The sequence below is a fragment of the Vreelandella titanicae genome (assembly GCF_014697095.1).
In the GTDB taxonomy this organism is placed as follows: domain Bacteria; phylum Pseudomonadota; class Gammaproteobacteria; order Pseudomonadales; family Halomonadaceae; genus Vreelandella; species Vreelandella titanicae.
The window spans coordinates 2,411,478-2,468,307 of the sequence record NZ_CP059082.1 but is presented as its reverse complement, the minus strand read 5'-3'; the positions used below and the strand labels follow the sequence as shown (position 1 = coordinate 2,468,307).

The window sequence follows — 56,830 nt, the reverse complement described above, 5'->3', positions numbered from 1 at the left end:
CGATAATGGGTGGCTATTTGCGCCTGCAATAGCTCTGCGGTGGCCAATGCATCCACTAGGGCATGATGTCCTTGATAAGGGGGCAAGCCATAGCGCTCACGACTCGCATGCATACGGATGGAAACCGGTGGGCGACCCAGCCAGCGGCGGAACCGCGCCCATAGGGTTTGGCGGTGCATCCGCGCTTCCAGCGACATGGTATCAATCATCGGAAACAGCACCCCTTCCCCACGTCGGGCTTTGACAGCTGCATTCAAAAAGGGCCGTTCAATATTGCGAAAATGAACGACCACTAGGCGACCTGCTAGCTGGGCCAGCAGTTCGTCCAGTATCGCATCTAAGTCCGGCGCCTGGGCGATCTCTGAATGGGTAATGTGGTGGTAGGTAATTGAGGCTTCTGCTAGCGGCCGCGAAGGGTTCACTACCCAATAGCGCCGCTCAGCCAATTTGATACGATTTAACGTGAAGGGCACGAGGCCAATACTAACAATCGCATGGCGCCTCTCATCCAGCCCAGTGGTTTCCATATCCAGCGCCACCATGGGCACCTCAGAAATGGGCGTTTCAGGATCAGGCAACGGCGTACCAAAGAATTGCTGAAGGGCAGGATTTTTCGCTTGTTGCGCTCGTTGGGCCATATAGCCCTTCCAATCGGCCTGGACGATTTTTTGACGTGGACGTATACCGCGCATCTTAGCGCCCCTGCCGTTGTGCAGGCATGGGATAGCGGAACTTGAGGAATTTTTGCGCGTTGCTAAGCACCTGGAAGGCGTCTTTCAGGGTGTGGCGTTCGCTGTCCGCCACGTTTTCGGGCTCGATATTGTTATCCGGCAGGCGATCCTCTTGTAGGTCAATCATTTGATGGCGAATCCGCGACATGCATAAAAACTCAAACGCATAACTTAGCTTGTCGCTCATGCCGGTCGCCAATAGTTGGGTCTTACTGATGTCATTCAAGCGCTGAAAGGAGTTCTGCGCTTTGGAACCGCAGGCCAAAGCGTGAATACGCACCAAATCCACCATCGGCGCAGTTCCCCGGCGCTTCAAGTTGATCGAGTTGTTGTGCTTGCCATCTTGCTCCATCACAAAGGTACGGAAAAACCCTAGCGGTGGCGTACGGTTTAAGGCATTGCGCGCCATGGCAGCTAAAAACAGCGGTGATTTTGGCGCTGTCTCGGCAATCAAATCTTGCAGCGTTTCCACATAAAGGTCTTCGCCATAGCAACTATCCAGGTCAAAGAAAATCGAGCTGTGCAGCAGCCGTTCAGGCGTGGGATTGGCCATCCAATCCTGAAAATACCCCTTCCAAACGCTGAGCGGCTGACGCCACTGAACGTTGGTCGCCATAACGTCACCTTTGCAGTAGGTGTAACCGCAGGCATCTAAGCCATCGCTAACAATTTTTGCCAGGGCGTAAAAGTAGTCGTCATGCTCTTCGGAATTAAACTCGTCGGAGAGGATCAGCGCATTATCCTGGTCAGTGACGATGCTCTGCTCATTGCGGGCCATTGAGCCATTCACCATAAAACAATAAGGCACCGGCGGGGGGCCAAGTTCTGCTTCAGCCATTTCCAGCAACCGTCGAGTAAAGCTGCGTCCGATCGTGGAAAGGGCGCTACCCACCATCTGCGAGTTAGCGCCCTCTTGCACCATACGCACAAACGCCGCGCTCACATCCGGCGCCAAGCGTGCCAGCCCCTGGGCGCTGGACTGATTAAAAATATTGCTGACCAGATAGAGACCACTGTGGGTCTCGTAGCGAATAATGTCGGAGAGATGCACTACGCCCACAGGGCGCTGACGATAGAGCACAGGCAGGTGATGCACGTTACTGCGCAACATCGTCAGCATCGCTTCATAAACAGAGGCGTCAGACTGGATAGTAATTAGCCGCGAGGAAATCACTTCACCGACGGAGGTTTGTGGCGATAGCCCCTCGGCCACAATGCGGGTACGAAAATCACTATCGGTTAAAATACCGCACATCTGCCAAGTTTGGCCTTCGCTATCTTTAAAACTGTAGCGCGGGTTATCGCTCCCCTCTTTTATTACCAGCAGGGCGGAGGCTTGAGCCTCGCTCATTTGCTGCGCAGCGTGCTGAACGCTGGTAGACGTTTCCACCATGACTGGATAGCGGGTTAGCAGCTTGCGTATCCGCGTCACCATCATGTCGTTGGATTTCTTTTGCTGCTCGGCAGCGCTCTCAAGCCGCGGTCGCTCCAACTCGACAAAATCCGCAAAATGGTCATCCTCCTCGCACAATCGCAGGAAGACCGCCTTGGGAATAAAATAGATCAGGGTATCTTCGATCGCCTGGGCTGGGAAACGCACCTTATGGTTACGCAAGAGGCTGAAGTGACCGAAAATATCGCCTTCGCCCAGGCGGTTATACAGCTCGCCCTGACTACGATAAACCTCCACAGCGCCACTGCGGATATAGCAAAGATCATTGAGCATCTCGTTAAGCGTTAATATGCTGCTACCTGTTTTGAAGTAGCTCACTTCCACCTGCTCAGCAATGGCATCAAGGAGATCATCCGACAGCCCATCAAAAGGGGGAAACCGTCCCATATGTTGGCGTATTTCTAACAGTTCGACATCCATACGGGGACTCCTTGGTGTTGCCGGTCAATAGGCTGGATAATCAACGCATAATCTAAAGTGTGGCGGGAAGGCTAAGTTAGGTAAACCCCACTAAGGATAATAAAACTAACTGTAGGCCAATCGGCTCACAAAAAAAGCCCGGTGCAGTTATGCACCGGGCTTTGGTGGCCGAAACCATACTAATATTAACGTTGCTAAATAAAGGTTGCTATATTAGCCAGACCCAATTAGCAAAAACACATCAGCCACTTTTAGCAGTATGACTTATGACTGGTTAGCCATTTCCTGCACACGCTGCATCATTTCCGGATCTTGCTGAATGGATTGACCAATAGCGTTGAAAGTATCAACATCTAGGCCGCTGTCTTCGACCACTTCGATCATGCGGTCGTTAGCTTCGGTACGCACTTCCTGTTGCGCTGATTCATCTTCCGCTTCCTGCAGACGCTGGGTATATTCCTGAGAAATAACCGCAATTTCTTGAGAAGCATCGGCAAACTGCTGGAGCTGGTCGTCAGAAAAATCCTGGGCAGGAGCTTGCTGGGTTGCCATTGGATCTTGTGCAGCGCCTTGTTGCTCTTCCTGGGCGTGGGCGGTGGCCGTCATCAAACCGGTCGCGAGCAGGGCAGCGGAGAACAGAGCAGTCATACGTTGCATAGAAGAAACCTCAATATTGCGTTGTGTATGTGCCCTCTGTGACGCGCCATGCTCAAGCAGGTTCAATCTTTTATGTAAAAGTTAGTAACAAAAAGAACCAAACGTATCTAAAAGACGAATTAAACACGCCACCTCGGAAATAATATGTCTAGCATATTCAGAAAGTTACATAAAAACGACTTATCTTCAGCAGGGCTTGCTGCCATGCCCGCACTTTTTGTTCTGCTTTGGAGCACTGGCTTTATTGGTGCGAAGTTCGGCCTGCCTTACGCAGAACCTTTTACGTTTCTGTTTATTCGCTTTGTACTCACGCTACTGCTACTGACTCCGCTGGTCGTCGTGATGCGGATACCTTGGCCCTCATCACCCAGGCTATGGACACATATCGCCATATCAGGCTTTCTAGTCCATGGTGCTTACTTAGGTGGCGTCTTCTATGGCATTTACCTGGGCATGCCCGCCGGTTTAGCGGCCTTACTGGTGGGGCTGCAGCCACTTCTGACCGCCGCCTTCGCTGGCCCACTGCTGGGTGAGCAGCTCTCTTGGCGCCAATGGACAGGGCTAGCGCTGGGCCTGATAGGTATCAGTTTAGTCCTCGGCAGTAAGCTTGAGCTGGGTGAGTCGCTGTTTGACGGCTTCGGGATTAGTGCTCTGCTGTGTGTCACCGCCGCGTTAATGGGGATTTCGCTGGGTACGCTCTATCAGAAAAGATACTGCACCAGCATGCCGCTGCTTTCCGGGGCGGTTATTCAGTATTTGGCAGCAGGCGCTCTGCTAGGCGTTGGTGCCCTGCTTTTTGAGACGCGCCAAGTGGAGTGGAGCAGCACCTTTGTGCTGACCCTGGGCTGGTTGGTGTTGATTCTCTCAATTGCCGCTATTCTGTTACTCATGGCCTTGATTAAAAAGGGGGAAGCCTCGCGTGTAGCGAGTCTTTTTTATCTTGTGCCGCCAGTCACGGCGCTTCAGGCGTGGTGGCTCTTTGACGAACGCCTTCCCTTGTTAGGGCTTGTGGGTATGTTGGTGGCCATCACTGGGGTAGTGATGGTGATACGGAAACCCGGCCCTAAGGCGATTAGACGATGACCCGATTTTTATAATGGTCGATAATTTTATTCCAGGGCTTGGCTAAACATGTCAGCACAACACCACTGCGCCAGGGTGAACGGACACTGTAACCGTTGCGATTCTCCGGTACCTTTTATTCCCATGCAGCATGGGTTATTACTTCTCCTATCCCAATCTAGAGGCACTGGGAAAATTGACGTCGCTAAATACGGCTAGCGTGGCTAAAAATAGCTATAGATGTTGCAAATAATCAGCCCCACCTAAGTTACGCATCTGCTGGCGAATCCACTGGCTTCGCCGCTCAACCTGGGCATCGGGGCGTGCGGCGCTGCGCGTCAGCGGGCTGGGTAAGATAGCCGCGAGAAGACTTGCCTGGCGCTCAGTTAACGAAGCTGAAGAAACGCCAAAATAGTGCTGAGCAGCGGCTTCTAGGCCAAACACACCGCGATCCCACTCGGCGACGTTGAGATAGACCTCTAAAATACGCTGCTTGCTCCAGAGTATCTCGATCAGTAGCGTAAACCACGCTTCTAGCCCCTTCCGCGTCCAGCTGCGACCTGTCCACAGAAAAACGTTTTTAGCCGTTTGTTGGCTCAAGGTACTGGCACCGCGCAGTCGTCCGCCGTCCCGGCTAGCCTGCAATGCGCGGCGCAGTTCGACCAGATCAAACCCGCCGTGATGTGGAAAGCGCTGATCCTCCGCGGCAATCACTGCCAGCTTAGCGTTCACCGAGAGCGAGTCCCAACCTCGCCACTCGCGCTGTATACGAATCGGATCGCTGTGGATCCAGCTCTGAATTTTGCGCTCGACCATCACCATCGATCCCGGTGGTGGAACGACCCGAAACAACAAGACCAGCGCGACCGACAACAGTACAAACGCTAAAACGCCGCGCCATACAATCCGCCATAGCAGACGCATAAAACGGCGCAGCAAGCGATTGAGCATCCCGTTATCCTTAACGCTTCATGAGGTGATCTGCATGATAGCGCAGATGATCCTCGATGAACGAGGCAATGAAGAAGTAACTGTGATCGTAGCCCGGCTGGCGGCGCAGCGTTAACGGATGATCATGCTCTTCGCAAACGGCTTCTAAACGCTCTGGCTGAAGCTGCTCTTCCAGGAATTGATCCGCTTCGCCCTGGTCGATAAACAGCCTCTGGCGTGATGCGCCGTTGGCCACCAGCTCACAGGCATCGTACTGACGCCAGCGGGACTGATCGTCCCCCAAGTAGGCGTTAAACGCCTGCTGCCCCCAAGGGCAGTTCATCGGGTTCACCACCGGTGAGAAGGCCGACACAGAGCGGAAACGACCTGGATGACGCAGCGCCAGGATCAATGCTCCGTGCCCACCCATCGAGTGTCCGCTAATCGATTCGCGCCCATTGACCGGGAAGTGCTGACGCACTACAGAAGGCAACTCCTCAATCACATAGTCGTACATGCGATAGTGGGGCTTCCAGGGTGACTCGGTGGCATTGACGTAAAACCCAGCCCCAGAGCCTAAATAATAGCTTTCATGCTCGCCGGGCAAGTCGGTGCCCCGTGGGCTGGTATCAGGGCAAACAATCGCCACGCCCAGCTCAGCGGCAATACGGTGAGCGCCCGCTTTCTGCATGAAATTTTCGTCATTACAGGTCAGCCCCGAGAGCCACCACAGCAGCGGTACGCGCTCGTTTTCCGCTTGGGGCGGCAAGTAAACGGCGAAGATCATGTCGCAATCCAGCGCACGGGAGTAGTGGCGGTAGCGCTTATGCCAGCCACCGAAACTACGGTTGGCAGACACCAGTTCTAGAGTTTCACTCATGCTCATGGGCAGGTTCCTTTAAATGCAGCAAACGCGGCAGGTCTACCCTACCGCGTTTTAGCGTTTCAAACGTGCTTCCTATACTACTTAATAATGCTAGGCCTAGTAATGCACAGGGCAAATGACTGTCTATAAAGCTCCCGATAACGCAGTGTCAGGGCAGGTTGGAGTGAGGGTCTTTTGACAGGGCCGGAAAATATTCCCGACAATTCCGGCATTTCCGCCATCCATGGCGGTCAGATGTCAAAAGTAGCGCCCACGGATGGGTTCACAGCGCCCTCACGGAAACCTGCTCTGACACTTAGTTGTGCAGACCTTAGTAATGCAGCACTGTACGAATGCTCTTGCCCGCATGCAGTAACTCAAACGCTTCATTGATCTTTTCGAACGGCATATCGTGGGTAATGAAATCGTCGATATTGATTTCGCCGTTCATATAACGATCAACGTAGCCCGGCAGCTCGCTGCGTCCTTTTACGCCACCAAAGGCGGAGCCTTTCCAGACCCGCCCGGTGACCAACTGGAATGGCCGTGTGGAGATCTCTTCACCGGCTCCAGCAACACCAATGATGATCGATTCACCCCAGCCTTTGTGGCAGCACTCCAGCGCTGAGCGCATCACATTGACGTTGCCGATACACTCAAAGGAGTAGTCAACGCCGCCATCGGTCAAATCGACAATGACCTGCTGGATTGGATCTGAGTACTCTTTGGGGTTCACAAAATCAGTGGCGCCAAACTGCTTGGCCAGCTCAAATTTATCAGCGTTGACGTCGATAGCAATAATACGCCCCGCCTTGGCCATTACCGCGCCTTGAATGACGGCCAAACCGATAGCTCCGAGACCAAACACCGCCACCGTGGCGCCCGGCTCTACTTTTGCGGTATTCAGCACTGCACCGATGCCGGTGGTCACGCCGCAGCCCAGTAGGCAGATTTTATCCATGGGTGCTTCTTTAGAAACCACCGCTAGGGAGACTTCAGGCAACACGGTGTACTCGCTGAACGTGGAGGTGCCCATATAGTGATGAAGCATTTTGCCCTCGAGTGAAAAACGCGAGGTACCGTCAGGCATGACCCCTTTACCTTGGGTAGCACGCACGCTGCCACACAGGTTGGTTTTGCCCGACAAACAGAATTTACACTTTCCACACTCAGCGGTGTAAAGCGGAATAACATGGTCGCCTGGCTTAAGGCTGGTAACGCCCTCGCCGACTTCCTGTACAACGCCGGCACCTTCATGGCCCAACACGGCAGGGAAGTTACCTTCGGGATCAGCACCGGAGAGCGTGTAAGCATCGGTATGGCAAACGCTTGTCGCGGCCATTTTAACCAGCACTTCCCCCGCCTTCGGGCCTTCAACATCGATCTCAACCAGTTCAAGCGGCTTACCCGCTTCCAGTGCAACAGCTGCGCGTGATTTCATATTGACTCCTAAATGTTCATTACTTCAACAACAGACACTAAGCCGTTACTCGTCAACTGCCACTGGGCCAAACTCAATCGGCAGCCAGCGATAGCCCTCTTCATCCTCTACGATATGACCAATGCCAGGGAAAGGCATATGGGCACCAGCTATCCAGTGCTTATCTTCAACCGCGCTTTCGAGCACGCTTTCCCGGGTGCGAATGGCCTGCTCGGGGTCAGAATCAAACTCAATGGCCACAGTAGGGTCAGCAAATTGAACACCGTAGCTGTGCACCACATCACCCCATACCAGCATGGCGTCATCATCGCTGTTGAGCATAAAGCTTGAGTGTCCGGCGGTGTGGCCATGGGTATCTTGGGCAACGATACCCATCAGCACTTCATCACCGGCCGTAAAAGGGTTGAAACGGTCAGCTTCCTGATAAGGCGCTACCGCCTCTTGAGCCATGGTAAAGAAGGGTTGATTGGCTTCAGGCGCCGCAGCCGCACGCTCTTCATCCAGCCAAAAATCGGCATCGGCTTGACTCGCTCGCAGCTCAGCATTGGGATAAACCGCTTCGCCCTCCTCATTGGCCAAACCACACACGTGGTCAGGATGCAGATGGGTCATCAGCACCGTGTCGACATCCTCCGGCGAGTAGCCAGAAGCGCGCAGGTTACTCTCCACCTGACCTAACGAGGGGCCAAAGCAGGCAGCTGAGCCGGCATCAACCAGCACAAGGTTCTCGCCAGTGTGAATAAGAAAGGCATTGACCGCAGTTTGCATGCCACTCTCTGCATCGATAAATAGCGCATCCAAGTGGCGGAGAATCTCTTCTTGCTCCATGCCTTTTAACAAGGAGGTATCAATAGCCGTATGGCCATCGTACAGCGCGGTTACCTCATACTCCCCAACCATCATGCGAAACCAGCCTGGCGCCTGCTCCTGCTGCTGGGCGGGTAGCTCTGCCTGAGCACTAACTGCCCAGCCAGCGCCCACGGCCACTGCTAGCGCACCGCGAGACCACTGAGATAAAGATATAGACATAAGCACAAGGCTCCATTGATAGGCTAGCGATGCTAGCAGTGTAGGCCAGCTAGGCGCTCTTGATAAACCGGGATACACTCATAAGATTATTGCCACACAGCAACAATTACTATCAACCCAGGGAGTTAGCATGCAGCACTGGAGCCGTATCGAAGCCTTTGTCGAGGTGGTGCGTTTAGGCACGTTCTCTGCTGCGGCCCGCCACCTGAAGGTATCGACCTCGCATATCAGCCGTTTGGTCAGCCAGCTCGAAAATCAGCTAGGTGTTCAGTTGCTATATCGCACCACCCGTCAAATTCGCTTAACCGACGCGGGGACTACCTACGTGGAACACTGCCGCCATCTATTTGATGGGCTGCGGGATGCCGAGCAGGCGCTTAGCGAACTCCAGGCCAAGCCTAGCGGGCTACTTAAACTGACCTCGGCCACGACCTTTGGCGAGCGCTTTATCGCCCCACTGGTGAATGACTTTCAGTGTTTGCATCCGCAGCTGGATGTTCACATGCACTTCACTAACCGACCAGTAGAACTCATTGAAGAGGGCTACGATATTGCCATTCGGATGGGCGTATTAAAGGATTCCAGCCTGATCGCCAGACGGTTATGCGACCGCCGCGAGTATATCGTCGGCTCACACAGCTACTTTCGCCAAGCGCCACGCCCGCATACGTTGAGCGAGCTTAGCCAGCACCGCTGCTTGATTGGCTCACGGCCCAACTGGCTGTTTGAAGTCAACGGTCAACGACGCGAGGTGCGCGTAGAAGGGCGCTGGAGCGGTAATTCTGGCCCTGCTTTATTAGATGCCGCACTTAAAGGGCTCGGCCTTGCACAACTGCCCGACTATTACGTAGCGCCCTACTTGGCCAACGGTGAGCTGGTGGCCGTGCTTGAGCCTTTTCAGCACCACGATACCGCTGTCTGGGCGGTATACCCTCGCCACCGTCACCTGTCGCCCAAAATCCGCCAGCTGGTCGACTACCTAGTCACCAATATTGACAGCTTACTGCCTCCTAATCCGCTGGCCTAGCACTTGATGACCTAGCACTCAATGGCATTGACGGCGAGCCCGCCCTTGGATGTCTCTTTATACTTATCCTGCATGTCACGGCCAGTATCGCGCATGGTGCGGATCACTTTATCCAGCGATATAAAGTGTTCTCCATCGCCGTGCAGCGCCATTCTTGCAGCGTTTATAGCTTTGACGGAGGCGATCGCATTGCGCTCGATGCAGGGCACTTGGACAAGCCCGCCGACCGGGTCGCAGGTCAAACCAAGGTTATGTTCCAAGCCGATCTCAGCGGCATTTTCCACCTGCCCAGGTGAGCCGCCTAGCACTTCGGCAAGCCCTGCGGCTGCCATAGCACAAGCGGAGCCAACTTCGCCCTGACAGCCCACTTCAGCACCAGAAATGGAGGCGTTCTTTTTGCATAAAATGCCTACGGCCCCGGCGGTAAGCAGAAAATCCACCACATCAGCTTCGCTAGCGTCGGGTTCAAACTTCAAGTAGTACGCTAATACGGCGGGCACGATGCCTGCTGCGCCGTTGGTCGGCGCAGTGACCATCCGCCGCCCGGCGGCGTTCTCTTCATTTACTGCCAACGCAAACACGTTAACCCAATCCATTACGGTAAAACTCGACACGATCAGACGCTGATTTTCCGGTGGATGAAGCAACTGCTGGTGGAGCAGTTGCGCACGGCGGCGCACATTTAATCCACCGGGCAAATGGCCTGTAGCGCGTAGGCCATTCTCAATGCTATCGCTCATGGCGTGCCAGATGGTCAGCAGCTCTTCACGAATGGCCGATTCGCTACGCCAGGCTTTCTCGTTTTCTAACATAAGCTGGCTAATACGCAGTTGATACTGCCGGCATAGTGCGAGTAGTTCGGCCGCCGTATTGAAGGGGTAAGTCAGTTCAGTAGCATCTTCACCGACCTCGCCTTGATCTGCCTTCGCTTGATCGACATAAAAACCGCCGCCGAGGGAGTAAAACGTATTGGTCGCCACTAGCGCGTCATCACAATAGGCGCTCAGCACCATGGCATTGGGATGGAACGGCAAACAGGCCTCATCCCATTCGACATCGTTATGAGCGTCAAAAGCGATCTGTTGGCCATTGGCCAACAACAGCGGCTCGCCTTCGGCAAGTTGTTTTAACCGCGACGTAATCGTGTCTGGATCGATACTTTCTGGTGCTTCGCCCATCAGCCCCATGATGACGGCTTGATCGGTACCGTGGCCCACCCCGGTGGCGGCAAGTGACCCATGAAGCCTTACCACCAGCCGGGTAACGCGGGTATCGCCAAGCGCCAAGGCAAAATCTCGCGACGCGCGCATCGGGCCCACAGTATGGGAACTCGATGGCCCGATGCCAATTCGGAAAAGATCAAACACACTAATAGCCATGCCTGTTACGCCTCACAACGCTGTTATTCCCTGCGGTATGTTGATTGTGATGGATTCACAGTTCGCAGGTCGAGCAAAATGTCAGCAAGTTATAACGTCTTAAAGACTTATTCTGCAGCCCCAATTTTAGGCTATTTCAGCCGACTGTATGCTATCACTAGCCTCCAAAATCACTCTTTACAAAATGCGCCCCCTCCTTTGCATCTTACCCACAACCGCTGGGTTGGTCGGACAACACTCGAAACGGGGAGATAACCGGTTCGGTGTCGCTCCACCCAGGAAAAAAGCAGGAAATAGAGCGTAATAAAAGGCCACTTAATTTAGTACGAGGTAGAGAACCCACTTAATCGTCAGAGATATTCACAACCAACTGAAAGAGTAAGCCAGGTTCCATCCTTTGGGCAAAAATTGACCAATCATGAACATGTGCTATTTCCTGACATATAGACAAGCCTAAACCTGCCCCAATATCCCGCCGGTGATCTCCTCGCCAAAAACGAGTAAATAAGAGTGGTAGCTGGCTTTCATCAATGCCACTCCCCCAATCTCTCACCTGAATTTTATTAGAATAAATTGCTATCAGAATAGACGTACCAGCAGGAGCATGTTGTATAGAGTTTTCTAATAAATTTTTCAACAAGGTAAATAGTGCCCCCCTGTCGGCGCGCCATTGGCTTCCGTTACTATAATCCTTTACAACAAAGTTAACTTTCACAGCTTCAGCCATCCGCTGCAAATAACATACTACCTCATTGACTACATATTCAATATCGACAACAATAAAGTTATAGTTATTAAACTCACTCGTTTCAGCCAATAAAAGCAATTGCTGAACCTGGCGAGACATGTAATTAGCGTCATTTAGCAACCAGTTACGCTCTTCTGTTTCTTCCATTAACTCCAGCTGTGTGCGAATTAGCGCCAGCGGTGTCTTTAATTCATGAGCTGCTGTGGAAAGAAATTCTTGTTGTGTGCGATAGCCATGTTCAAGCCTTTCAAGCGTATGGTTAAAACTGATTACTAAAGGAGCAATTTCTGTCGGCAAATTGTTATTTTCAAGCCGAGCCTGCAAAGATCGTGGAGAAATTAACGCAGCCGATTCGGATAGTTCACGTAACGGTTTAAGTGTATGCCGAACAATAAAATGGGCACAGAAAAAAAAGACTAAAAGTAGTACTAAAGAAAATATTACCACCCCACTCCTTACAAAGCGAAAACCAAATGTATCGTGAGAAAAAAACATAAACCGTCTACTTACAGCAAGCTGAACAAACCAGCTTTTCCCTCCATTTTCTGCCTTTGCTGTGGCAGCATCCATTAACACACCTTCATGTTCAAACTTAAAAGGTCCAGTAGTTATTGGATGGGCAATATCAACGGAAGACCAAAATGAAGCTCCTGCAGCAGAATATAATACCACTTTTCCAGATTGATCAATGACTCTGTAAGCTGCTTCCTGCACTAAACTTTCAAACAGCCAAGGATATTCCAGCTCAAGTCCCATTCTTTCTGGAATACCCTCTTTATTGTATAGGATCTCTTGAGCAAAATTCTTAGCAAAATCATTTACATCAGTTTCTGAAAAGATACTATTCTTGAAAAAATATACAGCATCCAGCACGAAAACAATGAGACTAATGCTCAGTATCATGCTAACAAAAAAAGCCAGCAAAGTTTTAAAACTGATACTATTTAGTTTTTTTTCTATCCTGAAGCGCATAGCCGATGCCTCTTCTATTCACTATCCATTGCTGTGAACCAATGGCTAGCAATTTACGCCGAATCCGGTGCAAAGTAACATCCAGCGCATTGGGTGTAACGGCTTCGCTTAACCCCCAGCCAGCAGCTTCCAGTGCACTGTGGCGTACCGACTCTTTATACCTATGCACCAGCAGTAACATTATTTGCATTTCAGCCTGGGCCAAAATTTTGCATTTATCTCCACAACAAATAAGGCTATCAGCCGGTCGTAACGTTAAATCGCCGCACTGAGGCTCCAGTGTGCGGGTTTCTACAGGGCGGCGCAGCAGCGCTCGCACCCTTGCGACCAGCTCTTCCATTGCAAATGGTTTGGCAAGGTAATCATCCGCTCCGGCGTCTAGGCCCTCCACTCGGTCATGTAATTCTGTGCGTGCTGTCAGCACCAAGCAGGGAATGGCATTGCCTGCCGCGCGCAAATGCTGCAACAACGATAAGCCATCACCGTCTGGGACGCCTCGATCGATCACCAATGCTTGATAAGGAACTTGCTGTAAAGCAGCAATCGCGTGATCAATGCGGCTGAATACATCAGCGACGATACCGGCCATTGCTAGCCCTTTACATATCAACCGCGCCAAGCGCTCATGATCTTCAAGCAGAAGTATACGGTTCATCAGAAACGGTAGAGATAACCAAGCGCTATAGAACTCTCGGTTGAACTATCAACCAAAGGGCTGTCTTTAATTTCTGAGGCTAGGCTTGTTATGCCAACATCAAGAAGCACAAAATGTTTTTGCTCGAACACATAACCTCCAAGTACGCCTACTTCGACATTGAAACCGGTTTTACCATTGTAGTAGCCACGACCAACTGTCACTTCATTTTTACGCACGCCATAGTAGTAGTCGATATAATGACTATCTAGCCAATTAGCAGTTAGACGAGGTGTCAACATAAAATTTTCTTTAAAAAGCCACGTTTTTTCTATAGCTAAATTAAAGCTGCTGCCTTTACTATCACCAGCGGCTTCAGTGGCAAATTCAGCGCTAATATCAGCAAAGCTATTTTGCCACTCTGTTTTAAAGCCTGCCCAGAAGCCACCATCACGACCTTCCATACCATCCAGAATGTGTGCATCTCCTTCTTCGTAACCAAGGAAATCATACCTTCCGAAAATACTGAAATTAAACTCATTTGAATCACTAAACTCATAACTGGGCAGCTTAAGCGCAAGTTCAGGCCCTGAAAGCTGAATATACCTATTTTCAAATGCCACTATCGGCAATGGCATAATATCACTATCCATACCAGTATAAGCCTCTTGGCTACTGACGACTCCCAATCCGATCTCCCAGAATGAATCGTCATCTGCCTGTTTGCCAGTAGCGAGCGCCGTCAGAGGTAGGGCTAGGCCAATAATAGTTAGCGTAGAAGCTGCACGACGGATAGCTGCTGTATCGAGACAACGCGCTGCTGTGAATGATGACTGCATAAGGAGCCTCTTTGCATTTTTCTCTGTTCCCCAAAAGGCAGTATTCATCATCTGACTTACATGAAACTTACTGAAAAAAAACTCCTCATTTAAGCCAGGCTTGTCGTCGCCACTCATGTGCATTTTTATGCCAATGTGCCAAAAGCCAGTTTTTTAGTCAGGTGCATCTCCATATCGCACTCGATTTTGGTGAAGTTGGACGCAGAAATGATTGTGGCATCGACGATGCTGCCTTCGCGCAGCATCACGTCATTTTTCTCCAATTGCTCCCAATGGAATTGCTTGCCCTTCCGCTCCAGAAAAATTCGAGGCCAATCTTTCTTTTTGGTTATGGTGATCGGCCTCGTAGACATTGGCTTTACCCATGGTAGCACTGAAACCTATGCAGTTGATGATGGCCGTATTATCGCTGATGTCAGAGATTTACCTGGCATAGAACAATCTGTTGTAGATCACTTCTATTGATAAAACCAGGCACCTAAGACAAATAAAATTAGGTATAGGTACTATCCATAAGTAAGTTTCAGGTAAGTTTCGGGTAAGTGGCTGGTAAGTTTAGTGTTCTATTGTGAATAGCCTAACGGACTGATGAGAGCACTACCATGTATCTCCCTCCCCAAGCTAAAACTAATGGAAAAGGAATAAAGCGCATATATCGTGCTTCCGTGAACGCTATTGATGGACTCTATGCTTGCTGGAAAAGTGAAGCAGCGTTTAGACAGGAAGTTGTCGCTAGCCTTTTTCTTTACCCTCTTATCTTTATCTTAGACACAACGCCAGTTGAAAAGGCAGTCCTATTTCTGTCGCTGACATTAGTTCTTATAGTTGAATTAATTAATTCTGCAATCGAGTCAACTGTAGATCGAATAAGTTTTGAGCACCACCCTCTTAGTGGCCGTGCAAAAGATATCGGCTCTGCTGCAGTTTTATTAAGTATAACTTTGATGATAGGAGTTTGGCTTTTCGTGCTAGTAGGTTAAGGCTATAAAACCATAGCCGATACCAGTTATTTAATAACACACTACACCGAAAACAAATCCCCCCTATTTTTTCATTAAAAATTGGTAGCAGCCATCATGAATAGATATATATTTTTTTATTACAAGCTAACCTCTAAAGCTATAATTTATCGTCCACGCATAAGTTCTGAACTACTTACATTGCTGGTCACAATACTATTTACCATTATGTATAACAATGCCTTCTGGCATGAAGCTTTATTTGGGTATGACATAAGTGAACCCCGGTCAGCAGGCATAGTAACACTTATGCTTTTAATTATCACCAGCCTTCATTTTGTTGTATTTTTATTATTTTCTTTTTACTGGTCTGCCAAGATTTTACTGACAATCTTACTCCTCTTAGCTTCTGTTGTAAGTTACTTTACTGGCTCTTACGGGGTCTATTTTGATACGACCATGCTGGACAATTTTTTGCAGACAGATACCAGTGAGGCTCGGGAACTTTTGACATTCGGTCTGCTTCTCCACTTATTGCTCTATTTTATTGTGCCTTCGATTGCATTATGGCGAGTCAAGCTCAAGAAAACATCCTGGTCTAAAGCAGCGATACGTCGCCTTACCTATTGGCTGAGCGGAGTGGCTGTACTCCTTGTCTCGACAATTCTGTCTTATCAAGATATGTCATCACTAATGCGCAACAACAAGGAGCTTCGCCACCTTATAACACCAGGTAACTACTTGGTCTCCATGGTAAAAGTGCTTGCTAGCGAAGCCCCTTCTGCTAATACACCACGTTTGTCCGTTGGAGAGGATGCCTTTATAGAACCAGATGAGGGAGCAAAACCCAAACTTCTCGTCATCATTGTGGGCGAAACTGTACGTGCCGCAAACTGGGGGCTTAATGATTATCAACGCCAGACAACACCTGAACTGGCCAATCTGTCGTCTGTCATTAATTTTAAACAGGTAACATCTTGCGGTACGAGTACAGCAGTTTCCTTACCTTGCATGTTTTCGCTGCCTGGCCGTCGAGACTACGATAAAACCTATGCCCAGCAGCATGAATCTTTACTTGACGTATTGAAACGTGCTGGTCTGAATGTCATTTGGGTAGAAAACCAGTCAGGCTGTAAAGGCGTCTGTGACCGAGTGGAAACCGTGAAGATAACGGCTGAAGAGTATCCCCAACTTTGTCAAGAAGGACGCTGCTTAGATGAAGCACTTGTGCACGAGCTTAGTAGCCAGATAAGGCAGCCAGACCCACGTGACACGGTTATTATTCTGCACCAACTCGGCAATCATGGCCCAAGTTATTTTCAGCGCTATCCCAGCAATTTCGAACGGTTCATTCCAACCTGTAAAACTGCCGATTTATCACAGTGCTCTCAAGAAGAAATTACTAATAGTTACGATAACGCTATTCTTTATACAGATCATATTTTGAGTCAGATCATTGAAATGCTAGCCAATCAATCAAACTATGATGCCTCAATGATCTATCTATCTGATCACGGAGAATCGCTTGGTGAGAAAGGGCTTTATCTACATGGCATTCCTTATGCCATTGCACCGGATGAACAAACTCATATCCCTATGTTGTGGTGGCTTTCACACGATTTTTCTCAACGTGAAAATATAGATATTGAATGTCTAAACGAAACTGCTGAAACCCCCGCATCGCATGACAACTTATTCCACAGCGTACTGGGATTACTGAATGTATCAACAATGATTTACCAGGACGAATTGGATATCAGCCAACGATGTTCCAGCTAAGTCTGCGTTGCTTCGTTGTAGAGCTGATCCTTTAGTCACTTCGTAGCGCCGACGACTAAACACCGAGAGATTAACTGCAATATCGACGTGCGAACACATAAGTGTGACGATATAATGAACATTCACCCATGCATGTTTTAAAATGCGAACAGCAAAACTGCTTACCCACAGAGGATGTTGGTATGTCTTTCCCCCCTGTCTGGCCCATCGGGTTTCAAACCATCTTAGTGCGTGCGGTGCTGTACGTATTTTTTATTGGCGCGATTGCCCAAGGCGCCTATTTAGAAGCGCTTTATCTCCCCTCAGTACGCTTTTCTGAGCTGGGTTTTACCGAATTTACCCAAACACTGGTGCTGGCCACCTGCTGTGCAATGCTGATTTACATTCGTCATGTACTTAAAGTGTGGCCCACCGTTACACTGTTGCTGCTGGCATTTGTGGCCGCCTCCTTGGTACGCGAACAGGATCACTTTTTAGATAACTATGTGGCTCATAACACCTGGAAGGTACTCGTTGCACTGATTATTCTCCCATCGCTTTTTTGGGTGGTGAAGCAGCGCCAACGCTTTCTTGCGGAGTTCGCTCATTACAGCAACACCTTCGCCTTTGGTTTGTTTACGGCAGGCGTGCTGACCACTTATATATTCTCGCGCCTGTATGGGCGACAAGAGTTCTGGCAAGCCGTTCTTGAAGACAGCTATTCAGGAACCTTTAAGAGTGTTGCTGAAGAAGTCGTCGAACTACTCGGTTATAGCCTAATTCTGATCGCCACCCTGGAATTGCTACTACTGGCTCGCCGCATTTATAAAGCCCGGCAGATACCCAATTAAGCGCGGCACACATCGTCTTCAACATTAGTCCCTATAAAAAAGCCCGCCGTTCAGAGAACGGCGGGCTTTTTGGTCTTAGCGGCGACTACTTTCTATTCACCACTTACTACTTTCTATTTACCACTCACAACTTACGACATTCACTCGTCGAGGAACGAACGCAGCGGCTCAGAGCGGCTGGGGTGACGCAGCTTACGCAGCGCTTTGGCTTCAATCTGACGAATTCGCTCACGGGTTACGTCAAACTGTTTGCCCACCTCTTCCAGGGTATGGTCGGTGTTCATATCGATACCGAAACGCATGCGCAGTACCTTCGCTTCGCGGGCGGTCAAGCCGCCTAACACGTTGCGCGTTGCTTCGATAAGACCTTCACCGGTAGCCATGTCAATGGGCAGCAGCATGGTGCCGTCTTCGATAAAGTCACCCAGGTGTGAATCATCATCGTCACCAATCGGCGTCTCCATGGAGATCGGCTCTTTGGCGATTTTGAGCACTTTGCGTACTTTATCTTCCGGCATTTCCAAACGCTCGCCGAGTTCTTCCGGCGTTGGCTCACGGCCCATTTCCTGCAACATCTGGCGCGAGACGCGATTGAGCTTGTTGATCGTCTCAATCATATGTACCGGGATACGGATGGTGCGTGCCTGGTCGGCAATCGAGCGGGTAATTGCCTGACGAATCCACCAGGTGGCGTAAGTCGAGAACTTATAACCACGGCGGTATTCGAACTTATCGACCGCTTTCATCAAGCCGATGTTGCCTTCCTGGATGAGATCCAAGAACTGCAAACCACGGTTGGTATACTTCTTGGCGATCGAAATCACCAAGCGCAGGTTAGCCTCAACCATCTCTTTCTTGGCACGGCGAGCTTTCGCCTCACCAATCGAGAGCTTGCGATTCACCTCTTTAAGGTCGGCAACCGAGAGCTGCACCATATCCTCTTCGAAGGCGATCTTGCGCTGAGCACGAGCAATATCGGCGCGCAACGGCTCAAGGCGGTCTGCGTACTTGCTCTGCGCTGCCTGGAATTCATCCAGCCATGTTTTGCTCGACTCATTACCAGGAAACGACTTGATAAACGTCTTACGCGGCACCTTGGCTTTTTTCACGCACAGCTGCATGACCGCTTTCTCTTGGGCACGCACTTGCTCAACACTGATACGCACCTGACCGACCAAGCGCTCGAAGTGCTTAGGCACCAGCTTGATAGGCGAGAAAAGCACCGCCAAGCGGGCTTGCTCGGCCTTTAACTCAGCACTGCCGCGGCCATGCTTGGCAAACGCCTCTTCCACCAAGGCGTTCTGCTCGCGAATCTGCTCGAAACGTGCACGCGCCTCTTCGGGATCTGGGCCGCCCTCGCTGGCCGTAGAATCCTCGTCCTCATCGTCGCCGTCGCTCTCAACGTCGTCGTCAATCTCGGCTTCAGGCTCCGGTTCGGGCACCTCTGCTTCGGCAACGCCGGGGATACCCTCATCGGGATCGATGAAACCAGAAAACAGATCCGAAAGACGCCCCGGCGCTTCTTCATCCTGGGTAGCGTCATAGGCGTCCAAAATAGACGCGACGGCACCCGGCAAATAGGCCAGAGACGACATCACTTCACGGGTACCCTCTTCGATCCGTTTGGCGATTTCGATTTCGCCTTCACGGGTCAAAAGCTCAACCGTGCCCATTTCACGCATATACATGCGTACGGGGTCAGTGGTGCGGCCTACATCGCTTTCCACGGCGGCAAGGGCCGCTACGGCCTCTTCCGCAGCGGACTCGTCCGTGGATTGATCCGACATCATCAAAGTGTCTTCATCTGGCGCTTCTTCAGCGACACTTATACCCATGTCGTTGATCATGCCAATGATGTCTTCCACTTGATCCGGGTCGGCGATATCCTCAGGTAGATGGTCGTTGACCTCGGCATAGGTCAGGTAACCCTGTTCCTTGCCTCGAGCGATCAACTCCTTCAGACGCGACTGCTGCTGCGCATTTCCAGCCATAGAAACCCTATCTCGACGAAGAAGAATGAAACACCTGGAGCGCTGAATCGATTAAACTCAACAAGCCGTACAGTATAGCGTAAAAAGCAAGAAATTTTCCAGCTCGACGTATTTGCGCGGTAATTCAGGTGTGTTAGTTTGTTCGGTTAGGCCAACGCTCGGTGGCTGACCCTATATCTGGTGCTGAAACGCTAGGAATTCAACCCCCATCGCCCAAGACACCGCCTCATTGGCGCTGAGCAAGCTCCATTACCAAGCTTGCCAAACGCTGGCGCTGCTCCTTATCCAACTTTTGCCCGGCGCGCTCCTGCGCCAGCAACGCCGTGTACTCCTCTTGAGGAGAACGCTGGCGCTGAACGTACTGCAAGTGTTCCACCAATCCCTTCAGCTCTGCTTCCCGATCTGCCTTGGGAATCAACAGCTCGCGCTTGGCGAAAGCCGCCAAGGCATGCCCCTGCTGGCTGCCTTGAAAATGCGCCAACACCACTTGTGGGCTGCGGTAGCGCCCTGCCTTGAGCAGTTCAATCAGCTCGCGGCATAGCGGCGCATCGCCATCTTCCGGCAACCACTCCAAATGATCAGGGAGCGTGACCACCAGATTGGGCTCATGCAATAACAGCTGCACGATACGCCCAACCGGGGAGAGCGCCTGAGAACGTGAGCGCGATGAGCGGGCTGGCGCTGCCAAAACAGCGCCGTTCATGGCGGATGAGGCCGATTCGGACTCCAACTGCTCTGCCGGCTCCTGCGAAACATCACCTTGGGTGACGGATCGCTGCGACGCCTGGGAACGCTTTTCGAGCAGCACTTTCAACTGCTCTTGCGCCAGCCCACTACGCTTTGCCAATGACTCCAGCAGTAGCGATTTGAGCATGCCTTCAGGCACTTTGTTCAATGCTTCGAGCACCTGACTGGCAAACCGCTCGCGCCCTTCCACGGTATTCAAGTCGCGCCCTTGGGCCGCCTGTTCGAATAGAAACTCCGACAGAGGCATGGCACAGGTCACGCGATCCTGAAATGCCTGGGTGCCTTCACGGCGCACCAGGGTGTCCGGGTCATCACCTTCGGGCAGAAACAGAAAGCGCGCTTCACGGCCATCAATCATTTGCGGCAGTGCGGTTTCCAATGCCCGGCTAGCCGCCTGCCTCCCGGCACGATCACCGTCGAAACAGAACACTACGCGACTCACCAGTCGAAACAGGCGGGTCAAATGGTCTTCTGTGGTGGCGGTACCCAGCGTCGCCACAGCATTATGAATACCGTATTGCGCCAGTGCCACCACATCCATATAGCCTTCGACCATGACCAGTTGCTCAAGCTTGTTCGAGGCTTGGCGCGCCTCATACAAGCCGTAAAGCTCACGACCTTTATGGAATACGGGTGTTTCCGGAGAGTTGAGATATTTGGGCTGGTCATCGCCCATCACTCGACCACCAAAGGCAATCGTACGACCGCGCAAATCGCGAATGGGGAACATTACCCGATCACGAAAACGGTCGTAGGTACGCCCGGTATCCTCACGGTGAATCAGCAGGCCGTACTCCACCTGCACTGGCTCACCAATACCGCGCTCGCTGAGGTGCTGTTTTAGCGCCTCCCAACCCGCCGGGGCATAGCCAATGCCGTAGGTCTTGATCACCTCGTCCGAGAGCCCACGACCCGACAAATAGCGTTGGGCAGGCTGGCCCTCCTGCATCTTTAATCGCTCGCGATAAAAACTGGCGGCGAGTTCGAGCAGGTTAACACCCTCTTTGCGCTTCTTTTCACGCTGCTGGGCACGCGGGTCATCAGCGCCTTCACGCGGCACTTCAATACCCAGGCGACCGGCCAACTGCTCTACCGCCTCAGGAAACGGTAGTTTGTCGTACTCCATCAAGAAGCGTAGTGCATTACCATTAGCTCCGCAGCCAAAGCAGTGATAAAACTGCTTATCAGCACTGACGGTAAACGATGGGGTTTTCTCTTGATGGAAGGGACACAGCCCAGAGTAGTTACGACCAGCCTTTTTAAGCTGCACGCGCTCACCAACCACCTCGACCACGTCAACGCGGCCTAACAGATCATCAATGAAACGCTGTGGAATTTGGCCTGCCATGAACTACGGGCATCCTCGCGCAAAGCGCTAACTTTCGAGACTGTTTTTAAAAGCCCTGTTTTTTAAAACACTGCCTAAGGTCATCAGACCCATTGCCAGATCAGATCATCATAAACAGCGACGGCCTTTAGCAACGACAGCTTTGAAGAACAACAGTCAAAAACAAACGGCCACCTAGTGGCGGCCGCTTGGCATCCCTCTTGAGACGACCAGCTAACTGCTCCGGCCCCCTCGGGTACGGATCAATAGAGCCGTTCGAAACGCTTTTGCTCACGCTGAACTTTCTTAGCGTGGCGTTTTACGGCAGCTGCCGCTTTGCGTTTACGCTCAGCAGTCGGCTTCTCATAGTGCTCGCGGCGGCGTACTTCAGAAAGAACACCGGCTTTTTCGCAAGAACGCTTGAAGCGACGCAGGGCGACGTCAAACGGCTCGTTATCACGTACTTTTACAGAAGGCATTAAGCACTCACCTACCTTAAGGAGTCTTGAGTTCGGATAGTACGTACACTGCGATATTACATTTTAGAACACGGTGTACGACCCAGTTTTACAGCGCACAGTAGTTTAGTCGCCGTTGACCATCTTTGCAAATGCTTACGCTGATCCACGGCGATAATGCTAGACTAGCGCCCTTCTGTTTTCACCTTTACATCTTTTGAATAGCCTTTGAGAGTCCCTTTTTATGCGAGTTCTGGGCATTGAAACATCCTGCGACGAAACGGGTGTCGCGCTTTACGACACCTCGTTAACCGGCGGCCAGGGGCTGCTTGCCGATGCGCTGTATAGCCAAATCGCCATGCATGCAGAATTTGGCGGCGTAGTGCCCGAACTCGCCTCTCGCGATCACACCCGCAAACTGCTGCCGCTGATCGAGCAAGTGCTCGGCGACGCCAAGCTAACGCGCCGCGACCTGGATGGCATCACTTACACCGCAGGCCCCGGCTTAGTCGGCGCATTAATGGTGGGTGCCAGTACCGCCCATGGCATGGCACGGGCCTTGAACATCCCCGTGCTCGGCGTACACCATATGGAAGGCCATTTACTGGCACCGATGCTGGAAGACGAGCCACCCGAGTTCCCTTTCGTGGCGCTGCTGGTCTCCGGCGGCCATACCCAGCTCGTCGAAGTTCAGGGGCTGGGTCGCTATCAACTGCTCGGCGAATCGGTGGATGACGCGGCTGGTGAAGCGTTTGATAAAGCTGCCAAGATGCTCGGACTGGCCTACCCAGGCGGCCCTCAGGTCGCCAAGCTGGCGGAACAGGGTGACCCCAAGCGCTTTCGCTTCCCGCGCCCCATGACCGACCGGCCAGGGCTAGACTTCAGTTTTTCGGGCCTAAAAACCCACACCATGACGGCCATTCGCCAGTTGGAAACAGCCGACGAATTCGACGCCCAGGCCCGCGCCGACGTTGCCCGCGCCTTTGAAGAGGCCGTTGTCGATACGCTGGTGATTAAGTGCCGTCGAGCGCTGGATCAAACCGGCTTGAAGCGCTTAGTGGTGGCGGGCGGAGTCAGCGCCAACCATCGCCTGCGCGAACGACTGCAGACTGAGTGCGAAAAACGCCAAGCCCGCGCCTACTACCCGCGCGGGCGATTCTGTACCGACAATGGCGCCATGATTGCCTATGTGGGTGCTCAACGCCTGGCAGCGGGAGAGTGCGACACTTCTGGCATGATGCAGGCGACGCCCCGCTGGCCGCTGAATCAGCTGACACCGCCTGTCTCACGCTAAGAACCACGAAACGGCGGCTCTTCACCGCGTCGCAGTCGGCGAATATTAAGCCCGTGACGGGCCAGCACCAGCAGGCTGAATCCACCCACCACCATGACGTACTCCGGCGCCAGCCAGCCACAGGCCAGCGGCGCCACGAGCGCACTCACTAACGAAGCCAATGCCGCCGTTTTTAATCGCCACGCCAGCAGTGCCCATATCGCTGCACTCAGTAGCGCCACCTGGGGCACCAACACCAACAACACACCGAAGGCACTGGCGACCGCTTTACCGCCACGAAAGCCATGCCACAGTGGAAAGCTGTGACCTAATAATACTGCCAACCCCACTACTCCCTGCAGCCAGACCGGGCAGCTCATCAGCTTTGCACCCAAAACAGCAGGCATGGCTTTTAAGGCGTCTAACAGCAGTGTCGCTGCCGCCAAGCGGGGGCCATATAGGCGCAGTACGTTGGAAAAGCCGGGATTAAATGAGCCGTGTTGGCGGGGGTCGCCCACGCCCGCCAGACGGCAGACGCTTAGCGCTGCCAGCCAACTACCGCTTAAATACCCCACCACTATCCATACCATGGCGCTCTACTCGCGTTGAAGACCGTCTCGTTAGCCCGGCCCGCTGTCGTTTAGCCCCATCCTAACGTACAATCGCCCGCTTGTTACCGTAGGGGGAAGCTGGATGGATCGTATTTTGATTGAAGCGTTAAGCGTCGACACCGTGATTGGTGTCTACGACTGGGAGCGCTCGATTCAACAGTCGCTAAGCTTAGACTTGGTGTTGGCGACCGATATTCGCTCGGCGGCAGCCACCGACGATCTGCGCCTCACCCTGGATTACGCTGCTATCTGCCAGCGCATTCAGCAGTTTGCCGATGCCCATCAGTTCGCCCTGGTAGAGACTTTTGCCGAACGCCTCGCTGAGTGCCTGCGTACGGAATTCCCTATCACTTGGCTGCGCTTGACGGTACGTAAACCGGGCGCGGTTGCCAACGCCGTTAGCGTCGGCCTGGAAATCACCCGCGGCAACCTGCCGGAGGCAACCCAGGAGATCAGCGCATGAACCTGGTGACCGTCAGCTTAGGCAGCAATATTCACCCTACTCGGCATATTCGCTGCTGCCTGGATGCGCTTGCTGATACCTTCGGCCCCCTGCAGATCTCCCGTGTGTTTGAAAGCGAGCCGGTCGGTTTCGCCGACAGCCGCAATTTCTACAACCTGGTGGTGGCGTTTCACAGTGCTTGGACACCCGGCGAACTTCAGGCATGGGGGAAGCAACTGGAAATAGAGCATGGCCGCCTGCCTGGTCTTGCCAAATTTAGCCCCCGCGCGCTGGATATCGACTTGCTCACCGTAGGCAGCCTTTGCGGCACGGTTGACGAAATCGCCTTACCGCGTAGCGAAATTACCCATAATGCGTTCGTGCTACAGCCGCTTGCTGAGCTGCTCCCCAATCAGTGCCACCCCCGCTGCGGCACGCCCTATGCCGCGCTATGGAGCGCCTTCGAGCTAGGCAGCCAGCGCCTTTGGGCGGTGGATTTCAGCTGGCGCGGCCGCTGGATCTCCCAAGCGGATGAACAGCCCCTGCTGGCGGCGGCACGCCGGTAAATTACTTGGTTAGCGCCGCCTCCACGGCCTGCCCGCGGCGCGCTCGCAAGGCCTCGCCCAGCGCTGCGCCTTGATATCCCTCAGCTATCAGTGCCTGGGGGCTTACCTCCCGAGCAGCCTGCCAGGCGTTTTCGAGCGGGCTAACCTGCTCAGGCGCCAACACTTTGACTAACGCCAGCTGTCCCTCGACCTGCTCAGGCTTACGCCAACCATCCAAACGTTCCAGCCAACGTAGCACGCTGGGGCCCTCTAATGCGTCGGAAGGCAGCGCATGGTTGGTTAATGGATGGTTTGTTAGCGAATGGTTTATTAAAGAATAGGTAAGCGCGGTATGGCGAGCCAATTGGGCAACGGCATTGGGCAGTTTGAGTCGTTCCGACAAGGCATCGCGCCGCTCAGCGCTGAGCGGCGATACCAGCTGCGCATAGCGCCAATGAGCCAATGCGAACATGTCGCTATCAGGCACCTGAGCCATCGCTGCCAAGCCCTTCACTAACGCTTCACCCGCCAATTCTGGCCACCAGACGTTGAGCGCGTCGCAACGTTCAAGAGTGGTGAAATAGACCTCTGGGCTTGGTTCACCCAGCGCTTTTTCCGTTTCGACCCACACCCGCTCGGCGGCCAGGTGCTCAAGTTCGCCGCTGTGGCTCACCTTACGCATTAGTGCCTGGGTTTCAGGGGCAATGGTGAAGCCCAGTGACGCATAGCGGGCCAGAAAACGTGCGGTACGCAGCACTCGCAGCGGGTCTTCGCTAAACGCCGCGGAGATATGCCGCAACACGCGCCGTTCGATATCGCCTTGACCATTAAACGGGTCGGTTAATTCGCCCTCAGTACTCTGGGCAATGGCATTAATGGTTAAATCACGCCGCAATAGATCCTCTTCCAGGCTGACATCGGGGCTGGCATGCACTTCAAACCCGCCATAGCCGTGGCCAGACTTGCGTTCGGTGCGGGCCAGGGCGTATTCCTCAGCGGTTTCGGGATGCAGAAAAACTGGAAAGTCGCGCCCCACGGGCTTAAATCCGCGCTTGCGCATGGCGTCTGGCGTAGTGCCCACCACGACCCAGTCATTGTCATATACCGGCCAGCCGAGTAACTCATCGCGCACGGCGCCGCCTACCCGATACACGTTCAAGCCTGCTAAGCGGGGATCACTGTTTGTTTCTTTCACTGTCGTTTTTCCTGCTGAAGGCTAGCTACACTGGTTCGCTCGCCGCTGTCCAGATTGAGCGCGGTTAGACGTCCGCCCCACACGCAGCCCGTATCCAACGCCTCAACGGGTACCCGCGCCTGGGGGGTACTCCCCTCCAGCGCCGCCCAGTGGCCGAAGAGTAGGCGAGTGTCATCGTCACGCGGGTATTGAAACCAGGGCAGAAAGCCCTCTGGGGCACTGTCCAATCCCTCTTTGGCCGCAAAGTCCAAACGGCCCTGGGCATCAATAAAGCGCATCCGAGTCAGCACATTGACAGTCAGGCGCAGCCGATCCATGCCGTCTAAATCATCGTGCCAGCTATCCGGCTGGTTACCAAACAGCCGGGTTAAAAACTTACCGGATGCTTCACTGCCTAGCGCCATCTGCACTTCACGCCCCAGAGACTCGGTCTGGGCTACGCTCCATTGGGGAAGCAGCCCGGCGTGGGTCATTAGCGTACTGTTTTCAAACACGCTAAGCGGTTGGCTCTGTAGCCAATCCAGCAACACTTCGCGATCAGGCGCGCCCAGAATATCGCCCAGGGTATCGTTTTTTTTCAGCTTGCCGCCGCCGCGCGCTACGACCAGCAAATGAAAATCGTGGTTGCCCAATACGCTGCGTGCCGAGCTACCCAGTGCGCGCACTTCTCGCAGACACTCCAATGAACCAGGCCCACGATTAATCAAATCGCCCACCAGCCATAGCGTATCCCGCGCGGGGTTGAAGCTAAGCTTTTCAAGAAGGGCTACAAATTCGGCGTGACAGCCGTGCAGATCGCCGATCGCATAGGTGCTCATGCACGAGACCTTTTTAATAAAATGAGTAGGCTGAATACTACCACTTCACCGACATCCTATGCCTGTCGTTGGTGGCTTATGTTGATGATTAGCACTGGTGAAAATTACAAACCTGGATCACTATAAAAGTACGCTTTGGCGCTCTTGAGCCTCTTGCTAGCTTAGCCGCTCAATCGCGCAGTTAGTCAATTGAGTAGCTAGTCACTCGAGTAGCCGCCTCAACAACTGTTAAGGAAAACGGTACGCTTATGACAATGGATTACTCTCGACGCGGGCTACTGAAAGCGGCAACGCTGGCAGGTATTGGCGCACTCATACTCCCCGGCACAATGCTTCTTCCAGCCGCACGAGCCGCCGCGCCCAAACTTGGCCCACCGCCCGCTGCGGTGACGGTTAATGGTTGGCTCCTGCGCAGCAGTGACTGCTGATGTATATCGCTTTTGAGGACATTAGCGAACACAGCCATGCAGTGGATGTCTGCATTATCGGCGCGGGTGCGGCGGGCATTTCCATGGCCGTTACCCTGGCCGAGCGGGGCCACCGCGTACTGCTCTGCGAAGGTGGCGATGCGGACTACAGCGAACGCTCCCAGGAGTGCTACCGGGGCGAAGTCGTCGGCGACCCTTATATTCCCCTCTATGGCGCTCGCCTGCGCTATTTGGGCGGGTCGACCAACCACTGGGGCGGCATCTGCCGACCACTCGATCACTATGACTTTACCGCCAAAAGTGCTGCCAGTGAGACGGCCTGGCCTATTGGCCGGGATGCGTTATCGCCCTACTACCGCGCCGCGGCCAGCGTGCTCGACTTGGCGCCTACGCCTGCTGATCAGCCGATCACGGATTCTGGGCTCAAGCGCATCTATTTCTCACTGGGCCACCCGACGCGTCTGAAGGAGAAATATGCCACCACGCTAAGCGAATCGAACACGTTGGAGTGCTGCCTAACGGCCAACTTGGTGGCGCTGGAAAGCCAGAATGGCAAAGTCACCGGCGCTATCTTCAAAAACTATCAAGGCGATTACCGAAAGGTTCAGGCGCGCTACTTTGTGCTGGCCTGTGGCGGCATCGAAAACTCGCGCTTGCTGCTGTGGTGCAACCAACAGTTAAATGGCCAGCTTATACCTCAAGCCGACACCCTAGGGCATTACTGGATGGAGCACCCCCACGCCACGGTGGGTCAGGCGCTAATTTTTGAGCCAGCGGCACTGGGGCTGGACGAGGATTACAACGTGTTCCTCTCCCCCACCGCTCAATCCATCAGCTCACGCCAAATACTGAATTGTGGGCTGCGCTTGCACCGCATGAGCGCTGAAGCCACCCAGGAACTGATTGACGAGCTCGCGAATCAGGCCCCCACGCTGGCGGGACGGCTGCGTATCTGGCAGGCCCAGGGGCGGGTGATACACGGCGCGGTGCTAAGAGCTGCCTGGGAGCAAGAACCTCGCTTTGACAATCGCATAGAGTTAAGCGAAGAGCTGGATGAGCTGGGCGTACCCCGCGGCCGATTGATGTGGCAGCAGTCCGAGCTGGATCGTCATACTATCCGCGAGAGCATGCTGCTATTGGGGGAGTATCTGCGCGACAATGAGGTAGGTAGGCTACAACTGGCTGACTGGCTCGCCGATACGCCGGTACAACTGCCTACCGAGGGCGAGTTGGCTGGCCGTCACCATATGGGCGGCACGCGTATGAGTCTTAATGCCGAGGAGGGCATTGTTAACCCCGACTGCCGACTGTTTGCCCAGGATAACTTCTATGTGGCGGGTTCCAGCGTTTTTGCCAGCGCCGGGCACGCCAACCCGACGTTAACGCTAGTACAGCTGGCCCTGCGGCTTTGCGATCACCTGGAGAGCAGGCTAACCCAAACTGTCTAATGGAGCTGAAGCGGTACGGCTAACCTAAAAGGAGTAATGGCTACCTCAAAAACACGCTGAGTAGAGGTATCCAACAGCGTATAGGCACCCTCCATCACCCCCACCGGGGTTTGCAGAATGGCGCGACTGGTGTAACGAAAACTCTGGCCGGGGCCAATTAGCGGCTGTTGGCCGACGACGCCTTTGCCGCGGACTTCCTGGCAGTCGCCGCTGCCCTGGGTGATTTTCCAGTAGCGCGCCATCAGCTGAACGCTATGGGGGCTCTGATTGTGGACAGTCACGGTGTAGCTAAACACATAGCGCGACTCTCCATCGTTAGACTCATCAGCGCGATAGCTAGGGACGACGCTCACTTTGATTGCTAGGCCACTCACGTTTGGCTGCCCCGCTCACCGCTTGCCTGCTCATCGGCGGCGACACGGTTGGCAATCGCCACGTACTCCGCCACGGTCAACGTTTGCGGACGGCGGATGGGGTCAATGCCCAGATCTTCCAGGGTGTCGGCACTCACCCGCCCTTTGAAGTTATTGCGCAGCGTTTTGCGCCGCTGACCAAAGGCGAGCTTCACCAGCTCAAACAGCATCGCTGGGTCATCCGCCGTATGGGGCAGCGTTTCATGGGGGGTTAAGCGCACAATGGCGGAGTCGACTTTGGGTCGTGGCACAAAGGCTTCCGGCGGCACGATAAACAGCTGTTCGACCTGGCAGTAGTACTGAGCCATAACCGACAGACGCCCCCAATCAGCACCGCCGGGTTCTGCGGCTAAGCGTTCAACCACCTCTTTTTGCAGCATAAAGTGCATATCTTGTATGGCACTTCCTGCAGCCAGCAGATGTATTATCAGTGGTGTGGAGATGTTGTAGGGTAGGTTGCCTACCACGCGTAGCGCGGGCCCATCGCCTTTCAGCGCAGCAAAATCGAACTTCAGTGCGTCGCCTTCATGAATCACAAAATCGGGATAGTTGAAAAACTGTACCCGCAAACCGGGAATCAGATCGCGGTCGAGTTCGATCACCTCCAAGTGCCCCGCGGCTTCCAGCAGCGGCTCGGTCAGCGCCCCCTGGCCTGGGCCAATTTCGACGAGGCGATCCGTCGAGCGCGGGCCAACGGCGCGAACGATCCGCGAGATAATGCCAAGGTCGCGTAAAAAATTCTGACCAAAGCGTTTACGAGCGCGGTGTTGGGGCACAGTAGACATCAAACGGTGTTCCTTGGGGTGCGGATTCAATCGGGAGTATGTAGTAGCCAGCACTGTTGCAACTGGTCGTTTGCACGAATCGGTGCCAGAGCAGGTTATATCTCAGCAGACAACCGCCTTGCAGCTAGACGGCGCGCAAGGGCGATAGCGACGTTTAGGCTGCCGGGATCTGCCACGCCTTTGCCTGCCAGATCCAGCGCGGTGCCATGGTCGACCGAAGTGCGTACCAATGGCAAGCCCAGAGTAATGTTAGCGGCCTGACCAAAGCCTGCGTATTTTAACACCGCTAAACCCTGGTCGTGGTACATCGCCAGCACCGCATCGACACCAGCCAAATGCCTGGGGGTAAACAGTGTGTCGGCGGGCAAGGGGCCAAGTATATCCATTCCCTCAGCGCGCAGTGCATCAAGGGCGGGAATAATAACATCCAGCTCCTCGCGCCCCAGGTGACCATCCTCTCCAGCGTGAGGGTTTAAACCGCACACTGCGATGCGTGGCTTGGCGATACCAAACTGGCGCTGCAAATCAGCCGCTAGCAGTCGGCTAATACGGGTTACCCGCTCAAAGGTGATAGCGTCGGCAACATTGCGCAGCGGCAAGTGGGTGGTCACCAGCGCCACACGCAGATCGCCACTACCCTGCCAGCTTGGTGACGCCGCATGCAGCGCCGTATCGGTGGCGAGCATCATTACCACCTCATCGACGCCGCAGGCATCGCGCAACCACTCAGTGTGGCCGGTAAAGGCTGGGTGACCACCTTCGATGATGACGCCTTTATGAAGTGGCGCCGTAACCATAGCGGCCGCCTGACCTTTTTGGCAGGCATCCACCGCCAGCGCCAAGGTAGCCAGCACATAATCAGCGTTGGCCGGATTGAGAACGCCCGGCGTGGCCGGTTCGTTCAGCGCAACCGGCCAGACCGGCAAACCATGGGTGCCACTTGGGTACTCGCCAGGCGAACATTCAATCACCGTGACACTTAATCCCAGCGCTGCTGCACGCTGGCGCAGCATATCCGGGTCGCCAATCGCTACTGTACCCGCGGGGAGGATGCCCTGGGCCGCTAGCATCAGCATTAGCTCGGGGCCAATGCCCGCTGGCTCGCCGGTAGTTACCACCACCGGCAGCGCGCTATCGGATGATAAAGTATCCACTAACATTAGAGTCGAATATCAACAAAGGCCTGGGAGCGAATCTCTTGTTGCCAGGTCTCTAACTCTTCGTTCGCGCGACGCTGGAAGATCGCTTGGCGCACCTGCTCACGCTGGCTCTCTTGGGTAACGTTTTGACGACGGCGCTCCTCTACTTCAATGACGTGGTAGCCAAACTGAGAGCGAACCGGCTGAGATACCTGGTTAACATCCAGGTCGCGCATCGCCTCTTCAAAGGCGGGTACGGTTTGCCCTGGGCGAACCCAGCCCAGTTCGCCGCCGTTGAGGGCAGTGCCACTGTCGTCACTCATCTCACGCGCCACCGAAGCAAAATCCTCGCCTTGTGAAAGGCGCTGACGTACCTCTTCCGCTCGCGTGCGGGCCTGGTTTTCATCGCGATTAGGGGTCAGTGCAATCAGCACGTGGCGGGCACGGATCTCTTCAATAAAGTTCTGCTCGCCAGACTGGCCGGGCTGCTGGTTTAGAAAGCGCTCAACGTCGCGGTCGCTGACCGATACGCGGTTGCTAATTTGGCGCTGCTGCACCTGACGCATCAGCATTTCGCGGCGAATATCTTCGCGCACGCTGGCCAGCGTCATACCATCAGCTTCCACGGCATCGGCAAACTGATCAAGCGTCATGCCATTGGATTCGGCAATCGAGCGCACCTGCCCATTGAGCTCGGTATCATCGACGCTCAAGTTGGCATCTTTCGCCATCTGCAGTTGAATCTCTTCCATCACCATGCGCTCAAGCACCTGACGCTCCAACTGGGAGCGCGGAGGGAGATTACCACCCTGGGCCTGCGCCTGCTGCTCGATTTGCGTCATGCGATCATCTAATTCGCTGCGCATAATCACATCGTTATTGACCACGGCCACGACGCTGTCCAGCACTTGACGCTGGGGAGACTGGAAGTTCTGCGCCTGAAGGGCTAGCGGGGCCAATGCAAGGCCTGCGCCTACACACAAAGCGAGCAGGCTACCAGCGGATAGCTGTTTCATACGGCCTAGCAGGGGCTTTCTCATTTTCATAACAAACGTCTCTTTCATTAGCCATTCTATGGAAGTCATTTACAGGGCAGTCGGACGATAGCCAGGAATGGTCTGTTCAAAATAGCTATCCGCATCCTGGCCAACGCCGCCTAAGCCACGGAATACGAAGCGTAAAAATAGCCCGCGATCATTAAAGTCATCATTAATGGGTGCGGTGTCATTGTCATCTACCCATTCGCGCCACACCAACTGCAGACCGTAACAGCAGTTGTTCCACTGCACGCCTGCCAATTGCTCCAGTGAGCGTTCATTGGTTTGATCGTGCAGGTAGCGGCCAATCAAATCAATGTTGGTGCTGGCTTTCCAGGCAAATGAGAGATCCCACTCTTCGCGGTTATAGTCGCGAAAGCCGTTATCGCCCGGCAATACGCCTGGATCGAACCCTTCGATCTCCCAACGGTAGCCAAGGTTCACTACGTGCCCTTCGGGATGCCGGTAACTAACATCAACACTTGATCGTTCGGTGCGTTCCCGGTGGTCATCGTAGAGCCATTCTGCTCCGCTGCTCCAGCGATCATTAATCTGCCAGTCAAGGCGGGTGACCAAAGGCGAACGATCCCGCGTAGCCTGATAGCGGCTTTCCGGATTGACGCTTGGGTTGTCTTCCGGCCGATCCGGCAACGTATCGGCGTCGCCCTCACTATCGATACGGCGGTCATCAAAGTAAACGCTCTGACCTACCCCGAACGAGAGCCGGTCACGACCGGAGGCATCTTCCAATAAGCGTGACTGCACGCCGTAAGAGAGCCGGTTGAGATCGCCAACGCGGTCAGTGCCGGAAAAGCGCTGGGCTGACCAAAGCTGATCCCAGGAGAAAGCGCGTTCGCGACTGTCAAAGTCAGGCAGTTCGCTCTGATCGGTACGCGGCACATAAGCGTAGTTAAGACGTGGCTCCAGGGTTTGGCGGTAGTCCCGCCCCCCCAGTGCAAGCTCACGTTCAAAGACGAGCCCACTGTCGATGGAGGTCAGCACAACACTGCGGCTGGGTGAGTCGCTACGCTGTGTATCGCGCTCGCCGTAATCCAGCTCGTAAGCAGTGTTCCATAGCTCGGTACGCGGCTCCAGGTAGCCCCAAGGGCGCTCGAAACGCCAGCCAACCGCAGGCATTAGGTGCAAACGGCTACCGGTGGCCGCTTCGCGCTCCGGCACGCGGCGCTCATCCACGTCGCGCCAAAAATAGGTCGCGTTTGATCGCCACTGGGTATATAGCCCGTTGTCGAACTGCCAGTTGGCATTCGCGCTCAGGCTCGGCAGTTGATAAAAAGGTTTATCGCTATCGCTAAGCGGGTCTTCCAAGCGCTGGAAACCCTGGGCGCGGGCATCCAACTGCCAGCGCTGGCCGCGGTAATCGACCTGGGCCAAACGCTCCATACTGGCGCGCTCGCTCTCGCCAAACTCACCGCCGAAGTCATCGAAATAGCGACCGTCGCTGGCGGCCCCGTAGCGCAGCCGATAATTACTGCGCTCATTTACCCGCCCCGCATGGCGGGCATCCACATACCAGCGATCATCACCCTCAAAGCGATTTTCTCCGCCGCCAGAGCCACCGTTATCACTGTTTAAATAGCCGCCTTCAACGATGCCCGAGCTCTCCTCAAACAGGTAGCGGTATTCACCGTTCATCAACAGCCCGCGGTCACTCATCCAGCGCGGCGTGATCGTCGCATCGTGGTTTGCGGCAATATTCCAATAAAACGGCTGGGCGTAGTCAAAACCGTCCGTTGAAAAGCCAATCGACGGAGACAGCAAGCCTGTATGGCGGCGATCGTCGATGGGAAAGCGCAGCCATGGCCAGTAAAATACCGGCACATCTTTCACTTCCAGGCGCGCATGACGCGCTGTGCCAAAGCCTTCGGCTTGGTTCAAACGAATATCGCTGCTGACCAGTTGCCAGCTATTGGCGCCTGGATCACAGGTGGTGAAGCTTGCGTCTTGCAGGCGGTACTCGCCCTCCCCAGTCTGCTCTAGCTGACTAGCCTGACCGCGCAGATGCTGCTCGTAGAGCACATAGTGGCTGTCACCCAGGGTGGCCCGATCTTCGTTTAGCCGGAGCATCGCCTGTTCGCCACGCACCAAAGCGCGCCCATCGCGGATGGCGATATTACCTTCTGCGTCGACCTGCTGACGGTCAGCGGGTAAAAAGATACGCTCCGCTTCCACTTCTTCATTGCCGCGGCGCAGTACCACATCGCCGCGTAGCAATGCTTCGCCATCGGCAGCGTAATCGACTTCCCGGGCCTCCAACGAGACGGTTTCCGGGTTATCTTCCGCTGGCAAGCGGTAGCTGGGCATTACATAGCGGCCCCGGCACAGTTGGTTAGCCGCTTCCTCTTCCCCCCAGGGTTGCCAATCCAACGCTTCAGCGGACATGGTTTGACCCTGAGCCACCGCTGTAAACGAGGCGCCAGCAAGCAAACTGCCCATCAGCGTATGCGCAACCGGCAACGTGCGCGAAAATCGCTTGCCCATGTTCGTTATCCTTGGCATCCAGAATCGGTATTATACAGCCCGCATGATGCCCGACCAGCAAGGAGCTTGCATGTCCTCATATCGGATTAACGCCCTCACCATGTGGGCCGCCCAACAAAACGGTCTCTCTGAGACCGATATTTCGCTTTCATCCGCCGTGGGCGATGCGAGTTTTCGGCGCTATTTTCGCCTAACACTACCCGACGGCACCACCCAGGTGGTCATGGATGCCCCGCCTGAGCAAGAGGACTCCCAGCCGTTTGTAACCATTGCCAAGCGCTGGCGAAGCGCCGGACTGCCGGTACCCAAGGTGCACGCCACCAACCTGGCGGACGGCTTTCTGCTGCTTGAAGACTTGGGTAACACCCCCCTACAGTGTTTGTTTAGCGACGACGCTAGCATACAGGCTTACCATCAGCAGGCTCTCACGCTGATCGCCGAGCTGCAAAATCGCGCAGGCCCTGACTCGCTGCCCGTGTATGATACGGCGTTGTTGGGCCGCGAACTCGACCTGTTTCCCGAGTGGTGTCTCAGCGCTTGGTTAACGCTGCCATCGCCAGAGAGCTGGCACGTTGTTCGTGAACAGCTTATCCAGCATGCCTTAGCGCAGCCGGTAGTGACTGTGCACCGTGATTTTGATGCCATGAACCTGATGCTGCACGATCAGCGTCTGTTTATGATCGACTTTCAGGACGCCGTGGCTGGCCCGCTCAGCTACGATGTGATCTCGCTGTTACGGGGGCGATACTGCCGCTTTAGCAATGAGCAGTTCGCTGGCTTTGTCGAGGCTTTTTATCACCAGGCCCGCCATGATGGTCGACTGCCCAGCAGTGTCGATTTTGCCACTTTTCTGCTCCAGTGCCACGCGATGGCTGCCCAGCGCTCACTAAAAGTGCTGGGGATTTTCTGCCGCTTAACCCTGCGCGATCAAAAAAGTGGCTATCTCGAGCGCTTACCCCACTTTCTGGATCATCTGGAAGATAGCTTTTCGTTTCTGACCGAGCAGGCTGAGTTCGCTGAGTGGCTCCAACTCACCTTAAGACCTGCCATTATGAAACGACTAGCGGAAATACCGTCATGAAAGCGATGATTTTAGCCGCAGGCCTAGGCAAGCGAATGCGTCCGCTCACCGACCACTGCCCCAAGCCGCTGCTGCCCGTGGCGGGCAAGCCGCTAATCGTGCACCACCTGGCTCGTCTTCGCCAGGCAGGTATTCATGAGGTCGTCATCAATGTCAGCTACCGTGCAGAGCAGATTATCGCAGCGCTCGGCGATGGTGACGCCTATGGACTGCACATTCACTGGAGTCGCGAAACCGAACCGTTGGAAACCGGAGGCGGTATTCAGCAAGCGCTGCCGATGCTTGGCGAGGCGCCGTTTCTGTTGATTAACGGCGATGTTTGGTGCGCAGCGCTCCCCACCCAGCACGCGCTGCAAGGCAATGATCTGGCTCACCTGATGCTGGTGGAAAACCCTTCTCATCACGCCAGTGGGGATTTTGGACTAGCAGGAGGGCGCGTGAATCAAACCAGCACTAAGCGTTTGACCTACTCAGGTATCAGCGTGATTCACCCAGGGCTGCTCGCCGGGCAACCCCAGGGCGCCTTTGCCTTGGCGCCACTGCTGAGAACTGCTATCGATAACAACCAGGTAAGCGGCGAGCGCTATAAAGGGCATTGGGTCGACGTTGGAACCCCTGAACGCCTGGCGGCGCTGGAACGCCAGCTACAGAGCGAAAGGGGTTAGCCTATGCATCCGCACCACTTACGTGAGGCAATCGCCAACACTCCACGGGTAGCGGTCTACGGCACGCTCAAGCAAGGTTTCAACAATGCCCACTGGCTAAACGGAGCCACTCTGCTCGGGAGCGACGTTACTAAAGCGCTCACGCTTTACGATATTGGCCCCTACCCCGGTGCCAAATGGCAGCTGTCAAAAGGGGTGACGATTGAAGTCTATCAGATCAGTATTGACCATCTGGCCCAGCTAGACTGGCTAGAGGACTACCGCATCGATGCGCCGTCAGAGGGTGAGTATGACCGCCAGCAGATAACCACCTGTTTTGGTCTCGCCTGGGTGTATCTTTACAATCCGAGTGTGACAGGTAAAACAGCTATTTATGAGAGTGGCTGGCGCATGCCGAACATTAGCAATGTTCAACAGCGGCGCTGAGAAGAGGCGCGCAGGCCAAGAAATGTTATGCTGCGCGACTTACCTTTCGTCGCCTAGATGAGGAGAGCAACGTGAAAGCACGGGTAAAATGGACAGAAGGCCGCCAATTCGTGGCGGAATCCGGTAGCGGGCACAGCGTTGTGATCGACGGCCCGCCCGACCACGGTGGTCGCAACACAGGGCCTCGCCCAATGGAAATGCTGCTAATGGGCATGGGCAGCTGCACCGCTTTTGATATCTTGAATATTCTTGATAAAGCGCGTGCCAATGTGACCGACTGCGTTGCTGAGCTAGACGCCGAACGCGCCGATGAAGTGCCCGCCGTTTTTACCAAGATCCACGTCCATTTCGTGGTGACCGGTCGCGCGCTGAAAGAGAAGCAGGTGGCCCGCGCGGTTGAGCTCTCCGCTGAAAAATACTGCAGTGCCTCGATCATGCTCGTTAACGGCGGCGTTGAGATCACCCATTCCTTTGAGATTATGGAGGAGGCTCGGACGTGACAGACAATCTCCGACTCCACGGGTTTAACAACCTGACCAGCTCGCTGAGCTTCAACATTTACGATATCTGTTATGCCAAAACCGAAGAGCAGACGGCGGCTTACATCGACTATATCGATGAGCTGTATAACGCCGAACGTTTGACGCAGATTCTTAAAGACGTCACCAATATCATCGGCGCCCATGTGCTCAATATCGCCCGCCAGGACTACGAGCCCCACGGCGCGAGCGTGACGATTTTGATTGCCGAACATGAGCTTGATGAGGCGGCGCCTGAGCAAATTGAGCCAGGTCCCGGCCCGCTACCGGAGACGGTGGTTGGCCACCTGGATAAAAGCCACGTGACGGTGCACAGCTACCCCGAGTCGCACCCCGACAACGGTATTAGCACCTTCCGCCTGGATATTGATGTCTCCACCTGTGGTCATATCAGCCCATTAAAAGCGCTGAACTACCTGATCCACAGCTTCGACTCCGATATCGTCACCATGGATTACCGGGTGCGTGGCTTTACTCGCGATGTGGATGGCAAAAAACTGTTTATCGATCACGGTATTACTTCCATCCAAGACTACCTCGCTGAAGACACCAAGAATGCGTATCAGATGATGGACGTCAACGTGTATCAGGAGAACATGTTCCACACCAAGATGCTGCTCAAAGACTTCGAACTGGATAACTACCTGTTCGGCACGTCGCGTCGCGATATTACCTTTGAAGAAGCCCGGGATATCGAGGGCCGTTTGCGTAAAGAGATGCTGGAAATTTTCTACTCCCGCAATCTGGATTAAGCCCCCAAACGGGTCTCAACGGAGCACCGAAACACCAAAAAGCCAGCGAACGCTGGCTTTTTTTTCATATCAACTAAATATACTGGCTTATCCTGTCATTGCGAGGAGCCTGCGACGAAGCAATCTCTACCCGCGGTGGCACTCAAGTCGAGATCGCCGCGCTTCGCTCGCGATGACAGGAAGGGCATTAGGAGCCTGGCTTATCTGTCATTGCGAGGAGCCTGCGACGAAGCAATCTCTACCTACGGTGGGCACTCAAGTCGAGATCGCCGCGCTTCGCTCGCGATGACATGAAGGGCATTAGGGGCCTGGCTTATCTGTCATTGCGAGGAGCCTGCGACGAAGCAATCTCTACCTACGGTGGGCACTCAAGCCGAGATCGCCGCGCTTCGCTCGCGATGACAGGAAGGGCTATCGCCGTTTAATAAACGCTTGGCTCGCCTTCAGGGCGAGTCTTAAAACGTCGGTGTAGCCAGAGGTACTGCTCGGGATGCTTGCGAATGGCCAGTTCAATAAACTGGTTGATCCGTGTGGCATCGGCAACTTCATCGCCGCTGGGAAAACCTTCCAGGGCAGGCAGGCTTTCAATGGTATAGGTGGCGTTATCCGGGTTGCGGTGAAACATCATCGGCACCACTGACGCGCCGGTCATACGCGCAAGCTTGGCCGTTAAGCGAATAGTCGCGGCCTGCTGACCAAATAGCGGCGCAAATACGCTCACATCGCGGCCAAAATCCTGATCCGGTGAGTACCACACCATACGTCCATCCTTGAGCTGACGCACCGCGCCACGCAAGTCATAACGGTCGAGGGCAACACCAAAATTGCGCCCGCGGGCGCGGGTCATAAAACGCTCAAACAGCGGGTTATTATGCGGTCGATAGACCGCATCGGCAGAGAAAAACAGCGCGTGCAGGGCACCCCCTAAATCGAGGGAAGAGAAGTGAACCCCCACAATGATCACGCCTTTACCCCGGGCCTCGGCGCGGGCCATATGCTCTTCGCCGATGTAAGCGACCCGGTGGCGTAGGCTTTCGCCATCGCGACACCAGCCGGTTGCGGTTTCAATCAGACCAATGCCATTGGCAATAAAGGTATCTTTAACGAGCTGATACTGTTGCTGGGGACTCTTTTCGGGAAAACAGAGCGCTATATTGGTTTCGGTAATATGGCGCCGCCGTTTGGCAAAGCGCCAGGCGAGCAGTCCAAGCCCTTTGCCAATGGCCATTTTTAATCGCCAAGGCAACCAGGCAGCGATATACATGGCACCAATAGCCAGCCATGTGGGCCAGTAACGCGGGTGGGCGAATGAGCGCGGGTAACGTGATTTCGACATGCAAACAACCGTTTAAGCAGAACGCCCATGATAACGCCGCGGCGCCCGAGGCAGTACCCCTGTTAGCAGCGTATAGCTGATGGTATCGCAGTAGCGGGCCACTTCATCCACCGACAGCACCTCGCCGTTGCTGGCCCTGCCCCACAATACAACGTCGCTGCCAATCGCGGCGTCGGGTACGTCCGTCACATCAACGGTCAACATATCCATGGAGACTTTTCCGGCAATCGCACAGCGCTGGCCGTTGACCAGTACCGGCGTGCCATCGCGGGCATGACGGTCATAGCCATCACCGTAGCCGCAGGCGACCACGGCAATGCGTGAACGCCGCGGTGCGCGCCAGCGCCCGCTATAGCCAACGGGCTCGCCCTCTTCCAGCTCCCTCAGGGCAATTATTTCCGAGCGTAGGGTCATCACCGGCTGCAGTTGCTGAGTGATTTCGTTGGCAACTTCCAAGGGGTCGCTGCCGTAGAGCATCACACCTGGCCGGTTCCAGTCACCATGGGCCACCGGCCACGCCAGGGTAGCCGGTGAGTTGGCCAGGCACAGCGGCGCTTCTAGCTCGCTAGCAAGACCTTGCAGCCGGGTCATTTGCTGGTTGAAATAGCGGTTATCGCGGGAATCGGCGCTGGCAAAATGACTCATAAGGTGGAGCGAAGCCACGCTTGGCGCGGCACTTAGCTGACGCCAGATAGCGGCGGCCTCGTCGATGGCAAAGCCCAGGCGGTGCATGCCGGAGTCAACTTTCAACCAGACAGGAATTGGCTTTTTAGGTGAAGCGGCTAACAAAGCATCAACCTGCCATTGGCTGTGTACCGCAATCCAGAAGCCGTGGGAATCCACCAGCGCCAGCTCGTCGGCGCTGAAGATACCTTCCAACAGGATGATGGGTTGGGTAATGCCGCCCTGGCGCAGGGTAAGCGCCTCTTCGATACAGGCAACGGCAAACGCGGGAGCCTGGCCTTCCAGCGCCTGAGCGCAGGCCAGCGCGCCATGCCCATACCCATCGGCTTTGATAACTGCCACTGAGCGGCTTTGCGGCGCGCAGCGGCACGCCAATTGATAGTTGTGACGCAGAGCGTCCAGATCAATATCGGCCACAAGAGGGCGCATGTGCTTTCTCACTTACCTGATTTAGCAATAAAAGTTTATTAATAAAACTGCCAGCAATAAAAAGCCGAGTAAGCGCTCACTGGCACTCGCCCGGCTTAGAGAGATAACGCGATTTACGTTCGCCTAAGTTTCACTCAGGTTTCAAACAGCGCCTCTAAAGAAAGGCCCTGTTTTTCCAATGCACGGCGTAGTTTCTTGAGTGCTTCGACCTGAATCTGGCGAACTCGCTCGCGGGTTAAACCGATTTCGGCGCCCACCTCTTCCAGAGTGGCCGACTCGTGGCCGCGTAAGCCAAAACGGCGCACCACCACTTCGCGCTGTTTTTCGCTCAGCTCATCCAACCAAAGATCCACATGCTCTTTAACGTCGCCATCCACTAGCCGCGCCTCAGGCCCCTGCACTTCATCGTCAGCCAATGTATCGATCAGCGGTTTATCACTTTCACCACCCATGGGGTAATCGACAGATGATACGCGCTCATTAAGACCGAGCATCTTTTTGACCACATCGACCGGTTTATCAAGGTGATCAGCGATCTCTTCGGCGGTGGCTTCATGGTCAAACTTTTGAGTCAATTCACGCGCCGCACGCAGGTAAATATTGAGCTCTTTGACCACGTGAATGGGCAAGCGGATCGTCCGCGTCTGGTTCATCAGCGCCCGCTCAATGGTTTGACGAATCCACCAGGTGGCGTAGGTCGAGAAACGAAAGCCCCGTTCGGGGTCAAACTTCTCTACCGCGCGAATCAAACCTAAATTGCCCTCTTCGATCAAATCCAGCAACGTCAAGCCACGGTTTAGGTAGCGGCGGGCAATTTTCACTACCAGCCGCAGGTTGGATTCAATCATTCGTGAGCGACCCAAGGGGTCGCCTTTACGCGCTAAGCGGCCGTAGTAAACTTCCTCTTCTGGCGTTAACAGTGGCGAAAAGCCGATTTCGTTGAGGTAGATTTGCGTCGCATCCAAGCTTTGGGTCGATTGACGATCCTCACGCCCTAGCGCTTTCTCAAAGGCATCTTCTTCTATCGTGACATCGTCATCGGTATCATCAAGTGCCTCCTCAGCAGCGTCCAGGTCAACCTCCTGTAGATCTTTCTCCAACATACTCATGGCCTTACCCCTCGTTTGTCGCCTACCCGCCATTTAGAAAGTCAAAGGGTGCGTTCTAAGACGCACACCATATTGTTATGTGACGATTGTTATATGACGCTCGAATGCTGCGATTCGGGCAACGTCCAAGTTATGCGCTGACTGCTCACTATCCCGGTGAGTGCATTAGCGAGAAGGCAGGAAGTCCATGGGATCTTGCGGCTGCCCATCACGGCGAACTTCAAAGTGTAATCTGACGTTTTCAGCATCGCTATCCCCCATTGTGGCAATCACCTCACCAGCCTCTACTACGTCATTTTCACTGACCCGTAAGCTGTCGTTATGAGCATACGCGCTCAGGAACTGATCGTTGTGCTTGAGAAGGATGAGGTTGCCGTACCCCCTGACGCCACTGCCCGCATAAACCACAATGCCGGGGCCTGCTGCTTTAACAGGTTGCCCCTTTTCACCAGCGATATCAATCCCGGCGGTGATGCTATCACCCTGACCAAATGCCCCGACCACATTACCATCGGCAGGCCACTGCCAGTCGATGTTTTCGGCGGGCGTATAGGTACGCGATGAACGGTCTACGCTGGCACTTTGTGTGGCAGACGCTGCTTCAGGCTGTGGTTCGGGCTCAGATTCGGCCTCAGATTCGGGCTGCGGTGCCGGCGCTTGCTGTGGCTCAGCTTGTTCGGGTTCTGATGATGGCTGTGGTTCAGGTTGCTCGGCGGGCTCAGGCTCAGCCGCCGCGACGACTTCAGGCTGAGGTGTTGAGGACGATTCATCAGCCTCTTGCTCTGCTGCATTGCGTTCAGCGGTAAGGCGCTGGTTGCGTTGAATCGCGGATTCATCGGGCAGTAGCCAATCCAACTCCTGGTCGTCGCTGGCCACTGAGGCCGTCTGTGGGCTCAGCCCGGTCGCCACTGCGCCACTTGAGGTATTCGTCGTGGGCTGGTTACTGGCCGTTGATGCCGACCCAGCGCCTTCACGCAGGGCAATCGTTTGCCCTGGCCGAATTTGGTAGGGCGGATCAATGTTATTGATTGCCGCGAGCTGGCGATAATCCAAATTGTGCTGCCAAGCAATGCCATACAAAGTATCACCCGCTTTCACCGTGTACTGGGGCGAGTTTTCCACCGCCTGGCGTGCTTGGCTTAAATCGCGCACCTGGGGGCTTCCGCCTTGCTGGCTGGCACAGCCAGCAATGGCTAATGCCAGCGCCGACATCATGAGTACTTTAGGTATATGACCTTTACGCATTCAAACCTACTCCTTTTCAGCGCCAAGCTGGGTATCGATTGGCCGACGATCTGCATGTCGGTTGAGTAACACGACAATGAGGGCACCCACGGCCATTAGCGCAACAACACCGGCCACTTGTGCCGAAGCGCCGGTCAATACGGCATAGTCAGCGGGCAATAAATAGCGGTACTCCAGAGGAATCATTTGCCCTTCTGGCCCGATTTGGTAGCGTAACAGCTCGCGCCATGGCCAGAGAACCGGCAGCGAACCGGCAATAAACCCCAATAGCAGTTGCATCGTTGGGGTATGGTGACGCCGTAACAGCCAGGACAGAAGTCGTGAAAACAGCGCTAAGCCGACTATGCAGCCCATGCCAAACAGCACGATAATGCCCAGATCCAAACTGCGAATTGCACCCATAATGGTGCCGTAGAGGCCCATAGTCAGCAATAGAAAGCTACCTGACACGCCCGGTAACAGCATGGCGCTAATCGCGATGCAGCCTGCCACCATGACTACCAGCGCTTCATTACCAATTAATAACACCAGCGGCATCATGCCCGGTAACGCCTGGGCGAGCACTAGCCCCACCAGTAGCGGCAATAGATACCAAAGCTTCCAGCCGCTACTCGCCTGCCCGACCACCAGAGCAGAGGCTGCCACCAGGCCAAAAAAGAAGCCATCCAGCAGCAACGGGTGCGCTTCCATCAACCAGAGCGCTAAATGCGCTACGCTAAACAGGCTAACCGCAACCCCCGCCAATAGCGGCACCAGAAAGGCGAGATTCAAATGGTTGCTAAGAGCCCGCCAGCCACCGCGGTGCCAAGCGCCGATGGCACCGGGGCCAAACTGTTTGATCGTATTGATCAGCTCTTCATAGATACCGCTAATAAATGCAATCGTTCCTCCCGACACGCCAGGCACTGCGTCGGCGGCGCCCATCCCTGCGCCTCGTAAAAATATTCCCAAGGGTTGCCGCTTCAATCCACTACTCCTTGCAGTAAGGGTACAAAACGCACGGGCTCAAGCCGACGTTTTTCAAAGGCACTGCCAATGCGCTTTACTTGAGTAAGCCACTGGTTGCCATCGGGCTCTTCCAACGGAGCAATCAGCACCCCGTCGTGGCTCAATTGCTCTAGTAGCGGTGTGGGTAGCGTCTGGGCACAGGCGGTTAGCAAAATAACGTCAAACGGCGCAACGTCTGGCCAACCATAGCCGCCGTCCGCCACCGCCAGTCTGGCAGGTGCTGCTAGCCGTCTTAACCGCTCCGCCGCACGCTCGTGTAGCGCACTGATGCGCTCAATGGAGTAGAGCTCTTCGACCAAGCGCGACAGTATTAACGTCTGATAGCCAGACCCTGTCCCCAGTTCCAATACCCTGCGCGGCTCGGCGCGCAACACAAGCTCCGTCATGCGCGCCACGATGAACGGCTGCGACAGCGTTTGGCTAAAGCCAATCGGTAGCGCGGTATCTTCGTAAGCGCGATGGGCCAGCGCTTCATCAACAAATAGATGACGCGGCTCTCTGGCCATGACTTCCAGCACCCGGGCATCACTGATGCCCTGCTGCATGAGGCGCTCGACCATGCGGTCACGAGTACGCTGGGAGGTCATGCCGCGACCGCGCAGCTCTCCTGGAGAGATATCAGGCAAAAACATCCAACCATTCCTGCACATCGTTAAGCGCGGGGTGCCGCGTTAGGTCTGTTTGTAAGGGAGTAATCGACACATAGCCCGCCTCGACGGCAGCAAAATCGGTATCATCACCGTCATCGGCATTGGCCGCTACCGGCGCAATCCAGTAGCGCGTACGCCCCCGCGGGTCTTTTACCGCTAACGGTTTCTCGGCTGGCCCACGATAGCCTAAGCGAGTCACTTTTACGCCTTTAACCTCCTCCCAGGGCACATCGGGCACATTGACATTCAGCAGCGTTCTCGGCGGCAGAGAGAGCTGATCAGCAGCACCAATCAAGGTGGCAGCGACCCTGGCAGCGGTGGCGAAATGACGCTCGCCACACAGCGACATGGCAATCGCCGTCATACCTAAATTACGCCCCTCCATCGCCGCCGCGACAGTGCCTGAATAGAGCACGTCATCGCCCAGATTACTGCCGTGATTGATGCCGGAGATGACTAAATCGGGTTTTTCATCCCATACGCCGTGAACGCCCAAATAAACGCAGTCCGCGGGAGTACCATCGACGCTATAAAAGCCGTTATCCAGAGGCGTCAACGAGAGAGGCCGTGACAGAGTAAGCGAGTTGCTAGCACCACTGCGGTCTCGATCAGGCGCCACTACGCGAATATTGGCATGGGCCAACAGCGCATCGTGCAGCGCACGCAGTCCGGGCGCGTACACACCATCATCATTGGAAAGCAGCAGTCGCCGCATAGTGGGTCTCCCTGTTCTTAACCACAAAAGTTATAAGCACAAGAGTCGTAAGCCAAGAGTGATAGCCACAAGAGACGTGAGCGCAAAAGCATATGCACGAAACGCGGCCGCTCATATCCCTCTCTTTTACTAACTTTTCTGTATGCTAATCTCAAATCTAATAGCTAAATCAGTTCGCTAACATCAGCTCACCCAGCACAGCGGTGGCAAAGCTGCCCCGCGGCAGCGAAAACGAAAGCCGGACAGCACCTGACTCCCAAGCATACTGGGGTTCCAGCAGCCGCATACGAAGTGCACGGCGTGCCTGCTTTACTCCGCTGCGTTGTAAGCCACTGCATAGCCCAGGGTAGTGCTCCAGCAAACGGGCTTCATAGCCAGCGGCGTCGCCCTGGTCAGCTTCACCAACGCCCCAAAGCACCCCAGTGGGATGCACATCCAGTTCAGCGGCGCGGGCCTGAAGCGTATGGTCGGAGGCGTCGATACGAAACACACTTTGGGTGCCGTCCAGCATCAACGTGTCTCCCGCCAGCGGCTGCGACCAGGTGCCATCCGCAATGCGCGCGCTGAGCAGTTCGTTAAACAAAAAACTGCGCGCAGTGGAGAGCATCATACCCTGGCGATCGTCGCGTTTTCGCCAACCTCGGTTAAGTAATGCTTCGGCACGCTGAAGATTACGTCCTTCGGGCCCAAAGCGCTGGGGGCCAAAATAGTTAGGCACGCCATGCTGACAAAGGGCTTCCCAGCGGCTGACAAAATCTTCGCTTTCAATGGCCTCACCGCTAAGGCGCAATACAAAACGGTTAGTGCGGTGAACGCCACGCTTCAGCTTACGTGGGTGGCGCGCCTGCTCAACGACAGTGATCCCCAGCGCATTAAGCGACTGCTCAAGCTCCGTGGGCGCGTCGCGGCCGGGCAGATGCACGCTCAGCCACTGACGCGTGACGGCAATGCGGTCTTTCATGCCAGAGTAACCGATATCACGGGGCGTTACGCCACAAAGCCGACTTAATGTATTGACGACATCTAACGTGGTTTGATTGCGCTTTTCAACTCGCAGCCACAAATGTTCCCCGTGTGCTTCAGGGGTGAAATCCAGCTGCTCATCGACCCAAAAATCTTCCGGCTGGGCACGGTACTGGCCCGGTTTGGGAGAGCCAAATTGAGCATCGAGACAGCGCTGCCACTCAGGCATATTAATCATTAAGCGCCTCAGCACGGTTAAGCAGCACCACCGCCTCCGCGGCGATACCTTCACCGCGCCCGGTGAAACCTAATCGTTCGGTGGTGGTGGCTTTAACGTTGACTTGACCAAGCGCGACGCCTAGATCGGCAGCAATGACTTCTCGCATTGCCTCGATATGCGGTGCCATTTTAGGTGCTTGAGCCATTAGCGTGGCATCGATATTGACCACCCCATAGCCCTGACCTTGAATCAGCGTGACTACATGACGCAGCAGCTCACGGCTATTAGCCCCCGCCCACGCCGGGTCAGTATCGGGGAAGTGGCGGCCAATATCGCCCAGCGCACAGGCACCCAACAGTGCATCACTAATCGCGTGAAGCAGCACATCGCCGTCGGAGTGGGCTACGAAACCGTGTTCAAACGGCAGCTTAACGCCGCCGATCATTAAATGATCGCCGGGGCCGAAGCGGTGTACATCGAATCCGTGGCCGATACGCATTATAAGCTCCTAGTGATTAAAGCCCGTCAGGCGTGTTAGCGGTTTGTGCCGCCATAATCGCGGCTGCCAGCGCTAAGTCATCCGGGTGGGTAATTTTCAGGTTATCGCGCCGCCCGCTTACCAACTGTGGGCATTCGCCCAAGGCTTCAACCGCCGAGGCTTCATCGGTTACCAGGGTTCGCTGTTGGCGGGCGGTTTCTAAGGCTCGCCGCAGTAGCACATAGCGAAACCCTTGAGGCGTTAGCGCGTGCCACAAGTCATCCCGCGGTTCGGTTCGCGCGCTTTGGCACTGCTCATCGGCACGCTTCATGGTATCCGCCACCGGCATCGCCAAAAGCGCGCCTGCGGGGTGGGCCGCGGCGGCTTGGTACAGCGCCTGGAGATCGCTCGCGGTAATACAGGGGCGGGCCACATCATGCACCATCACTACGTCATTATCATCGGCGGCCATCGCGTGTAGGGCATTTAAGACGCTGTCCATTCGCTCATCGCCCCCGGTCACGCGCTGCCAGTCAGTAAAAGGCACCCAGCGGGGCGAGAACCAGCGGTCGTCGGCATCTAAACAGAGCACCAAGCGAGCGCTAGGAAAGGCGCTATGAAGGCGTGCCAAAGTATGCGCCAACACCGGCTGCTCATCGGCCAAGGTTAAGTACTGTTTGGGCTTATCGGCCCCCATACGGCGCCCTTGACCCGCCGCGGGCACAATTAACCAGGTTTGGCTCACTGTGGCGGCTCCTGGGGAGCGACCAGACCTGCATTAATACCGATAAGCTCCTTCTCAATCGCTACACCAGGCACCCAGAAGAACTGCTCGTCGGTGCGCACCATGCCCATATCGCTACGTGCCCGCTCCTCAATGGCGTCTAAACCGTTTTTTAAATCCGTCACTTCGGCCGCCAGCCGCGCATTGCGCTCGCGCATGGGCACATTGGCCGCCTCTTGCACCGCGACCCGCTGCTCCACTTGCTGCAAATCGTGCCAGCCACCGTTGCCTAACCACAGCTCGTACTGAAGCAGCGCCAAGACAGCGAGCAATGTCATCACTAACCATTTACGCATCACGGCACTCCTTGGAAATATCGACTGGATTTTATTCAAAGCCCTGGTTTGATCAAAAGCGGCGTTGATACACTAAAGAGTGCTTATCGGCGCGCATTATGCCATTAAGGGGCAGCACCAGCGAGCCGCACGTCGTTATAATGACAGCTTAAATAACTACTTAAATGGCAGCGCTTGATGGGCCGCATCGCGGTAGGCGCTGACATGCTCGCCTTCTTCATGACAAAACTGGGCAACACCTGCGGCAAGCCCAGGGTGGCTAATATAGTGCAGCGAGCGCACACGCTGGGGCTCAAACCCGCGTACCAGCTTGTGCTCGCCCTGGGTGCCCGGATCAAACAGCGTTAAGCCGCGCTGCAAACAGTACTCGATACCTTGGTAGTAACATGCCTCAAAATGCAGGCAATCGGCGACGACTTCACTCCCCCAGTAGCGCCCATAGAGCGTGCTACTGCCACGAAAATAGAGCGCTGACGCCACCGGGCGCCCTTCAACGTAAGCCTGCACCAGCACCAGCGCCTCTGGCATGGTTTGGCGCAGGCGCTCAAAAAAGTCATAGTTTAAGTAAGGCGGCCTGCCGCGCTCATGGTAGGTAATTGCATAGCAGCGATAGAAATGCACCATGTCCGCTGATGTAATTGCATCACCCTCAAGGTGCGCTACCTGTAGCCCCTGCTCGGCGACCAAGCGACGCTCGCGCTTGATCATCTTGCGCCGTTTCGATGTCATGCTGGCTAGAAAGCCCTCAAAATCGCCGAAGCCGCGATCGCGCCACTGAAACTGTACGCCTTCACGCGTAATAAGCTCAGGACACTGCGCCTGCCAGGCGGTGACATCGGCCTCGTCGGCAAATAGCAAGTGCCAGCTAGACAGACCGAGACTTTCACACTGCTCGCGCCAGGCGTCGGCCAGCAGCCCACGGACGGCGCGGGCATCGACATTCTTGGCGATTAACGTGCGCGCGCCAGGCACTGGCGTAAAAGGTACCGCACTGAGGGCTTTTGGATAGTAGCGACCACCGGCACGCTCTAGCGCTTCCGCCCAACCCCAATCAAACACATACTCACCGTAAGAGTGGTACTTGCGGTACATCGGCAGCGCCGCTACCAACTGCTCGCCTTGCCATACACTCAGATGGCATGGTTCCCAGCCCGTGGCCTCACTGACCGAGCCGCTTGCCTCCAGGGCGTGTAAAAACGCGTGACGCAAAAAGGGTTGATCATTATCGACCAGTGAATCCCACTGGCTTGCCGTAATGGCCTCAATGGTGGGTAGAATGGTGATCGATAGTGGGGGTAACGGCATAGCACCTTCCCGAACGTGTGGGGGCTAAAAGGTCACTTTACACTAACTGTTTATATAAACCGTTTACACTAACCATCTACACCGATGTCTAAATCAACTGGCTAAATCAACGAGCTATGCCATCGGGCTATGCCAACGAAAGCAGATACGGCTATTGAACTGCAGTATTTAACGTTAACGCCACGCCGGTAACGGCATATGAGGAGAGTCCATGACGCGCGATATGACGGGTGACTTTCAAACGCAGCGCCACGCTGTCGATCAAATGCCCTACCCGACGCTAACGGTGCGTCGTGACCGGCTGGCCCGCCTCGCGCGTATGACCAAGCATCACCAGCTTGAGATTATCCGCGCGATTCAAACGGATTTTGGTCAGCGCAGCGAGGTGGAAATACGCATGGCTGAAATCAGCGCGGTGCTCCACGCCATTCGCCATGCCAGACTGCATCTATGGCGCTGGATGCGCCCTTGGTCGGTCAGCATGCCGTGGCGATTGATGCCTGCCCGGGCACGCATCGCGCCGCAGCCGCTGGGCGTTGTCGGCGTGATGTCACCCTGGAATTACCCCTGGAGTTTGGCGCTAATGCCGATAGTGGATGCATTTGCTGCGGGCAATGTGGTGATGCTTAAACCCAGCGAGCACTCCCCCGCTACCAGCGCCCTACTGCAGCGACTGGTGCCGCAATACTTCACCCCTGAAGAACTCAAGGTAGTAGAAGGCGATGTAGAGGTGGCGCGTCGTTTTAGCAGTTTGCCGTTCGATCACCTAGTGTTCACCGGCTCCAGCGCGGTAGGTCGGCAAGTGGCCCAAGCAGCCGCGGCGAATTTGACCCCAACGACGCTTGAACTGGGCGGCAAGTCGCCCGCCATCGTGGCAGGCGATGCGGATTTCGACAAAGCGGCAGCAGATATTATTTTTGGAAAAGGCATGAACGGCGGGCAAACCTGTATCGCCCCCGACTACGTGCTGGTTGAGAGCCGCCATATTAATGCCTTGGTTAAAGCGTTGAGCGAGGCTATTCAACGGCAGCGCCCCGACGATCATGCGGCCACCCACGCGATTAACGCGGCCCACCAGCAGCGGCTAGATGCCATGCTGCAAGAAGCCCAAGACCACGGCTGCAGAGTCATCGATCACGGCACTCATGCCCCAGCGCTGATTATCGACCCCCACCAGGGGCTACAGGTGATGCGCGAAGAGATTTTTGGCCGCTGCCTACCGGTAATTGGCATTAGCGATATGTCGGCCGCAATACGTTATGTGAATGCCCGCCCTCACCCGCTGGCACTGTATGCCTTCACACATGATAAGGGCTTACAGCAGCAGTTGCTGCAAACGACACGCTCTGGCGCACTGGTGTTTAATGCCACGCTTCTTCATCACGCCGTTCCTTCACTGCCCTTTGGCGGCGTCGGCGAGAGTGGCATGGGCGCCTACCATGGCCGTCACGGCTTTGAGCGTTTTAGCCACTTACGCAGCGTTTTTTATCAATCAAAACGCACCTCGAGCCACTTGCTTTATCCACCTTATCGGCGCTGGTTAATGAAATTGTTAGGAGTCGGTTAAAGCTTAAGAACTGATGATCGTTTGCTAATAACAAATTTTCACAATGCCCTTATGATATATTTCACATACGCTCTACGTTGGAATTATCTACAAAGCCCACGTAAGCACAGCAGAAACTGCCCTGAGCATTTGCAACAGCTTACTGAAACTCGTGGGAAAACTTTTGTAAGCATAGGAAATTTGCTGCTTTCCATACACGACACGGAGACCGTTAATGGCTCATGACTTACTTGACCGCTTACGCGAACGTTTAGAAGAACTCAACCGATCGGAGCGTAAAGTCGCCAATGTAATTCTTGAAGACCCAACGGTCGCCACCAGCCTAAGCATTGCCAGCCTGGCCCAGGCAGCTAGCGTCAGCGAACCCACGGTTAACCGGTTTTGCCGTAACTTTGGCGCCAAGGGGTATCCCGATTTTAAAATCAAATTGGCCCAGAGCTTAGCTGGCGGCACACCCTATGTGACCCGTGCAGTGGAGCCTGGCGACTCCGCCACCCAGTACACCCACAAAATCTTTGGCGCCACCATCGCCGCCCTCGATGAAGCCCAGCGCGACATCGATATGGGTGCTGTCGAGCGCATGGTCGACTACCTTACCCAGGCCAAGCAGATCCATATTTTTGGCTTGGGTGCCTCTGGCGCGGTGGCCCAGGATGCCCAGCACAAGTTCTTCCGCTTCAACCTGCCGGTGATGGCCTACATTGATGTGCTGATGCAGCGTATGGTCGCCGCCGCTTGCCATACGGGGGATGTGGTGGTGATTATCTCCTACACCGGGCGCACCCGGGAGCTGGTGGATATCGCCCGTTTGGCGAGGGATGCAGGGGCCGTCGTTCTTGGTATAACCGCGCCAAACTCGCCACTGGCCAACGAATGCACCGCCACCCTGGATGTCGCTACCCCCGAAGACACCGACCACTACATGCCGATGACCTCGCGGGTAATTCAATTAACGCTGATTGATGCGCTGGCCACTGGGGTAACCTTGAGGCGTGGTGAAGACTTCTTACCCCACCTCAAGAAAATCAAAGACAGCCTGCGCGACACCCGCTTTCCGGTAGAAAAGCCCGGTAAGTGAATGATAAATAGCAAGTGAATGGAAAATAGTGAAGGGTGAATGGTGAGTAGCGAATAGAAAGCAGTTAGCTCACTGCGGCAGTCACCGTAATTTCCACTTTAAGCTCATCGGCGGGCATGGGCGCGCAGACGCAGGTGCGCGCCGGTGCGTAGCCTGCGGGCATCCAGGCATCCCATACCCCGTTCATAGCGGCAAAGTCACTGCCCTCTTTCAGGTAGATCGTCGCGCTAAGCAGCTGCTCACGGCTTGAACCAATCTCTTTCAGTAGCGCATCCACCCGCGCCAGCATGCTTTCCGTTTGGGCAGTAATGTCGCCCTCGCGGGCCTCCGGGCCAGCCACTTGGCCGCACAAATAGGCCACGCCCTGGTGAATCACCGCACGGCTCATGCGGGCTTTTGTATCGTGGCGTTGAATGGTCATAGGGAAAACTCCTAGTGGGTTTAAGAAAAGCAGTCTAAACCGCTTGGCTTATCCTTGACTATGCCTTCTTATCAAAGCCGATCCGTAGGTACCGGCCGATGCTCAAAGACCCGCCGCAGCACAAAGCTGGTATGCGCGCCGGTAACACCCTCGATGCGGTTAATCACATGCAACAGCAGGTGTTGGTAGTCATCCATGTCCCGCACCAGGATTTTGAGCTGAAAATCCGCCGCCTGACCGGTAATGATCAGGCACTCGATAACGTTGGGTATCTCACGAATATGGCGCTCAAAATTATCGAAGCGCTCCGGCGTATGCTGATCCATGGAAATATGCAGCAGCGCCATTAACTGATAGCCCAGTTGGCGGGAATCGACCTCCGCACGGTAGCGCAGTATTAGGCCGTGCTCCTCCAGAGCCCGCACCCGGCGCAAGCAGGGCGAAGGCGAAAGCCCGATTCGATCAGCCAACTCCTGATTACTGATGCGCCCCTCCTGCTGCACAATATCCAGAATATGGCGATCAAATCGATCAAGCGACAGCGGCATTACGGCCATAGAAAGCAGCTCCTACCAATAAAAGCAAATTATGCGATATTTAATGTCAATTATTGGCGATAACACTACATTTTCGCAATAACCTTTCGTCGCTCTCCGCATACACTATGTCAAGTACGAGATAGCTAGTAAAAGATAGTCCAGTAAGAGATAGCTCAGTACCACAAGAGTCATTGCCACAAGCAGCCCCTTAAAGTGCCTCACCCTGGCACTGCAGCAATGCGGCATACGCCACAAGCGGCCGCTTTTAACAACTCACCGCCTTTAGGAAACTCACCATGTCTGCTTTTGATCATCGCAAATATCGCCCTGCGCCCCGCGTACCTGCCTTCAATCGCCAATGGCCAGATCGTGACCTGGATCATGCCCCGATCTGGGTGAGCGAAGACCTACGCGACGGCAATCAGGCGCTGCTTGAGCCGATGACCGTTGAGCAAAAGCAACGCTTCTGGCAGCAGATCGTTAAAGTGGGCATTAAAGAAGTCATGGTAGGCTTTCCTTCGGCCAGCCAGCCCGACTACGACTTTGTGCGTTGGCTGATCGAAGAGAATCAAATTCCCGATGACGTCACCATAGCGGTACTAGTGCAGTGCCGTGAACACCTGATTGAGAAGACCTTTGCCTCGCTGGTGGGTGCCAAGCGCGCCATTGTTCACCTATATAATTCCACCTCCACCATTCAGCGCGAGCGGGTGTTTGAGATGGATCGTGCCGGGATTGTCGATATTGCGGTACAAGGGGCCACCTGGGTCAAAACCTACGCCGACCAATACCCCGAGATTGAGTGGTGTTTCGAGTACACCCCGGAAAGTTTCTCCAGCACCGAGATCGATTTTTCGCTGGAAATCTGCGAAGCGGTGATGGATGTGTGGCAGCCGACGCCAGAGAATAAATGCATTCTCAACCTGCCCACCACGGTGGAAGTGGCCGGGCCGCACCATCACGCCGATCAGATTGAGTACTTTTGCCAGCACATTAGCCGCCGCGACAGCGTGATTATCTCGGTGCACACCCACAATGACCGCGGTGGTGCGGTAGCCTCTGCTGAACTCGCCCTGCTGGCCGGCGCCGAGCGGGTAGAAGGCACCCTGCTGGGCAATGGCGAGCGCACGGGCAATATGGATATCGTCACCCTGGCGATGAATCTCTACAGCCAGGGCATCGATCCTGAACTGGATCTATCCAACCCTGATGAAATCATTCAGGTGGTCAACGAGTGCACCGGTATCGCTATACACCCGCGTCACCCCTGGGTGGGCGAGATGGTCTACACCGCTTTCTCGGGCAGCCACCAGGATGCGATTCGTAAATCCCTCAAGCACCAAAAACCCGACGAGCCTTGGCAAGTGGCTTATCTGCCCATCGACCCCCATGATATCGGCCGCGATTATCAGGCGGTAATTCGCGTCAATAGTCAGTCCGGCAAGGGCGGTATGGCTTTCCTGCTTGAGCGGGATTACGGCATTAACCTGCCGCGCTGGATGATGCTGGCTTTGGCCCCCTTTGTTCAGCAAGAGAGCGAGCGGCGCGCCAGCGAACTCTCCAGTGAAATGATTCGCCAGGTGATGTTCGACAATTTCACCCAGGAAGCGCCCCTATCTCTTGTGGATTATCAGCTCTCCAAAGGCCAGCAGGAAGGCATTGAGCTGACACTGAAACAGGGTGACGAAACGCTGCGCCTTTCTGGCAAGGGCAACGGCGCGATGTCGGCATTTACCGATGCGTGGCAACGCCACTCCGGCAGCAGTGTAGGGATTATCGATTACAGCGAGCATTCGCTGGGTGCCAGCAGTGAAGCCAATGCCATCGCCTTCGTTCAGCTCAATATCGATGGCCAACGGCTTTGCGCAGTGGCCGAAGATAGCGACACCGTGAGTGCATCGCTCAAGGCACTGTTGTCAGGTATTAACGCAACGATTAATCCTGGTCAGACAACTGAGCAGCAGCAAGAAGCTGCCGCCGAAGCGTAAACGGCTTGGCTCTAAGGAGCAGGGTCTAATCAGCACACTCAATACACTTCAGCACTAATGGGTCCCAGGTGAGGCGTTTGGCCCCAATCCATTCGCCGCACTCTATACACTCACCAAAGCTTTCACTCTCAATGCGTTGCAGGGCAGCGGCAATCTGCTTCAACTTTAGCTGACGTCGCTGCTCGCCTGCTTTGGCCATCGCTTGCCCTTGCATTGCATCCATACGCGACAGCCGACCTACCGACGTTTGATCCAGCATCACCGTATCCCGGGACTCTTCACTGCTGGCGCTCTCCTCGCGGAGCGTGGCGTCAAGAGCAAGTAATTTCTCACGGATAACGACTATATCCACCTCAGGGTGATTCATCTGCACCTCCCACTAGCCTACAATCATTTACCAACAATCGTTAACCTACTAATTATTTGATCGCGAAGGGAACGTTACGATGGGCTATCGCACCCTGCTGCGCGATCACCGCAGCGTACTCAGTATCGCTTTTCTAGCGATGTTTAGCTCAAGCCTTGGGCAGAGCTACTTTATTGGTCTTTTTCAAGCGCCCCTTTCAGACCACCTGGGTCTTAGCGTCGGCCAGTTTGGCACCGCCTATGCCGTGGTTACCCTGATAGCGGGTTTCTGCATGCTGCGCTTTGGGCCCTCCATCGACTGGATTAACCCACAGCGCTTTGCGGCAATCGTCTTGTCACTGCTGTTAACCGGCGTTGTACTGCTTACCTTATCGCCCTGGTGGTGGCTGGGGATAGTCGGCCTTGGCATAGTGCGGCTATGCGGCCAGGGCATGTTGACCCATTTGGGTAACACCCTCGCTGCCCGAGAGTTTTCCACCATGCGCGGCCGTGCCATTGGCCTGGCTAACCTAGGGATACCGCTGGGAGAAGCGCTGCTGCCCCCGTTAGTGGCGGCTGCGCTTATCTGGAGCAGTTGGCAAACCTTCTGGTGGCTACTGTGTGGCGTCATCGCCTTGCCTTGGCTGTGGCTACTGTTAAAAGCACCTTGGCCCGACGCACCGGGCGTTAAACCAACCAGGCAGACGCCCCATGGCCCTCGTCCCTTTCGCGAAAAACGCTTTTGGCTGCTAATGCCACTATTAATGGCCCTCCCCATCACCATGACGGGGCTGTTTATCTATCAAGCGCAATTAACGGAGTCTCTGGAGAGCTCCCTGGCGGTTTACGCCCTGGCGCTGACCGGCATGGGAATCGCCAAACTGCCGGGGGCCTTATTAGGAGGCCGCTGGGTGGATAAACTGGGCCCCGTAAAGCTAGCCCGCCTTTACCTACTCCCCTACGCCTTTGCCATGGTGATGGCACTCACCATTGGCGGGCATATCAGCATTTGGGCATTGATGGTAGGGGGTGGCTTGGCCATGGGCGCGCAAGAGCTGATCGCCTCAGGCCTGCTAATTAAGCTATGGGGAGCTGAGCACCTAGGCCGGGTACGCTCTGCGCTTAGCGCTGCCATGGTGTTCTCCACCGGCGTCGCGCCTGCGGTGCTGGGGTTAGCCCTTGGGGCAGGCGCTCCGTTCCATGTGCTTCTGTTGGGCATGCTGGTGTTTATCATCGCCGGTTGGCTACTGGCTCAGCGTGTACTGCGGGAAGCCTCCACTATCCCGGCTGAGCCAT

The 56,830-nt window shown here is 54.8% G+C and carries 57 protein-coding genes (2 of these 57 only partly in view); 19 read left to right on the top strand and 38 right to left on the bottom strand.

What is annotated here, in order from left to right; translation table 11 throughout:
- From HZS52_RS11355 to HZS52_RS11345, 3 genes are all read right to left on the bottom strand, one after another.
- Positions 1-692 carry the 5' portion of a 3'-5' exonuclease gene (locus HZS52_RS11355; RefSeq protein WP_022522392.1) on the bottom strand. The gene continues 34 nt to the left of window position 1, outside the view, so 692 of the gene's 726 nt are visible here — the first part of the coding sequence; the start codon lies at positions 690-692; the stop codon falls past the left edge of the window.
- Position 693: 1 nt separating this feature from the next.
- Positions 694-2,604 (bottom strand): DUF294 nucleotidyltransferase-like domain-containing protein, encoded by a 1,911-nt coding sequence (locus HZS52_RS11350; RefSeq protein ID WP_022522391.1) that lies wholly within the window; start codon positions 2,602-2,604, stop codon positions 694-696.
- 264 nt (positions 2,605-2,868) lie between these two features.
- Positions 2,869-3,261, bottom strand: a complete 393-nt coding sequence (locus HZS52_RS11345) for a DUF4168 domain-containing protein (RefSeq protein WP_022522390.1) — start codon at positions 3,259-3,261, stop codon at positions 2,869-2,871.
- 144 nt (positions 3,262-3,405) lie between these two features.
- Here HZS52_RS11345 and HZS52_RS11340 point away from each other — a divergent pair, with 144 nt between their 5' ends.
- A complete protein-coding gene (locus tag HZS52_RS11340; protein ID WP_190374767.1) occupies positions 3,406-4,344 on the top strand; it encodes a DMT family transporter in 939 nt (312 codons plus the stop codon).
- Between the two features lie 213 nt (positions 4,345-4,557).
- Here HZS52_RS11340 and mtgA read toward each other — a convergent pair whose 3' ends face one another.
- The 4 genes from mtgA to HZS52_RS11320 all read right to left on the bottom strand — a co-directional run bounded on the left by mtgA (position 4,558) and on the right by HZS52_RS11320 (position 8,588).
- Complete coding sequence (gene mtgA, locus HZS52_RS11335; RefSeq protein WP_009288686.1) at positions 4,558-5,274, bottom strand: monofunctional biosynthetic peptidoglycan transglycosylase; 717 nt, start codon at positions 5,272-5,274, stop codon at positions 4,558-4,560.
- A gap of 10 nt (positions 5,275-5,284) precedes the next feature.
- Positions 5,285-6,139, bottom strand: coding sequence for an S-formylglutathione hydrolase (gene fghA / locus HZS52_RS11330; RefSeq protein ID WP_190374766.1), 855 nt, complete (start codon positions 6,137-6,139; stop codon positions 5,285-5,287).
- 310 nt (positions 6,140-6,449) lie between these two features.
- On the bottom strand, positions 6,450-7,559 hold the full coding sequence (locus HZS52_RS11325) for an S-(hydroxymethyl)glutathione dehydrogenase/class III alcohol dehydrogenase (RefSeq protein ID WP_027958011.1): 1,110 nt from the start codon (positions 7,557-7,559) through the stop codon (positions 6,450-6,452).
- A gap of 45 nt (positions 7,560-7,604) precedes the next feature.
- On the bottom strand, positions 7,605-8,588 hold the full coding sequence (locus HZS52_RS11320) for an MBL fold metallo-hydrolase (RefSeq protein WP_022522387.1): 984 nt from the start codon (positions 8,586-8,588) through the stop codon (positions 7,605-7,607).
- Between the two features lie 130 nt (positions 8,589-8,718).
- Here HZS52_RS11320 and HZS52_RS11315 point away from each other — a divergent pair, with 130 nt between their 5' ends.
- Positions 8,719-9,615: a LysR family transcriptional regulator gene (locus HZS52_RS11315; protein ID WP_190374765.1), complete on the top strand. Its 897-nt coding sequence runs from the start codon at positions 8,719-8,721 to the stop codon at positions 9,613-9,615.
- 11 nt (positions 9,616-9,626) lie between these two features.
- On the opposite strand, the gene HZS52_RS11310 is transcribed toward HZS52_RS11315, so the two are convergent.
- From HZS52_RS11310 to HZS52_RS11290, 5 genes are all read right to left on the bottom strand, one after another.
- Positions 9,627-10,994: an L-serine ammonia-lyase gene (locus tag HZS52_RS11310; protein ID WP_190374764.1), complete on the bottom strand. Its 1,368-nt coding sequence runs from the start codon at positions 10,992-10,994 to the stop codon at positions 9,627-9,629.
- Positions 10,995-11,337: 343 nt separating this feature from the next.
- A complete protein-coding gene (locus HZS52_RS11305; protein ID WP_190374763.1) occupies positions 11,338-12,714 on the bottom strand; it encodes an ATP-binding protein in 1,377 nt (458 codons plus the stop codon).
- On the bottom strand, positions 12,683-13,369 hold the full coding sequence (locus tag HZS52_RS11300) for a response regulator transcription factor (RefSeq protein WP_190374762.1): 687 nt from the start codon (positions 13,367-13,369) through the stop codon (positions 12,683-12,685). Before HZS52_RS11300 ends, HZS52_RS11305 begins: the two co-directional genes overlap by 32 nt.
- Complete coding sequence (locus tag HZS52_RS11295; RefSeq protein ID WP_190374761.1) at positions 13,369-14,304, bottom strand: MipA/OmpV family protein; 936 nt, start codon at positions 14,302-14,304, stop codon at positions 13,369-13,371. Before HZS52_RS11295 ends, HZS52_RS11300 begins: the two co-directional genes overlap by 1 nt.
- A gap of 8 nt (positions 14,305-14,312) precedes the next feature.
- On the bottom strand, positions 14,313-14,540 hold the full coding sequence (locus HZS52_RS11290) for a hypothetical protein (protein ID WP_190374760.1): 228 nt from the start codon (positions 14,538-14,540) through the stop codon (positions 14,313-14,315).
- A 249-nt stretch (positions 14,541-14,789) separates the two neighbouring features.
- Here HZS52_RS11290 and HZS52_RS11285 point away from each other — a divergent pair, with 249 nt between their 5' ends.
- From HZS52_RS11285 to HZS52_RS11275, 3 genes are all read left to right on the top strand, one after another.
- On the top strand, positions 14,790-15,167 hold the full coding sequence (locus tag HZS52_RS11285) for a diacylglycerol kinase (protein WP_041158822.1): 378 nt from the start codon (positions 14,790-14,792) through the stop codon (positions 15,165-15,167).
- Between the two features lie 96 nt (positions 15,168-15,263).
- Positions 15,264-16,925 carry a phosphoethanolamine transferase gene (locus HZS52_RS11280; RefSeq protein ID WP_190374759.1) on the top strand — a complete coding sequence of 554 codons (1,662 nt, stop codon included), beginning with the start codon at positions 15,264-15,266 and terminating at the stop codon, positions 16,923-16,925.
- A 182-nt stretch (positions 16,926-17,107) separates the two neighbouring features.
- Complete coding sequence (locus tag HZS52_RS11275) at positions 17,108-17,755, top strand: hypothetical protein (RefSeq protein WP_041158824.1); 648 nt, start codon at positions 17,108-17,110, stop codon at positions 17,753-17,755.
- 140 nt (positions 17,756-17,895) lie between these two features.
- Here the strand turns inward: HZS52_RS11275 and rpoD are convergent, their stop codons facing one another.
- The 3 genes from rpoD to rpsU all read right to left on the bottom strand — a co-directional run bounded on the left by rpoD (position 17,896) and on the right by rpsU (position 22,299).
- Positions 17,896-19,746 carry an RNA polymerase sigma factor RpoD gene (rpoD, locus tag HZS52_RS11270; protein ID WP_027958016.1) on the bottom strand — a complete coding sequence of 617 codons (1,851 nt, stop codon included), beginning with the start codon at positions 19,744-19,746 and terminating at the stop codon, positions 17,896-17,898.
- Positions 19,747-19,972: 226 nt separating this feature from the next.
- Positions 19,973-21,841 carry a DNA primase gene (gene dnaG, locus HZS52_RS11265; protein WP_190374758.1) on the bottom strand — a complete coding sequence of 623 codons (1,869 nt, stop codon included), beginning with the start codon at positions 21,839-21,841 and terminating at the stop codon, positions 19,973-19,975.
- 242 nt (positions 21,842-22,083) lie between these two features.
- Complete coding sequence (rpsU, locus tag HZS52_RS11260) at positions 22,084-22,299, bottom strand: 30S ribosomal protein S21 (protein WP_008956349.1); 216 nt, start codon at positions 22,297-22,299, stop codon at positions 22,084-22,086.
- 223 nt (positions 22,300-22,522) lie between these two features.
- Here rpsU and tsaD point away from each other — a divergent pair, with 223 nt between their 5' ends.
- Positions 22,523-23,572 carry a tRNA (adenosine(37)-N6)-threonylcarbamoyltransferase complex transferase subunit TsaD gene (tsaD, locus tag HZS52_RS11255; protein ID WP_190374757.1) on the top strand — a complete coding sequence of 350 codons (1,050 nt, stop codon included), beginning with the start codon at positions 22,523-22,525 and terminating at the stop codon, positions 23,570-23,572.
- On the opposite strand, the gene plsY is transcribed toward tsaD, so the two are convergent.
- A complete protein-coding gene (gene plsY, locus HZS52_RS11250; RefSeq protein WP_190374756.1) occupies positions 23,569-24,141 on the bottom strand; it encodes a glycerol-3-phosphate 1-O-acyltransferase PlsY in 573 nt (190 codons plus the stop codon). The genes tsaD and plsY overlap by 4 nt on opposite strands.
- A gap of 103 nt (positions 24,142-24,244) precedes the next feature.
- Here plsY and folB point away from each other — a divergent pair, with 103 nt between their 5' ends.
- The gene (folB, locus tag HZS52_RS11245; RefSeq protein ID WP_041158827.1) at positions 24,245-24,625 is read left to right on the top strand and encodes a dihydroneopterin aldolase; all 381 of its coding nucleotides are present in this window, start codon (positions 24,245-24,247) and stop codon (positions 24,623-24,625) included.
- Entirely contained in the window at positions 24,622-25,170 is a 549-nt protein-coding gene (gene folK, locus HZS52_RS11240; RefSeq protein ID WP_190374755.1) for a 2-amino-4-hydroxy-6-hydroxymethyldihydropteridine diphosphokinase, read from the top strand. Before folB ends, folK begins: the two co-directional genes overlap by 4 nt.
- 1 nt (position 25,171) lies before the next feature.
- Here the strand turns inward: folK and HZS52_RS11235 are convergent, their stop codons facing one another.
- Both HZS52_RS11235 and HZS52_RS11230 read right to left on the bottom strand, forming a co-directional pair.
- On the bottom strand, positions 25,172-26,344 hold the full coding sequence (locus tag HZS52_RS11235) for a tRNA nucleotidyltransferase/poly(A) polymerase-related protein (RefSeq protein ID WP_190374754.1): 1,173 nt from the start codon (positions 26,342-26,344) through the stop codon (positions 25,172-25,174).
- Positions 26,341-27,162 (bottom strand): symmetrical bis(5'-nucleosyl)-tetraphosphatase, encoded by an 822-nt coding sequence (locus tag HZS52_RS11230; protein ID WP_190374753.1) that lies wholly within the window; start codon positions 27,160-27,162, stop codon positions 26,341-26,343. Before HZS52_RS11230 ends, HZS52_RS11235 begins: the two co-directional genes overlap by 4 nt.
- Before the next feature lie 248 nt (positions 27,163-27,410).
- Here HZS52_RS11230 and HZS52_RS11225 point away from each other — a divergent pair, with 248 nt between their 5' ends.
- Together HZS52_RS11225 and HZS52_RS11220 are read left to right on the top strand one after the other, a co-directional pair.
- A complete protein-coding gene (locus HZS52_RS11225) occupies positions 27,411-27,590 on the top strand; it encodes a twin-arginine translocation signal domain-containing protein (protein ID WP_022522374.1) in 180 nt (59 codons plus the stop codon).
- Positions 27,590-29,038 (top strand): FAD-dependent oxidoreductase, encoded by a 1,449-nt coding sequence (locus HZS52_RS11220; protein WP_190374752.1) that lies wholly within the window; start codon positions 27,590-27,592, stop codon positions 29,036-29,038. The genes HZS52_RS11225 and HZS52_RS11220 overlap by 1 nt, the downstream gene beginning before the upstream one ends.
- Here the strand turns inward: HZS52_RS11220 and apaG are convergent.
- The 5 genes from apaG to HZS52_RS11195 form a co-directional block, all read right to left on the bottom strand.
- Positions 29,035-29,412: a Co2+/Mg2+ efflux protein ApaG gene (apaG, locus tag HZS52_RS11215; RefSeq protein WP_022522372.1), complete on the bottom strand. Its 378-nt coding sequence runs from the start codon at positions 29,410-29,412 to the stop codon at positions 29,035-29,037. The two genes, HZS52_RS11220 and apaG, sit on opposite strands and share 4 nt — an antisense overlap.
- Positions 29,409-30,236, bottom strand: a complete 828-nt coding sequence (gene rsmA, locus HZS52_RS11210; protein WP_027958023.1) for a 16S rRNA (adenine(1518)-N(6)/adenine(1519)-N(6))-dimethyltransferase RsmA — start codon at positions 30,234-30,236, stop codon at positions 29,409-29,411. The genes apaG and rsmA overlap by 4 nt, the downstream gene beginning before the upstream one ends.
- A 95-nt stretch (positions 30,237-30,331) precedes the next feature.
- Complete coding sequence (gene pdxA / locus HZS52_RS11205) at positions 30,332-31,396, bottom strand: 4-hydroxythreonine-4-phosphate dehydrogenase PdxA (protein ID WP_022522370.1); 1,065 nt, start codon at positions 31,394-31,396, stop codon at positions 30,332-30,334.
- Positions 31,396-32,421, bottom strand: coding sequence for a peptidylprolyl isomerase (locus HZS52_RS11200; RefSeq protein WP_190374751.1), 1,026 nt, complete (start codon positions 32,419-32,421; stop codon positions 31,396-31,398). The genes pdxA and HZS52_RS11200 overlap by 1 nt, the downstream gene beginning before the upstream one ends.
- 39 nt (positions 32,422-32,460) lie before the next feature.
- Positions 32,461-34,911 (bottom strand): LPS-assembly protein LptD, encoded by a 2,451-nt coding sequence (locus tag HZS52_RS11195; RefSeq protein ID WP_027958026.1) that lies wholly within the window; start codon positions 34,909-34,911, stop codon positions 32,461-32,463.
- Between the two features lie 70 nt (positions 34,912-34,981).
- Between HZS52_RS11195 and HZS52_RS11190 the strand changes: the two genes are divergently transcribed.
- The 5 genes from HZS52_RS11190 (at position 34,982) to speD (ending at position 38,374) form a co-directional block, all read left to right on the top strand.
- On the top strand, positions 34,982-35,992 hold the full coding sequence (locus HZS52_RS11190; protein ID WP_022522367.1) for an aminoglycoside phosphotransferase family protein: 1,011 nt from the start codon (positions 34,982-34,984) through the stop codon (positions 35,990-35,992).
- The gene (gene murU / locus HZS52_RS11185) at positions 35,989-36,657 is read left to right on the top strand and encodes an N-acetylmuramate alpha-1-phosphate uridylyltransferase MurU (RefSeq protein WP_190374750.1); all 669 of its coding nucleotides are present in this window, start codon (positions 35,989-35,991) and stop codon (positions 36,655-36,657) included. Before HZS52_RS11190 ends, murU begins: the two co-directional genes overlap by 4 nt.
- Positions 36,658-36,660: 3 nt before the next feature.
- On the top strand, positions 36,661-37,083 hold the full coding sequence (locus tag HZS52_RS11180; RefSeq protein ID WP_190374749.1) for a gamma-glutamylcyclotransferase family protein: 423 nt from the start codon (positions 36,661-36,663) through the stop codon (positions 37,081-37,083).
- Between the two features lie 71 nt (positions 37,084-37,154).
- Positions 37,155-37,583 (top strand): OsmC family protein, encoded by a 429-nt coding sequence (locus tag HZS52_RS11175; protein WP_022522364.1) that lies wholly within the window; start codon positions 37,155-37,157, stop codon positions 37,581-37,583.
- Complete coding sequence (gene speD / locus HZS52_RS11170; protein ID WP_022522363.1) at positions 37,580-38,374, top strand: adenosylmethionine decarboxylase; 795 nt, start codon at positions 37,580-37,582, stop codon at positions 38,372-38,374. Before HZS52_RS11175 ends, speD begins: the two co-directional genes overlap by 4 nt.
- Positions 38,375-38,795: 421 nt before the next feature.
- Here speD and lpxL read toward each other — a convergent pair whose 3' ends face one another.
- From lpxL to HZS52_RS11110, 12 genes are all read right to left on the bottom strand, one after another.
- On the bottom strand, positions 38,796-39,710 hold the full coding sequence (gene lpxL / locus HZS52_RS11165) for an LpxL/LpxP family Kdo(2)-lipid IV(A) lauroyl/palmitoleoyl acyltransferase (RefSeq protein ID WP_009287327.1): 915 nt from the start codon (positions 39,708-39,710) through the stop codon (positions 38,796-38,798).
- A gap of 12 nt (positions 39,711-39,722) precedes the next feature.
- Positions 39,723-40,823, bottom strand: coding sequence for an alanine racemase (gene alr / locus HZS52_RS11160; protein WP_161463106.1), 1,101 nt, complete (start codon positions 40,821-40,823; stop codon positions 39,723-39,725).
- Positions 40,824-40,957: 134 nt separating this feature from the next.
- Positions 40,958-41,932 (bottom strand): RNA polymerase sigma factor RpoS, encoded by a 975-nt coding sequence (gene rpoS, locus HZS52_RS11155; RefSeq protein ID WP_022522360.1) that lies wholly within the window; start codon positions 41,930-41,932, stop codon positions 40,958-40,960.
- A gap of 165 nt (positions 41,933-42,097) precedes the next feature.
- On the bottom strand, positions 42,098-43,177 hold the full coding sequence (locus tag HZS52_RS11150) for a peptidoglycan DD-metalloendopeptidase family protein (protein ID WP_159177242.1): 1,080 nt from the start codon (positions 43,175-43,177) through the stop codon (positions 42,098-42,100).
- Positions 43,178-43,183: 6 nt separating this feature from the next.
- The gene (locus tag HZS52_RS11145) at positions 43,184-44,143 is read right to left on the bottom strand and encodes a DUF368 domain-containing protein (RefSeq protein WP_009287330.1); all 960 of its coding nucleotides are present in this window, start codon (positions 44,141-44,143) and stop codon (positions 43,184-43,186) included.
- The gene (locus HZS52_RS11140) at positions 44,140-44,817 is read right to left on the bottom strand and encodes a protein-L-isoaspartate(D-aspartate) O-methyltransferase (RefSeq protein WP_022522357.1); all 678 of its coding nucleotides are present in this window, start codon (positions 44,815-44,817) and stop codon (positions 44,140-44,142) included. The genes HZS52_RS11145 and HZS52_RS11140 overlap by 4 nt, the downstream gene beginning before the upstream one ends.
- Positions 44,804-45,550 (bottom strand): 5'/3'-nucleotidase SurE, encoded by a 747-nt coding sequence (gene surE / locus HZS52_RS11135; RefSeq protein ID WP_022522356.1) that lies wholly within the window; start codon positions 45,548-45,550, stop codon positions 44,804-44,806. The genes HZS52_RS11140 and surE overlap by 14 nt, the downstream gene beginning before the upstream one ends.
- 169 nt (positions 45,551-45,719) lie before the next feature.
- Positions 45,720-46,751 (bottom strand): tRNA pseudouridine(13) synthase TruD, encoded by a 1,032-nt coding sequence (truD, locus tag HZS52_RS11130; RefSeq protein ID WP_027958032.1) that lies wholly within the window; start codon positions 46,749-46,751, stop codon positions 45,720-45,722.
- On the bottom strand, positions 46,744-47,232 hold the full coding sequence (gene ispF, locus HZS52_RS11125) for a 2-C-methyl-D-erythritol 2,4-cyclodiphosphate synthase (RefSeq protein ID WP_161463107.1): 489 nt from the start codon (positions 47,230-47,232) through the stop codon (positions 46,744-46,746). Before ispF ends, truD begins: the two co-directional genes overlap by 8 nt.
- Positions 47,233-47,248: 16 nt before the next feature.
- Positions 47,249-47,956, bottom strand: a complete 708-nt coding sequence (ispD, locus tag HZS52_RS11120) for a 2-C-methyl-D-erythritol 4-phosphate cytidylyltransferase (RefSeq protein ID WP_161463108.1) — start codon at positions 47,954-47,956, stop codon at positions 47,249-47,251.
- The gene (ftsB, locus tag HZS52_RS11115) at positions 47,953-48,291 is read right to left on the bottom strand and encodes a cell division protein FtsB (protein ID WP_022522352.1); all 339 of its coding nucleotides are present in this window, start codon (positions 48,289-48,291) and stop codon (positions 47,953-47,955) included. The genes ispD and ftsB overlap by 4 nt, the downstream gene beginning before the upstream one ends.
- A gap of 156 nt (positions 48,292-48,447) precedes the next feature.
- A complete protein-coding gene (locus tag HZS52_RS11110) occupies positions 48,448-49,596 on the bottom strand; it encodes a GNAT family N-acetyltransferase (RefSeq protein ID WP_159177245.1) in 1,149 nt (382 codons plus the stop codon).
- Positions 49,597-49,807: 211 nt separating this feature from the next.
- Here HZS52_RS11110 and HZS52_RS11105 point away from each other — a divergent pair, with 211 nt between their 5' ends.
- Positions 49,808-51,163 (top strand): aldehyde dehydrogenase family protein, encoded by a 1,356-nt coding sequence (locus tag HZS52_RS11105; protein ID WP_022522350.1) that lies wholly within the window; start codon positions 49,808-49,810, stop codon positions 51,161-51,163.
- Positions 51,164-51,377: 214 nt separating this feature from the next.
- Positions 51,378-52,241, top strand: coding sequence for a MurR/RpiR family transcriptional regulator (locus tag HZS52_RS11100; RefSeq protein ID WP_009287337.1), 864 nt, complete (start codon positions 51,378-51,380; stop codon positions 52,239-52,241).
- A 64-nt stretch (positions 52,242-52,305) separates the two neighbouring features.
- On the opposite strand, the gene HZS52_RS11095 is transcribed toward HZS52_RS11100, so the two are convergent.
- Entirely contained in the window at positions 52,306-52,662 is a 357-nt protein-coding gene (locus tag HZS52_RS11095) for a RidA family protein (RefSeq protein ID WP_022522349.1), read from the bottom strand.
- A 71-nt stretch (positions 52,663-52,733) separates the two neighbouring features.
- Positions 52,734-53,219: an Lrp/AsnC family transcriptional regulator gene (locus tag HZS52_RS11090; protein WP_022522347.1), complete on the bottom strand. Its 486-nt coding sequence runs from the start codon at positions 53,217-53,219 to the stop codon at positions 52,734-52,736.
- A 278-nt stretch (positions 53,220-53,497) separates the two neighbouring features.
- Between HZS52_RS11090 and HZS52_RS11085 the strand changes: the two genes are divergently transcribed.
- Positions 53,498-55,189, top strand: coding sequence for a 2-isopropylmalate synthase (locus HZS52_RS11085; RefSeq protein ID WP_009287338.1), 1,692 nt, complete (start codon positions 53,498-53,500; stop codon positions 55,187-55,189).
- A gap of 25 nt (positions 55,190-55,214) precedes the next feature.
- On the opposite strand, the gene HZS52_RS11080 is transcribed toward HZS52_RS11085, so the two are convergent.
- Positions 55,215-55,556, bottom strand: coding sequence for a TraR/DksA family transcriptional regulator (locus HZS52_RS11080; RefSeq protein WP_027958037.1), 342 nt, complete (start codon positions 55,554-55,556; stop codon positions 55,215-55,217).
- 79 nt (positions 55,557-55,635) lie between these two features.
- Between HZS52_RS11080 and HZS52_RS11075 the strand changes: the two genes are divergently transcribed.
- Positions 55,636-56,830 carry the 5' portion of an MFS transporter gene (locus HZS52_RS11075; protein WP_190374748.1) on the top strand. 2 nt of this gene lie beyond the right edge of the window, so the window shows 1,195 of its 1,197 coding nt (coding positions 1-1,195); its start codon is at positions 55,636-55,638; the stop codon is cut by the window's right edge — 1 of its three bases falls inside, at position 56,830.

Coding starts and splice junctions, on each gene's coding strand:
- HZS52_RS11350 (WP_022522391.1), bottom strand. CDS start 2,604: ATGGATGTCGAACTGTTAGAAATACGCCAACATATGGGACGGTTTCCC.
- HZS52_RS11345 (WP_022522390.1), bottom strand. CDS start 3,261: ATGCAACGTATGACTGCTCTGTTCTCCGCTGCCCTGCTCGCGACCGGT.
- HZS52_RS11340 (WP_190374767.1), top strand. CDS start 3,406: ATGTCTAGCATATTCAGAAAGTTACATAAAAACGACTTATCTTCAGCA.
- mtgA (WP_009288686.1), bottom strand. CDS start 5,274: ATGCTCAATCGCTTGCTGCGCCGTTTTATGCGTCTGCTATGGCGGATT.
- fghA (WP_190374766.1), bottom strand. CDS start 6,139: ATGAGCATGAGTGAAACTCTAGAACTGGTGTCTGCCAACCGTAGTTTC.
- HZS52_RS11325 (WP_027958011.1), bottom strand. CDS start 7,559: ATGAAATCACGCGCAGCTGTTGCACTGGAAGCGGGTAAGCCGCTTGAA.
- HZS52_RS11320 (WP_022522387.1), bottom strand. CDS start 8,588: ATGTCTATATCTTTATCTCAGTGGTCTCGCGGTGCGCTAGCAGTGGCC.
- HZS52_RS11315 (WP_190374765.1), top strand. CDS start 8,719: ATGCAGCACTGGAGCCGTATCGAAGCCTTTGTCGAGGTGGTGCGTTTA.
- HZS52_RS11310 (WP_190374764.1), bottom strand. CDS start 10,994: ATGGCTATTAGTGTGTTTGATCTTTTCCGAATTGGCATCGGGCCATCG.
- HZS52_RS11305 (WP_190374763.1), bottom strand. CDS start 12,714: ATGCGCTTCAGGATAGAAAAAAAACTAAATAGTATCAGTTTTAAAACT.
- HZS52_RS11300 (WP_190374762.1), bottom strand. CDS start 13,369: ATGAACCGTATACTTCTGCTTGAAGATCATGAGCGCTTGGCGCGGTTG.
- HZS52_RS11295 (WP_190374761.1), bottom strand. CDS start 14,304: ATGAGTGGCGACGACAAGCCTGGCTTAAATGAGGAGTTTTTTTTCAGT.
- HZS52_RS11290 (WP_190374760.1), bottom strand. CDS start 14,540: ATGTCTACGAGGCCGATCACCATAACCAAAAAGAAAGATTGGCCTCGA.
- HZS52_RS11285 (WP_041158822.1), top strand. CDS start 14,790: ATGTATCTCCCTCCCCAAGCTAAAACTAATGGAAAAGGAATAAAGCGC.
- HZS52_RS11280 (WP_190374759.1), top strand. CDS start 15,264: ATGAATAGATATATATTTTTTTATTACAAGCTAACCTCTAAAGCTATA.
- HZS52_RS11275 (WP_041158824.1), top strand. CDS start 17,108: ATGTCTTTCCCCCCTGTCTGGCCCATCGGGTTTCAAACCATCTTAGTG.
- rpoD (WP_027958016.1), bottom strand. CDS start 19,746: ATGGCTGGAAATGCGCAGCAGCAGTCGCGTCTGAAGGAGTTGATCGCT.
- dnaG (WP_190374758.1), bottom strand. CDS start 21,841: ATGGCAGGCCAAATTCCACAGCGTTTCATTGATGATCTGTTAGGCCGC.
- rpsU (WP_008956349.1), bottom strand. CDS start 22,299: ATGCCTTCTGTAAAAGTACGTGATAACGAGCCGTTTGACGTCGCCCTG.
- tsaD (WP_190374757.1), top strand. CDS start 22,523: ATGCGAGTTCTGGGCATTGAAACATCCTGCGACGAAACGGGTGTCGCG.
- plsY (WP_190374756.1), bottom strand. CDS start 24,141: ATGGTATGGATAGTGGTGGGGTATTTAAGCGGTAGTTGGCTGGCAGCG.
- folB (WP_041158827.1), top strand. CDS start 24,245: ATGGATCGTATTTTGATTGAAGCGTTAAGCGTCGACACCGTGATTGGT.
- folK (WP_190374755.1), top strand. CDS start 24,622: ATGAACCTGGTGACCGTCAGCTTAGGCAGCAATATTCACCCTACTCGG.
- HZS52_RS11230 (WP_190374753.1), bottom strand. CDS start 27,162: ATGAGCACCTATGCGATCGGCGATCTGCACGGCTGTCACGCCGAATTT.
- HZS52_RS11225 (WP_022522374.1), top strand. CDS start 27,411: ATGACAATGGATTACTCTCGACGCGGGCTACTGAAAGCGGCAACGCTG.
- HZS52_RS11220 (WP_190374752.1), top strand. CDS start 27,590: ATGTATATCGCTTTTGAGGACATTAGCGAACACAGCCATGCAGTGGAT.
- rsmA (WP_027958023.1), bottom strand. CDS start 30,236: ATGTCTACTGTGCCCCAACACCGCGCTCGTAAACGCTTTGGTCAGAAT.
- pdxA (WP_022522370.1), bottom strand. CDS start 31,396: ATGTTAGTGGATACTTTATCATCCGATAGCGCGCTGCCGGTGGTGGTA.
- HZS52_RS11200 (WP_190374751.1), bottom strand. CDS start 32,421: ATGAAAATGAGAAAGCCCCTGCTAGGCCGTATGAAACAGCTATCCGCT.
- HZS52_RS11195 (WP_027958026.1), bottom strand. CDS start 34,911: ATGGGCAAGCGATTTTCGCGCACGTTGCCGGTTGCGCATACGCTGATG.
- HZS52_RS11190 (WP_022522367.1), top strand. CDS start 34,982: ATGTCCTCATATCGGATTAACGCCCTCACCATGTGGGCCGCCCAACAA.
- murU (WP_190374750.1), top strand. CDS start 35,989: ATGAAAGCGATGATTTTAGCCGCAGGCCTAGGCAAGCGAATGCGTCCG.
- HZS52_RS11180 (WP_190374749.1), top strand. CDS start 36,661: ATGCATCCGCACCACTTACGTGAGGCAATCGCCAACACTCCACGGGTA.
- lpxL (WP_009287327.1), bottom strand. CDS start 39,710: ATGTCGAAATCACGTTACCCGCGCTCATTCGCCCACCCGCGTTACTGG.
- alr (WP_161463106.1), bottom strand. CDS start 40,823: ATGCGCCCTCTTGTGGCCGATATTGATCTGGACGCTCTGCGTCACAAC.
- rpoS (WP_022522360.1), bottom strand. CDS start 41,932: ATGAGTATGTTGGAGAAAGATCTACAGGAGGTTGACCTGGACGCTGCT.
- HZS52_RS11150 (WP_159177242.1), bottom strand. CDS start 43,177: ATGCGTAAAGGTCATATACCTAAAGTACTCATGATGTCGGCGCTGGCA.
- HZS52_RS11140 (WP_022522357.1), bottom strand. CDS start 44,817: ATGTTTTTGCCTGATATCTCTCCAGGAGAGCTGCGCGGTCGCGGCATG.
- surE (WP_022522356.1), bottom strand. CDS start 45,550: ATGCGGCGACTGCTGCTTTCCAATGATGATGGTGTGTACGCGCCCGGA.
- truD (WP_027958032.1), bottom strand. CDS start 46,751: ATGATTAATATGCCTGAGTGGCAGCGCTGTCTCGATGCTCAATTTGGC.
- ispF (WP_161463107.1), bottom strand. CDS start 47,232: ATGCGTATCGGCCACGGATTCGATGTACACCGCTTCGGCCCCGGCGAT.
- ftsB (WP_022522352.1), bottom strand. CDS start 48,291: ATGCGTAAATGGTTAGTGATGACATTGCTCGCTGTCTTGGCGCTGCTT.
- HZS52_RS11110 (WP_159177245.1), bottom strand. CDS start 49,596: ATGCCGTTACCCCCACTATCGATCACCATTCTACCCACCATTGAGGCC.
- HZS52_RS11105 (WP_022522350.1), top strand. CDS start 49,808: ATGACGCGCGATATGACGGGTGACTTTCAAACGCAGCGCCACGCTGTC.
- HZS52_RS11100 (WP_009287337.1), top strand. CDS start 51,378: ATGGCTCATGACTTACTTGACCGCTTACGCGAACGTTTAGAAGAACTC.
- HZS52_RS11095 (WP_022522349.1), bottom strand. CDS start 52,662: ATGACCATTCAACGCCACGATACAAAAGCCCGCATGAGCCGTGCGGTG.
- HZS52_RS11090 (WP_022522347.1), bottom strand. CDS start 53,219: ATGGCCGTAATGCCGCTGTCGCTTGATCGATTTGATCGCCATATTCTG.
- HZS52_RS11085 (WP_009287338.1), top strand. CDS start 53,498: ATGTCTGCTTTTGATCATCGCAAATATCGCCCTGCGCCCCGCGTACCT.
- HZS52_RS11080 (WP_027958037.1), bottom strand. CDS start 55,556: ATGAATCACCCTGAGGTGGATATAGTCGTTATCCGTGAGAAATTACTT.